This is a genomic window from Octadecabacter sp. R77987, from assembly GCF_042466115.1.
Classification (GTDB): Bacteria; Pseudomonadota; Alphaproteobacteria; order Rhodobacterales; family Rhodobacteraceae; genus SW4.
Window position 1 is genome coordinate 1885330 of sequence record NZ_JAXHBQ010000001.1, and the last position, 57671, is coordinate 1943000.

Sequence of the window (57671 nt, forward strand, 5' to 3'; positions counted from 1 at the left end):
AAGGGCGCGCGCCCCATACGCCCACCTGCGTAAACCGACACATCCGGGTGAACGTCCTGCATGTGGTAGATGAACTTGGCCCCGACAATCCGCGCCGCCAGTGACGCGGACAACCCTGCCACGACGGGTGGAAATGTCGCGGCTGTCACCACATCGGGACGCTGGCGCAGGATGTGGAAAAACAGCGCGATACAGTAGATCAGGACATTTGCGATCCGCAGCGGCATGTTGCCCTTGCGTTCAGCGAAAACCCAGACCCGGCGCACCTTGACCTGCCCCAGGGTTTCGGACCGTGGCGCGCCTTGTGCACCCCGATAGGACGGCACCGAAGCAAAGACCCGCACATCATGGCCCGCATTGGCCAGGTCATCGGCAATCGTGCGTAACATCACCGCATAGGGCGCCGTGTCTGGCCAGAAATAGCGATGGGTCAGCAGGATTTTCATACGACATGCTTAGCTGTTGGCAACACGCCGGAACGTAAAGCCGCGATCGTCGTCACCCAGATATTCATAGCCAAATTCAACCATGGATTCGGCATAACGATCACCCGTAACAGCGAGCGAGATATACTCCGGCCCGCCTTTGGCCAGCAAGTCCGACATGCCGTGCAGGATTTCCAGCTCGGCACCGTTTGTGGTGATTGAAATGACCTTGGGCAGGGGCAAGGCGTGTTCGGCGAACACCTTGTCCACTGTCGTGACCGGCACATCGACGCGATGATAGCCACGGCGGCGCATTTCTTCGGGGGTCGCTTCGGACAGTTCAACCATGACGGCTGATGCGGGATGTTTTTTGGATTCGTAGAACGACAAGGTCGTATCAGACGACCAAGCACCCGCATTGACGACGATCAGCCGGTCAGAGAACCCGTTGCGCGCGCCATAAGCCTCCATGGCGCGACAGTTGTCGCTGTCCGGCTCCATGACGACCAGCTTGCCGTTACCCGATACCAGATTCATGAAATAGGCGGACCGCGAGCGACCAACCTTGAGCAAGTCTGCGGGCGCACCGATCTGAACGACAACATCATCGGTTTCGATCAGCGAATAAGGGATCGACGCCTTGCGCGCGCGCAACCCCATTTTGTACTTCAACTGTTCGGGCAATGCACCCAACACCCATGATGCCGGGCGGGTCGCGATACGCCAGACACGCTCGGGTATCAGAAGTTTGGTGCGCAGGATCAGGCCGCGATCAGATTTCGATGTCATGTTCAGTTCCGTTCGTTTGTTCGGGGTCGGGTAAACCAGATGGGCCCAAGTGTCTATTCTAATGGCGCGCCAGTTGATGCCATGGCATCGCGGATTGCACATCGGTTTCGTTGATCGCGACAGGCCGTCCCGCAAGAAGCAGCGCAATGGTCTTGGCCGTGCGCAACAAGACGCCCAAGTCGCGGGCAAATGTCCTGCGTTCAAGATAGGCGCGGTCGATCGCGAGTTTCTGCGGCATCACATCGTTGATGTAATGGGTTTCGGGATCGTCCTGCGCGATCTGGTCTTCGGCCGTGGCATAGTAATAGAGCGATCCCGGACTGGTCACACCCGGACGCACGCGTAGGGTTTCCATCATCCAGTCCGTATAGGCCGATTGCACGATTTCAGGCGCTTCGGGGCGCGGACCAACCAGCGCCATCTGCCCGATCAAGACATTTACCAGTTGGGGCAATTCGTCGATCTTGGTTTTGCGCAGCAGATTGCCAAACCAGAATATCCGCGGATCCCGCCCTGCGGTGATGACAGGCCCACCCGCCACGACCCGCATCGTGCGAAACTTGATCATGCGAAACGGTTTGGCGTCCTTGCCGATCCGCGCCGCTTGATAGAACACGGGGCCGCGTGACGACACAAGAATGCCTATTGCCGCGAACAGCAACAAGGGCGCGGTCACGATCAATCCGATCAACGCAACGCAGACATCAAAAATCCGCGTGATCATGTCAGCGCCGCCCGTACAGTGTCGATCACGTAGTCCTGTTCGTCATCTGTCATCGCCATGAACAGCGGCAGCGACACACAGCGCTCGAAATAGACATCTGCTGCGGGGAACACCGCGTTGCCACTCAGGCCCGACCAATAGGTCATCTGATGCAGTGGGCGGTAATGCACCGAGGTGCCGATACCGGCATCACGCAAAGTTTCGATCAAGGCATTGCGATCCTGTGGCGCACCCTGATCGACCTGCACGATGTAAAGGTGCCAGGAATGGCTGTCCCCCGGCGCTGCATGTGGCGGCAAGGTCAGGGGCACGTCCGCAAATGCCGCATCATAGCGCGCGGCAAGCCGCTGTCTGGTCGCGGCAAATTCATCGACGCGGGTCAATTGCACACGTCCCATCGCCGCGGCCATATCCGTCATGTTGTATTTGAAACCGGGTGCGACGACATCGTAAATCCAGCTGGCCTTGGTATCGGTAAAGCGGTTGAACACATCGCGGTCGATCCCGTGCAAACGCATCGTGCGACAGCGCTGTGCAATGTCGGCACTGCGCGTGGTCAGCATCCCGCCCTCGCCAGTGGTCATCGTCTTGTTCGCGTAAAAACTGAACGCGGTGACATCAGCAAAATCAGACCCGATCAATTGCCCCGCGTGCCGCGTTGGCAAGGCATGCGCGGCATCGTCGATGATGAAAATCCCGTGCTGATCAGCAAGTGCGCGCAGCGCCGTCATGTCACAGGCTCGCCCTGCAAAATGCACCGGCATGATCGCCTTGGTGCGTTCGGTAATCGCATTGGCAGCGGCCTGAATGTCGATGCACAACGTTTTCGGGTCCATGTCCACAAACACAGGCCGCGCGCCCAAGTAACGCACGACTTCGGCGGTGGCAGTAAACGTCAGGGTCGGCACGATCACCTCGTCGCCCGCGCCGATCCCCAGCGCCTCAAGGCCAAGGTGAAGCGCAGCAGTCGCGGAATTAACCGCAATTGCTTCGACGTCATTGCCGATGAGTGCAGCAAATTCGGTCTCGAACGCGCCTGCATTTGGACCCGTTGTCAGCCAACCCGAGCGCATGCATTCACTCACGGCCGCGATTTCCGCATCGCCGATGGAGGGGCGAAAAAAGGGCACGCTGGTAATCGTCATCTACTTGTATCCATGCTGCGCGAGGGGCTGCGCGAGAATCTTGTTGATTGTATCTATATCGGCTTGGGGCAGGCCTTCCCACAGTGACCCCTGCGATGTGGACACCCGTGCGCGCCATGTCGCCACAATTGCATCAGGGTCACAAAGTCCTAGCCAATCCACCAACCCACGCAGCGCCGCTTCGTCGTTCACCAGGTCTTCGTAGCGGATTTCATAAACACGGGGGCGGGGAATTTGGGCCAAGTCTTCACCTGCTTGCGTCACGGAGTTGCGCCATTGCCAGGCGCAGACAGCAGCCAACCCCCGGGTGGTGGCGATCTGGTCAATACCGTCGAAACGCGGCCCCCAAACGTTGCCACCCTTGCGCCCCGAAAACAGGCCGCGCAGGATATTACCCGCAAACCAGACAGCGTAACCGATGTTTGACAGCGGCATCTGGCGCAGCTTGACCAGCAACGCGCGCCAGTCGGGTTTCGCCTGCCACATCCGCATCGCGCTTTCGGTCACATCGCGCCCGTCCCGGATCAGATGGACATAGCGCGCATCCGGGTAAACGGCATCGACAAAGGGGACGCGCAGCGTGTTCGAAACAGTCTTTTCGATCACACGTTGGCCCGCTTCGGGTTTGGCAATTCGCGCAATTGCAGCACGGATAAATCCGATCCGTTTTGGCGTTAAAGCCGCAGGATCAAGCCGGTCTGACGGTGCATCGCCAGCGCCATAACGCCAGATGTAATTCACGTCATAAGGCACCGCCGCCAGATCTTGCGAGACCGCCAAAACATCGCGCAGGAACTTGGTCCCCGACCGCGCCGCACCGATCAAGATGACAGGGGATGCGTCAGCCGTCGTCATGGGTGCGAATACCGTCCCACTGATTGCTGAGCTTGGCAGTGCCAAGGATCAGGTTCACCACCCGTTCCGCCGTGTTCGTGATGCAATAGTCGGCAGGCACGGGGTACGGCGTGCCAAGTTCCGCCCGTTCGGCAAACCCCTGTGTCACCGCGGCAACGCCACCAAGAATCGTCGCCGGATCAAGGCCCGTCATTATAATACAGCCCACGTCCAGCGCTTCGGGGCGTTCGATCGCGTCACGCGGGGTGATCGCGGGAAAGCCAAGTATTGAAGACTCTTCAGCGATGGTGCCGCTATCGGACACCGCGCAGAACGCCTGCATTTGCAGGTGGTTGTAATCGTGGAACCCGAACGGTTTCATATACTGCACGCGCGCATCCAACGCCTGCCCCTCCAGCGCATCCAGCCGCTTGCGCGTGCGCGGATGGGTCGAGACGATCACCGGCATGTCGTGGGTTTCGGCCAACAGGTTCAGCGATTGCACAAGGGCTGTCAGACGGGCAGCACTATCGACGTTTTCCTCGCGGTGCAGCGAGACGATGAAATAGCCGCGCGCTGTCAGCCCAAGGCGGGACAGCACATCGGACGCCTCGATCTGCGCGCGGTATGTGTCCAGAACTTCGCGCATCGGTGAACCCGTCAGATAAATCCGGCGATGCTGGATACCTTCGGACAGCAAGTGCCGGCGCGCGTGTTCCGTATAGACCAGATTGAAATCGGCTATGTGATCGACGATCTTGCGGTTGGTTTCTTCGGGAACGTTGCGATCAAACGACCGGTTTCCCGCTTCCATGTGATAGACGGGCACCTTCATCCGCCGCGCCATAATCGCGGAAATGGCGGAATTCGTATCACCCAGCACCAGCACCGCGTCGGGCTTTTCCACCGCGATGACACGTTCGCTTTCGGTCAGGATCTTGCCCATCGTTTCGCCAAGGGTTCCGCCGCCCGTGCCAAGAAAATGATCGGGTTTGCGCACGCCAAGATCTTCGAAAAAGACCTCGTTCAGTTCGTAGTCATAGTTCTGGCCGGTGTGGACGATCACCTGTTCGGTATAGCGATCCAGCCGATCCATCACGCAAGCAAGGCGGATAATTTCAGGGCGGGTGCCAAGGATGGTCATGACTTTCAGCTTTTGCATCACAAGGCTCCTCGCACCGGATCGGCGAATGTATCAGGGTTTTCGGGATCGAACAGATCATGGGTCCAGAAAAGCGTGAGCAACGGTCCCTCGCCCACGTTTTCAATTGAATGGGTGTGCAGCGTAGGCATGTCGACGGGTGCGGGCGCAGCACCGTTCACATGGTATTCCCAAACCGCATTACCCAACACGGGGCGGATGCGGATCACGGCCTCGCCCTGCACCACCAAAAAGCGTTCCACCTTGGTCAGGTGGAAATGGTCGCCCCGCGTCACGCCGGGTTCGGTTGTTGACAGGAACGTTTGCCCGCCACCGCCGCCCTTGACCGCCTCGAACAGGGTGCCGCGCGCGTCGGTGTTCAGTTTCAGCGGGCGGGGCCAGCCATCGGGGTAGGTCGCCGTGCGGTAGCAATTGAACAGGGCAACGGTGAAATCATCAGACAGATCAGCATAAATGTTGTGCGTGTAGCTGTCGTGGAACGCCGATAGCATCGCGAACAACTCCGGCACGGGCGTCACGCGGCCCTGCGGCGCGATCTGCCCTGTTGTGCCATTCACGACCGCATCAATCGCCGCCTGTGCTGCCACGCCTGCGTGGACCAGCTGCACCTTGCCATCAGGGTTGACGTCGGGCGTTTCGCCCTTGAGAATTTGATCGATCAGCGTCGCGGTGACGTTGTTGTAATATGGCCGTGCACCTTCGCCGAAGATGTGGGGCAGGATCAGGTCGGTGAATATTCCCACGCCTGCCAATATCGCCGCCGCACCGGATTTTGAGCGGCCATAAGGCGTGTCCGTCTGCGCGTGGATCGAATTGGCATATACGATATGCGGGGTGACTTGCGCCGTGCCACAGGCATCGACCAACCGCTGGGCAATGGCAGGGTTCGCATTCTCAAGCACATCGTCAGGCGCGCGGTTCACCCCTGCGAAATGCAGCACCGCATCCGCGCCCGCGAGCGCCGCTGCCAGCGCGGCATCATCGTCGAAACCCGCGTGATCCAAAGTCACCAGATCAAATGGTTCCACCGCACCCCTGAACCGCGCCGCGCAGTTTTGCGCGTGCAGGCGGATCGCCGCGTGCCGACCGATCAGGCCGCCAGCACCTGTGACGACGACCTTCACTTGCTTTCTGTCCACAAAGCCAACTCGTCCTGAATCTCGGGTAGGGTCAGCAACAGGTCTTTGGTGGCGGAAACGTCCAGACGCTTGGTGTTGTGGGAATGATAGTCCTCAACCTCGCCCGGCAGTTCTTCGCCCTCGGAAAAATAGGCCGAGTAATTCAGATCGCGTGCATCGCTGTGGATGCGGATGTAATCGCCAAGGTCTTCGCCCTGCGCCAGTTCCTGCGCACTGGCGAGGGTTTCAAAAAGCTTCTCACCGTGGCGCCAGCCGATGACCTCGACCGGATGATCGGGCACATCGAACAGTTCCAGCATCGCTGTCGCCAGATCGCCAATTGTCGATGCGGGGGCTTTTTTGATGAATTTGTCGCCTTGGGCGGCGTGATCGAAGGCATAGCGCACCAGTGCCACGCTATCGCGCAGCGGCATCAGGAAACGGGTCATTTCCGGCGCGGTCAGCGTGATCGGATTGCCCGCTTTGATCTGGCGCACAAACAGCGGAATGACCGACCCACGCGAATACATCACATTGCCATAGCGCACTGTGGAAATGGTCGTTTTCGCATCCGGCCCAATTTCGCGCGCGGCAGACGCGGCCAGCTTTTCCATCATCGACTTGGAGATGCCCATGGAATTGATCGGAAACACCGCCTTGTCCGTGGACAGACAGACCAGCGACCGCACACCAGCCTCGATCGCGGCGCGGATCACGTTGTCCGAGCCGATGATATTGGTGCGCACGGCCTCCATGGGGAAAAATTCGCAGGACGGCACCTGTTTCAGGGCGGCGGCGTGGAACACGCAGTCAACGCCTGCCATGGCCCGCTCGACGCTGGTCTTGTCGCGGATGTCACCGATGTAGAACCGCACACGGCTGTCGCGCAGATCATTGCGCAGGGCGTCCTGCTTTTCTTCGTCGCGGCTAAAGACACGCAGTTCCTGCACCCCTGCCGCCAGCAGTTCACGCAGCATTGTTTTACCAAACGAACCTGTGCCCCCGGTGATCAAAACCGATTCTGGAAGTTGGGTCATACGCAGCCCTCATAAAGAACAAGAAGGCTGTATCGCCTTGCTGGCGCACTCCTATAGCACAAGGCGCTTTATGAAAAGGAGCGTATGGCGATGTGCGGCCAAAGGTGGACAAAGCGCGCATTACGCCATTATGCTGACTTATTGTATAGAAATCAAAGTTTTTGGGGGAAAACATGACAACCTTTACATCATCATTCGTGTCCGTGACGACAAAACCCGACACCGGCGAAGTAACAGCACTTATTCCGGGGGCCACCGTCGAGATCGTCTATCCTGACGGACAGTCGACGTATTCCTACACAAGCCTCGGGGTCAATCCGGCGGGCACTGGATATGACGTTGACGTCGAACCGCTGCCGGTCAACTTGACGATCAACGGCGAGAATGCGTTCGAATGGAACGGCGGCACTGGCCCCGAAATCGGCATGACGACGATTTATTGGAATGATGGTGCTGCACGCGCGACCCATGTGCTGTCGTTTTACGATGCCGCCACGGATCAGGCGGCCATCGTGATCATTGGCGGGGATGCGATTCCGAATTTTGCCTCTCTCGGCGATTTCGGCGGTTGGGCTGCGGCAACCGGTGCCTTCTTTGATCTGCCCGCTGTCGGGTCCGGCTTTGAACCGGGTGACGATATCCCGATCCTTGGCGGCACCTATATCACGTCGACAGAGGATGATTTCATTCAAGGCACTGACCTTGCCGATACCATCGACGCCGGCATCGGAAACGACACCATTCAAGGTGGTGATGGCAATGATTCCATCGCGGGCAACAATGGTGACGATCTGATGATCGGTAACGAAGGGAATGACCAGTTCAACCTTGGATTTGGCAGCGATACCATCGACGGCGGCAATGGCGTTGATAGCGTCACGGCGTTTCTTTTCGGATTCTCTTCAGGTTCAATATCGTTCAACATGTTGACTGGCGCCCATATCTGGGTCGGCAATCCGGCCGAGACTGATCTGATTCAGAACGTCGAAAACTATTCGATGTTTGGCGAACTGGATTTGACTGTCATCGGCACAGCAGCCGCCAACCAGATCGTTTCAACTGGCGATGGCGACACAACGATCAATGCGGGGCTCGGGGATGACTCTCTATCCTTGGGGTCAGGAGGCGGTTCAAACACCCTTCGTGGCCAAGGTGGTGAAGATACCATCTACGGCGGAAGCGGGTCTGACAGCATATACGGCGGCATCGGCGAAGACGTGCTTTCGGGCGATGATTTTTCTGGCCTTTATGGCGGTGGCGATGACTATATCCTTGGCCAGGGCAATGACGACAGCATCTATGGCGGCGTTGGCGCGGATTCACTGTTTGGTGGCTCTGGCAATGACGAGATATTTGGCGGGGACGGCAATGACGACCTGCGCGGTCAGGGCAACAACGACACCTTGGATGGCGGCGCAGACGACGACAAGCTGTTCGGCGCGGCTGGCATTGATACGCTTTATGGTGGCGACGGTAATGACAGCCTGTTTGGTGGCAATGGTGCCGATGTGCTGAACGGCGGCGCGGGCAACGACGTGATGAGCGGGGGCAACCAGCCCGACACCTTTATCTTTGAAACCGGCAGTGGCACCGACCGGATCAACGCCTATGAAACCGGCACGGATTCAATCCAGCTGGACGATGATCTGTGGACCGGCACGCTCACGGCGGAACAGGTCGTGGCCAACTTCGGCAGCCTGAACGGGACGGGAACCATCCTGACGCTGACCTTCACGGGCGGCGAAGTCCTCGAAATCCAATCCGCAGGCGGGCTTGATCCGCTGCTGGTGGACGACGATATCAGCTTTATCTGACGCGCGGGCGGCAGCGCTAGCGCGTTGCCGCAGCACCTGCCGTGATCAGGGACGGGGTAAACTGCTGAATGACGCGGCCCCAACGGGTAATCGGCTGTTCCGCAACAAAGATCACATCATTCGGGCGCAATTCAAACTGCGTCGCAAGAATCATGTTTACTGCGTTCGAGCCGTCCAGATGCCACGCCGTCACCGCATTGAAATCGCGCGGATTGGTCGAAGCGCGCAGCACATAAATCTGCGAGACATTGGCCGTTTCGGTTGGAATGCCTTCGTTTTCAAATAATGCATCCGCAAGCGTCGCGCGTGTTTCAAATGGCAGCGGATACCGTCCCTGCTGACCCACCTCGCCGGACAGATAGACATAGTCGCGCTGCACGGCACCCAGATCCACACGGTCACGGAAATTCTGGCGCTGTTCGTTCAAGGCACCACGGCGGATCGCGATTTCGGATTCCAGTTCTGCCAGCGCCTGACGGCGCGCGTTCTGGCGGAACTCGGCAACCTGAATTTGTTCCTCAAAATAGGCTTGCGCCTGGGCCAGTTCGTATTCCGTATCCACAAAGATGGAATCGCCATCAATCAGCGCAACGCGCTGCAGTGAGCGGTTGGAATAAAGTTCGCGCAGCGGAATTTGGTAAAGCGTGCCATCGCGATAAATCCGGATCGACACGAAATCCTGATCTGGCGCGGTGATGCCACCCGCCTGCGCAAGGGCTTCTTCAAGGTAAAGCGGTGTCAGGCGGATCGGCACCACGGCGGGCGAAGCCACAGCGCCACCAATCGTCACACGCTTGGAATTGAACTCGGCGACCTCAAGGCTGAAAGACGGTTCAATCTGGTTTTCAACCAATGCGCCGAAAACCACGGACTCGGCTTCTTCTAGGGATAGGCCCGCAACAGCGATACGGCCTACATCAGGGATCGCGATCTGGCCATCGTCCTGCACGGTGTAACCTTGGCGGCGGTTCTGGGCCGCAAGCAGACCGCTTAGTTCCTCGACCGTCGAACGCCCCGAGGGTGTAGCAAGCACCAGCACATCGCCCACGCCGATCGTATAGGGTGTCGGTTGCACCGCTGGCGGCACGCGTGTTTCAAGGGCGGTCGGGCGGCTTTGCGGTTCAAAGACCGTGTCCGGAATTGCGCCTGCGCCGCGCAACCCCGAGCCAAAACCCGCCGTCTGATCGAATGCTGCGGGCAGTTGGCGCGGCGCATAGGCTGTCGCGCGATTCGCGATCATCACGCTTTGGGCCGTCATTGATGCAACGCGCACCGGCACATCTGCATCAGTTTGGCTTACCTCGGGCGAGATATAGGCAGAGCCGCATCCGGCCAACATCGCCACAACAAGCAGCATCCCAGAAATTCGCATTTCGCCCCCGTTTCATACCATCCGTCGCGCACGCGTCTGGCACGTCCTGCACCGAAGTTATAGCCAAAAAAATTGGGCGGGCAGTGGCTGCCCGCCCAATCATTAATTCCATACTTGCAGTGGCTTAGGTGCCGCTGCCACCGCCGAGCGAACCACACAGAAGCAAGCAAACCACGACAGGAACAATCAGTTCAGGGCGCAGGCTTGGCGATCCGGTGTTCTGCACGGGGATCACCATTTCTTCGGTTGTTTCCTGATATGGCTCAAGGTTGCCAGCGGTCGCCGAAACTGCCGACGAGGTAACAAGTGCCAGAGCGGCGAGTGTTGCTTTGATACGCATGGGTGACTCCAAAAATTAACACGACTTGCTCTTGGTATAGCCACGATTCACCATCTTCACAACTGTGAAGTAGGTGTTTCTACAGTTTGAGTATCTCGGCGTAGCCGATCACAGGCGACACCCATTGCCGCGACTGCCAAATCGTTCCGGCCCCGTCAATCCAGTAGATATTCGTAAACGAGGTGTCAGGGCTGACACAGTCTTCCTGCACCTGTGTGGTCCGGTAACTGCGTTCGAAAATCTCGATGGTTTCGGGGCCGACGACACGCACATCACATTGATAGCTGTGGCGTTCGATCTGGTTTAGCCCGTTCAGGTAGTCATGCACGCGCACAGCACCTCCACCTGACTGCAAGATGGGGCGGATATCGTCGACGTCAGCCGCCATCAGATCAGCCCCCAGACTGCGCGTCGCAATCAGCAACCCTTCTTCCAGCGTCACGCTGACAAGGTCGCGTGTCACATATGTTGCCTTGCCACGGCTTTCTTCAAACAGCGCAATTGGCACAGCCACGCCTGTTGCAGGCAAAGCCACAAGAATCTGCGGGCGTTCGTTTTGTTCGATCGCTGCTCGGGTCAGGCCTTGTGCACCTGCCGTGGCCGCCTGGTCTGACTGCCCGGACGGGATCAAACCGCGCACGAAGCTGGCACCTGGCATCGTTTCGTCTGCTAACGGCCCGCAAGACGACAGCGCCGCGATCATCAAGGCCGTCAGCGAGAGACGCAAAACGTTCATCTCCAGAACCTCCCCCAGCCGTTTTCAAGATCACCCACATGACCATCGCGCACGACCTCGTAAAGGCGGCCGTCAACATTCAGACGCGCGCCGCCATCACGGGCAAGCGAGCTAAGGTTGGCTGTCAGATCCGTGCGGCTAGGTTGTCCGATCAGGGCATCGGTTGGAATTGTGACGCGAATGCCCTTGTCAAACGACCCTTCACCAAAAGCCTCGAACGGTGCATCCGTCAGCGTGGCATATGCCCCCACCCGCCAGCCGTTTTCAAATTCCCGATCCAGCGCGACCGTGGCCCCCCAATCGCCCGCAAGGTAGCGCCCCGCATCAAGTTGGCCGTGAAACCCGTTGCCAAAGTCATAATAGGCCGACACATGGCCCGTCACGATGTCGTAGTCCTGAAAGCCAAGACCCATGTCAAAATCGCGTTGCACCGCATAGTTCAGCTCGGCCCCAAGGGCGAGACGGCTTTCGACAGGCTTCCACAGAATTTCACCCGACACGCCCCCAAACATCCGCTCAAGATAGCCAACCGTGACGCGGCTATAGAGGTTTTCGCCGGGGCGGCCGTAGTAAGACAAAGTCAGGTTTTCGATGCCGATCTGACCCACATCACCATATTGCGCACCTTCGCGCCGCACGGGCGGCAAGGTCGAGGGTGAAATGACACCATCTGCACGATTGCCCGTTATCGGAAGGCGCAAAGCGCCCGCAAGCACCAGATTGGGTTGGATCGTATAGCGTCCCGACAGCTCTAAACCTATGTCAGCAAGCGCAGGCTGATCACCATCGAACAAGGCCACTTCGGTATAGGGCGTCAGCCCCCACAAAAAGGCAGGTCCGGCCGGGTCTGCATCAACCAAACCGTCAGACCCTCCCGCTTCACCAATCCGGGCGCGGGCAAATGATGTCCACGCAGCGTCCGGCTCGTTTTCAAGGTCTTCCATGTCGCGGCGCTGGATCGTGGTGGCGGACACAGCAATGCCACGCTGCATGGGTTCCAGCACAAAGGTATCAACCGAAGCGGGCGCCAGTTGCGTCAGGACGCGCGCAACACGGCCAATCGCCTGTGCCTCGGCGCGGTACCGCGTATTTGTATACCGCACACGCATCCGCTGATCAGTGATTTCAGAACTATCAAGGATGATCCCGTCACGGGCCAGAACCTCGGCCAAAGTTGCGCGGATTTCGCTGGCAGGTTCGGCGGTGCGATCCCAGCTTGCCGCCGCAGCCCGATCCTGCGCGCGCACGGCGACAGGGATCGGCGCGACATCAAGGCCGCTGACGTAGTCTGCGCCGCGCGGATTGAAATAGGTGGTCGCGCTGAAGCCAACTTCGCTTCCATAAAGATAATAAACGCTCAGCGCATAGCCGGGGCGCGGTTGATATGTCAGTCCAACGTTGAAAGGGGAATTGGCGGTAAACGTACCGTCAGCAGTTTCTTCGACGTAGGCATCCGACGAATACTCAAGCTTGAGGGTATAGTCGGGATTCACCCGCCATTCGACGCCGCCAAAAACAGCCGCATCGCCGCGGAAATACTGATCAAACGCAACATCGCCCCCAAGACCGAAGTCATTGAAAGGGCGCACCTCGAAGCTGGCGTCAAGCACACCCAAAGGGTTCGTGAATCCGTTGCGCGTTCCCATGCGCCCCCACCCAAGACCCGCGGTGACCCGCACATCAGGTGTGACAGTCTTGGTCGCGACCACATATTCGGAGCTGTAAAGGCCTGTGCCCAGAAAATCGCGCAAACCGATGGCAAAGGCAGGGCGGATACGCCCCTCGTCAGCGATCTTGTAATGGATGTCGAAACTGCGATCAAAAAGGTCATCAGTCCCCGGCCCGGTGAATTCGTCAAAGCGGGAATATCGAAACGTGCCGCTCAGGCGTGGCGCGATCTGAAAAGTGAACGCCCCGCGTTGTTGCAGCGCAAATCCGCCGAGCGTCACACCGATCTCGCCATCTGGTGCCACGCCTGCGCTTGGCATCTCGATCAGGCCCGGGGTGCCGAAAATCGTGTAGGTTGAGCGCCAATCGTCAGCCTGCGCGCCAAAAGCGCCGCAAAGTCCCAAAGCAAGGGCCGAAACGCCATGTCTGGCGATTTGCATAACACTACTCATGACCGATCTCCGACACGTTCGGAGCGACCCTATAGCAGCAATCCTGACCAAGAAAGAGACGTGCCCGCCAAAAGTGACGGGCACATCGAATGTGGCGACAATGCCACCCTACACGGGTGCTAGCCGATCATGGCACCCCACATGGCCGTGTGATTGGCGCCGAAGTATGAATCGTAAAGGCGGCTAAAGCCCTGCAATTCGACAGTGTCACCTGCGTTCAGCAATTCAAGCGTGTGGGTTGTCATGCCGGTGCGACCGTCCACATGACCGCCCGAGTTTTCGGCGAACGTGCCGTTGATTTCCGTCACACCGTTCTTGACCAGCCGGATCGCATGGCGCGGCACGCCAAAGTCCTTCACAAAAATGATCGACCCGCCGATCAGATAGGTCCCTGTCACCGGTGCAACAAAGCGGTTGTTCGCAGCATCAAAAACGCCCTGGGCATTGTGATCGGCGGTGTTCACGCCCAGCTTGGCCCATGTTTCGGCCAGCACAAGCTGGTCAAAGTTCATATGCGCCTTAAAGCGTGGCAGGTTGGGTTGCGCGACACGGCCACTTGCCAGATCAACGGACCAGCCATCACGGAACGTAATCCCGTCATCGGACACCGAAAGGCGGATTTCGTCAGTTCCAAACTGGCCCAGCACCGCTTTGGACGTAAACCCTGTCTGGAACGTAAACCCCAGATCATCCCCCGACCCTTCGCGGTTCAGCACCATGTTCAGATCGCCATTGCCTCCATCGCCCACCGTCACCGCCGACCAACTGGCAGCATTCAGCGTTGCCGCGAACGGCACGGCGGGGTCAATGGCCTGCCCCAACCCGATGGATTGCACATTGCCGAGTTCAGAGGCTGTCATTGCCGTCCAACCGGTCCCGTCAAACGAAACCATGACGTTGCGCGACAAAACCATCGCCCGCCACCCGGTCCGCGGCACAAGGAACATCCAGGCCCCGCCCTGCAGGATTGCCAAAGCACCCGATTGCCCGGCCCAATCACCCGTCGCACCGGGGGCAACGATGTAAACCTCGTCATCCAAGGCACCAAAGGGCGGCGCACTCTGATCGTCAGACACGACGACCAACTGCACAATCGCATCCAGAATTTGCAGCGCTTCGTTGTGGGTGACATGCTTTTGCGCCTGCGCCGGAAGGATCGTCGGCAGGGAAAGACGGTTCGTTGTATCTGGCATTTGCTGTATCCATCGGGCTGTTGCAAGTTGGCGCAACATTCCGGCAAAGCAGTTGTGGCATTCCTAAGACGGCGAACTGGCGCTATAGGTTTGGTTAACCGTTTCAATCGCGCACAGGTCCGTCATGTCACTCCTCAAGCGTCTGTTTGGTAGCAAGCCTGCCCCTGCCCCGACCGACCTAGGCGCGCCGCGGCCTTTGCAGACGACTTATGTGGTGGGCGACATCCACGGGCGCGCCGACCTGTTGCAAAAGCTGTTGTTGCAGATCGACGCAGACCGCGCAGATGACCCTGAGGCGGTGTGTATCTTTCTTGGCGATTTTGTGGACCGAGGAGAGCATTCCGGCGCGGTGCTTGATCACCTGCGCGCACGCCAATCAGAAACGCCCGCAACATTCATCTGCCTGATGGGCAACCACGAACGCATGATGCTTGATTTCATCGACCGGACGAAAGAACGCGGCCAGCGCTGGTTGCGCAATGGTGGATTGCAGACACTTGCCAGCATGGGCGTATCCGGCATCACCGAAAGCGCAGCGCCAGATCGCCTGATGGCCGCGCGCGATCAGTTGTTGGACCTGACTGAGCCGTCGATGGTTGATTGGCTCCGCACGCTTCCGACGCAATGGAACAGCGGCAATTTGGTAGTGGTCCACGCCGCACTTGATCCAAACGCGCCACCGGCAGACCAAAGCGACCGCACCCGCATCTGGGGGCATCGCGATTTTCTGAAACGCCCACGCCAAGACGGGCTTTGGGTCGCACATGGGCATACCATCACTGACCAGCCGCAATGTGTGGCCAGCCGCATCGCAGTGGACACCGGCGCATACTATTCCGGCACCCTGACGGCCGCTAAAATCAGCCCTGCTGGCACGGTCGATTTCCTGCATACCTAATCGGGATCAGTTGACAGAACCGCCACCAACGCCCAAACAAAAAAGAAAAAGGTCCGAGCATGAAGATTGCAGTTATTGGTACCGGCTACGTTGGCCTTGTGTCGGGCGTTTGCTTTTCCGACTTTGGTCATAACGTTGTCTGCGTCGACAAAGACCCCAGCAAAATCGACAAACTGAACGCCGGTCAGGTGCCGATCTATGAACCGGGCCTTGAGGAACTGATGGCCAAGAACGTCGAGGCAGGCCGCCTGTCGTTCACGCTTGATCTGCCTGCCGCACTCGAAGATGCCGAGGCGGTCTTTATCGCCGTCGGCACACCCACGCGGCGCGGGGATGGACACGCTGACCTAACCTATGTGATGGCCGCGGCCGAGGAAATCGCCACTCTCGCCAAGAATTATATTGTCATTGTCACCAAATCGACGGTGCCTGTGGGGACCAATCGCAAGGTCAAACAAACCGTGCACAAGGCGAATCCTGATCTGGCGTTTGATGTGGCGAGCAACCCCGAATTCCTGCGTGAAGGCGCGGCGATTGATGATTTCATGCGCCCTGACCGCGTTGTTGTCGGCGTGCAGACCGATCGCGCCGCCGATGTCATGGCCGAAATCTATCGCCCGTTGTTCCTGCGTGATTTCCCGATTGTCGTCACCGATCTGGAAAGCGCCGAGATGATCAAATACGCCGCCAACGCATTTCTGGCGACCAAGATCACGTTCATCAACGAAATCGCAGCCCTGTGCGAACGCACTGGCGCGGATGTGAAACAGGTGGCCAAGGGCATGGGGCTAGACGGGCGGATTGGCAACAAATTCCTGCACGCCGGACCCGGCTACGGCGGGTCTTGCTTTCCCAAGGACACCAAGGCGCTGGCCCGCATCGGACAGGAAAACGCCGTGCCGATGCAGATCACCGAAGCCGTGATCAAGGTCAACGAAGAAATCAAGCGCAGCATGGTCGATAAGTTGCTTGATCTGTGTGATGGCAGTTTCAACGGCAAGATCGTCGCCGTGCTGGGTGTGACGTTCAAACCCAACACCGACGACATGCGCGACGCCCCTGCTCTTACGATCATCCCTGCGCTGATCGGCGGCGGCGCCAAAGTGCGCGTCACCGACCCCCAAGGCCGCCACGAGGGCGAGGCACTGCTGCCCGGCGTGAACTGGGTCGAGGATGCATATAAGGCAGCTCGCAATGCCGATCTGGTCGTCCTGCTGACCGAATGGAACGAGTTTCGCGCGCTTGACCTCAAACGCATCGCCAAACACATGGCAACCCCGCGCATGGCCGACTTGCGCAACATCTACGCCAACAAGGATGCCAAAAAGGCAGGCTTCCAGTCGTATGTGTCAATCGGCCGCCTACCGATGCATTCCAGCAGCGATTGATTCAAAACCACACGAAACGCCAACATTGGGCCACCTTTCCGCCCGACCAATTGCGCGAGGCACTGTCAGCGTAACCCCAACAGGTAATGCACCACGGGGGTGATCGTTATGTCCGTTTTCAGTCACGTCGCAACCGTGGAAACCGGCCCGCATCTTGACGGGATCAGCGCCTTGGCGCTGGCCGTCATCAATGGCGAAACCTATCTCTATACCGCCAGCAAGGCCGATGGCGGGTTGTCGGCCTATCTCGTCGAAAGCACTGGCACGACATACCTCGACAAGATCGGTGCCGCCCCGAACCGCGGCACCTATGGTGTCAACGATCTGGATGTGGTCACGGTTGACGGGCAGGACATCCTTGTGCCGTCCGGCAGCTATGATGACCGGCTCGCGTTTCACGAACTGAATACCAGTGGCGAATTCGCCGGCGTAACAATCCTTGGCGCAAGCCCCAGCCTGATCGGCAACCTTGATCACTCGGTCACGCTTCAGGTCGCTGGCAAAACGTTCATGGTCTCTTCTCAGCTGGGGCAGGCGGGGTTTCAGGCCTACCAGATACGCGACAACCTGACGTTGGAGCACAAGAACACATGGGGCGACACGGCCAATACCTATGTCGGAGACATTTCCGCGCTGACATCGGCAATGGTCGACGGGCGCAGCTATTTCTTTGCGGCGTCAGCGCAGGATGCAGGCGTAACCTGCTACTGGATGGGCCAGTGGGGCAACGTCAAGGAACGTGGCTCGATCGGGGTGTCTGACGGGTTGTGGGTCTCGGCGCCCAACGCATTGGAAACGGCAACCGTCGACGGCAAGCTCTTTATCATCGTTGGCTCCGCAGGCAGCGGCACGCTAAGCGTGTTGCGCGTCAATAACTGGGGCAGCCTGTTCATCGAAGACCACGTGATGGACGACCTGAACACACGCTTTGCCGGCGTCAGTGCATTGGAAACATTCAGCATCGGGAATCGTACGTTCCTGCTGGCAGGCGGGTCCGATGACGGGTTGTCGCTTTTTGAAATCGAACCGGGCGGTAGCCTGTTTCACTTCGAAAGCATTCCTGACGAGTTGAACACAACCTTGATGGATGTCGAAACGATCACCGCGACGGTCATCAACGGCGATGCGCAGGTCTTCGTCAGTGGATCGCAGACCGGATTCACCCAGTTCACTATCGACATGGGCAATATCGCCAACACGAAATCCGGCACCGACAATGCTGACACGATCAACGGGAACGGCATGGACGATCTGATCGCAGGCAAAGATGGCAACGACACGCTGGACGGGCGCGGCGGCGATGACCGGATCATTGACGGTGCGGGCGCGGACACGATGACAGGTGGAACCGGAGCAGATGTGTTCGTCTTTACCGACGACGGGCGCATGGACATTGTCACGGATTTCACCCCCGGCGAAGACAAACTGGACCTGCGAGATTTCGCGATGCTGTATTCAATCGACCAGTTGGACATGACCCAAAAAGGTTACGGCGTGCTGATCACAATCGGTGATGACCGTTTCCGTATCGAAGCCGACAGCGGCCAGTTGCTGATCGCCGATCTGACCAATGACGACTTCCTGTTCTAGGCGTCAGCTACGGCTGTAAACATCCTCGACCCGCACGATATCATCCTCGCCCAGATAGCTGCCGGTCTGCACCTCGATCAGGGTCAGCATGACCTTGCCGGGGTTTTCCAGCCGGTGAAGATCGCCCTGCGGCACATAGATCGACTGGTTTTCAAACACCATCTTTTGCACATCACCGACAGTCACCTGCGCCGACCCTTCGACGACGATCCAGTGTTCGGCGCGGTGCACGTGGCTTTGCAGTGACAGCTTGCCACCGGGATGGACGCAAATGCGTTTCACCTGAAACCGCGGGCCCATCGCAAGGCTTTCAAACCATCCCCAAGGACGGTGATCACGGGTAAATGTCTCGGCCTGCTTGGCCCCTTTGGCGCGCAGGGCATCGACAACCTTTTTCACGTCCTGACTGCGGCGTTTGTCAGCGACCAATACGGCATCCGGCATTGCCACAGCGATGATATTCTCAAGTCCCAGCCCGACCAGCGCCTGCCCTTCGGCCTCGGACCACAGCAAACTGTCACTGCAATCAATCGCCGTAACCGCACCATGCGCCATGACACCGCTTGCGTCAGCCTTGGTCCAGCGCACAGCCTCCCAATCACCCAGATCGGTCCAGCCGTCCGGAAAGGGCATCACCACCAGATTGTCGGCCTTTTCCATGATCGCGTAGTCAATGCTGATCTTGTCCGCTTGCGCCCAGGCCGCCGCATCCAGCCTCTTGAAGCCCAAGTCACGTTTGGCCCCGTCCAGCGCGGCTTGAACCGGCGGGATCAGATCGGGTGAATGGGTGGCAAACGCCTCCAGGATACGCCGCACACTAAACAGGAAAATCCCGGCATTCCAAAGGTAGTGACCCGTCGCCAGCATCTCCTCGGCGGCGGCGCGATCAGGCTTTTCAACAAACCGCGTCAGGGGCGAAATCGCGCCGCCCTTTGGTGCGCCGCTCACCTCAAGGTAGCCATAACCCGTTTCAGGGCGGTCCGGCATGATCCCGAAAGTTACAATCGCGCCGTCACGCGCCGCAGGTTCGGCCGCAGCAACGGCTGCACAAAACGCCGCGCCATCGGGAATCGCATGATCAGACGGGGCCACAAGCATCAGCGCATCGGGGTCACTTTGCAACGATAGGGCCGCCAGCAAGATCGCAGGGGCTGTATCGCGCCCCTCGGGTTCGATGAACACCTGTTCGGGTAGCACGCCCACCTCGCCCAACTGTTCGGTCACGACGAAACGGAAATCTTCGCTTGTCAGCACAACGGGGCGGTTCATCCCCTTGCCCGACAGGCGCAATACGGTGTCTTGAAACAGGGACTTGTCCCCACCAAACGACGAAAACTGCTTGGGAAAGCTTTTGCGCGACAGCGGCCAAAGCCGTGTTCCTGATCCGCCTGCCAGAATGATCGGGGTAATCACTTGCGCCCTCTCTCTTACGATTTGAAACGTGGTTAACACCTGACTTTGACATCACTGTGGCACACATGGGTTAACAGTTCCAAACCGAACACAAGGTTGACAGCGCCGCGAGGGTGCCACACCACATACCGGCACGCATTAAGAGGTCGTAATGCCCAAAGCCCTTGTTACCGGCGCTGCCGGATTTATCGGATACCATCTGTGTCAGCGGCTGCTGGCAGACGGATTTGATGTGATCGGCTTTGATGCGATGACGGATTACTATGATGTGCAGTTGAAACAGCGCCGCCAAGCAAACCTGCTGCAATCGCAACGTTTTCGGGCCGTGAACGATCGTTTGGAAAACGACACTGTGCTGCATGATCTGATTGCGCTGGAAAAGCCAGATATCATCGTCCACCTCGCTGCACAGGCTGGCGTGCGTTATTCGATCGACGAGCCGCGCTCGTACGTTGAATCCAACCTGATCGGCACCTTCAACCTGCTTGAGGCCGTGCGCGCCACGCCCTGCACGCATCTCCTCATGGCCTCCACGTCGTCGGTTTACGGGGCCAACACCGATATGCCTTACGCCGAAACCGACAAGGCCGACAGCCAGATGTCGTTCTACGCGGCCACCAAAAAGGCGAACGAGGCCATGGGCCATTCCTATGCCCACCTTTATGATACTCCGATCACCATGTTCCGGTTCTTTACGGTCTATGGTCCCTGGGGCCGCCCCGACATGGCCCTGTTCAAGTTTACCCGCGCGATCCTGAACGGCGATCCGATCGACGTTTACAATCACGGCGACATGCGCCGCGATTTCACCTATGTCAGCGATCTGGTTGCGGGTATTCGCCTGTTGATTGATGCAGCGCCGGAACGGCCCAAGGACGCACCTTCGAAGGGCGACAGCCTCTCTCCCGTTGCCCCATACCGTGTTGTGAACATTGGCAACGGCGAACCGACCAAGCTGCTTGATTTCATCAAAGCCATCGAGCGCGCCACCGGCAAGACAGCCGTTCGCAACATGATGGATATGCAGCCCGGCGATGTGCCCGCAACTTGGGCCAATGGCAACTTGCTGCGCGACCTGACCGGATACGCACCGCAAACCAGCCTGCAAGACGGCGTCGATGCCTTTGTCGCGTGGTATCGCGATTATTATGACGTCTAGCGTGCTGGCAGCCACCAAATCTTAACCATCCCTGCGCTAGCAAAGTGGCATGATTATTTGCCACAGCCGCCGATTCATCCTTTTTGCGAACCCCAAGACGGGGTCGGAAACCATGCGCGCGCTGTTGGCCCCCTACGGCGAAGAAACTGTCGTTCCCTATCGCGAACGCACGCGCGAACATCCGTTTTATCCGCATATGTCCCCGATCGAGGCCGAGTGGACGTTTGATGCACTCGGTCTCGCCTTTCGCTCGTATCGGCGGGTCACCTGCGTGCGCGACCCTTACACGCGACTGGTCTCACTTTACCGGATGATTGCAGATGTGGACGGGCTTTGGCGTTTGCGGCGCAAAATGGGTCTTGGACAGCCGAATTTCGAAACATGGCTGCGTGGCACACGCCCCTACGGTCGCGGTGGCGGTGGTCGGGCACACCAACGCTGGCGGCGCTACGGCACTTGGTCGGCGCAGCATTGGTGCGGTGACCAGATCACTGACATACTGCGTCTTGAAACACTTGCGACGGATCTGCCCCCACTTTTGAACACGCTGGATATCAAGGTGCCGTCCAGCACCATCCCACAACACAACGCCCGTGATCCGGTCGATGTCGCGCAGTGGTATTCGCACAAATCGAACGCGCTTGTGGCCCGGCGATACGACTGGGATCTCGCGCGGTTCGGTTACACAGCTCCCTGCCTACAAGACGCGGCGTGACCCATGACTCATGCCCTCATCGCAATTCCAGCATTAAACGAAGAAAACACCATCGCAGCCGTTCTGTCGGACCTCCTGGCAGACTGTCATGCCTTTCCAATCGTCGTGATTGACGGGGGCAGCACCGACAACACATGTGACATTGTGCGCGGTTTTGCGAAACGCCACCCGCGCGTGTCACTGCGGCGCAACCCGCATCGCACGCAGGCCCATGCGATCAACGCCGCAGCGCATCTTGCGCAATCGTTGGGCGCACAGATTCTGGTGCGCGTCGATGCACACGCGCGTTACCCGAAAGGGTTTGTGAACACGCTGGTCCGCTTGGTTCAGGATGAAAGCGCCGATAGCGTTGTCACCCCCCTTATTGCGACCGATCAACGTAATCCCTGGGCGCAGGCCGGCGCATTGCTACAGCGGTCTTGGCTTGGGAACGGCGGGGCAACTCACCGCAACACCGCGAATTCCGGATGGGTCGCGCATGGCCATCACGCCGCATTTCGACTGAAAGCGTTTCTGGCACTTGGCGGCTATGATACATCTTTTCACGCGAACGAGGATGCGGAGTATGACCATCGCTTGATCATGGCGGGCGGGCGCATATTCCTCGCCGCTCATCTTCCTGTGCGCTACTGCCCACGCGCGACACCGCGTGATGTATTCCGTCAATACTGGCGCAACGGCTTTTGGCGGACGCAGATGCTGCGCCATCACCGCCAACGCCCGGCAACGCGTCAGGTTCTTCCCGTGCTCGCAACTGTCATTTGCCCGCTGTCATTTGCCTTGGGGTGGTTCTGGGTGCCACTTGCCCTGCCATGCCTTGTCTATCTTTGCGCGCTTGCAACCCTCGCCTTGCACGCAGCCAAATTCGCCCCGCGGACATGCTTGCGGGTCGTCTGGCTTGCCATGATGATGCACTTTGGTTTCGGGCTTGGCAGTCTCGCGTCTCTGCGGACACGGTCAACACATGACACAATCAAACAGGCAACCGCATGACGATGCCAAACCTGTTACTGGTTGCCGCGCCGCGCGCAGGATCAACGCAACTCGCGCGGTGGCTGGCGACCCATCCTGACATTTCCATTTCGTTGGTGAAAGAACCCAATTTCTTTTCCGCTCACGAGTTTGATCCGGCGTATGTGGCTGCATCGCACCTGAATGACATTGACCCTACCAAACCCGTTAAAAAACCGACCCAGTTTGCAGTTTTTCGCGACACAGACCGCTATGCGGCGCTGTTTGCCAACATGACGACACCTTGGCGGATGGAAGCATCAACAAGCTATCTTTCGTGTCCGCAAGCCCCTGACCTGATCGCTGAATCCTGCCCTGACGCAAGGGTGATCCTGCTGCACCGCGAACCGGTCGCGCGCGCCTTGTCCCACTACCAACTGGCGCGGCGCACCGGGCGAACACAGGCTAGCTTGCGATCCGAATTGCAGGCGGAAATAGAAGGGCACATGCCATATGCAGCCCGCTATTTGCTGCGCCCTTCGGTGCAAACGCCCGGAATCGCCCGATTCAAGCACGTGTTCGGCAAACGCGCGGCAACCCTACAGTTCGAAGCCATGATCAAGTCACCCCAAACAGCTTTGGCCCGCATATCCCAACTTCTTGACATTGATCCGGCCGGCTTTGACGTGACCGCAAACGCCCGGAATGCGGGTTCCGAACCGCGGTTCGCACGTCTGAACGCAGCTTTGTTGCGCAGCGGAATCAAAACGCGAATCCGCCACGTCCTGCCTGCGCCGATCAAGCCGTTTCTGCGTCGCCTTTGGTTTGATGATGTCAATCGTGCACAAATTGACCCCAATGAAATCGCCGCACTTCGATCCGCACTGGACGCACGATGCGCATTCTGATCGCCCAGGCAAAGGCCGCCGCAAAAGGTGGGGCCGAGGCCTATGCGGCTGCCCTTGAACACGTATTGGTCAATCACGGGCACGCGGTTGGCATGATTGATGTGCATGGACACGTCCCGCCCGGTGGCGCGCGTCAACCTTTGCCATTCGCCATCGCGGGGCGCGCGTTGTGGAACTGGGCACAGGTTTGCCGCGCTCTTCCAAAATGCGCGCCCGACTACGACCGTGTCATCCTTGCTTACGGCGAAGGTCCGGCGCTGCCCGTTCCTTCGCTCACCCTGCGCCATTCTCCGGCTTTGTTCTCGACAGATGCACGGCTTCTTGCCTGCATCGGCGCACGACCAACGCCGTTGCGGCGTGCCTATATCCGGCTTTGTCAGCAGGTCGCAGGACCCATCGCGCGACCGGACGAAACAACGACTGTTTGCAACACGCACTGGACCGCACGGATGTGCGATGAATATGCCGGTTGCCCCAGTGACGCGATCCTTTATCCCAAGGTCGCGCGCCCAACTGCAATGGCCCTCAGGCGAAGGCCTTTCCGTGTTTTGATCCTGGGCCGGATCGTCCCCAACAAACGGATCGAGGATGCGATTGCTGTATGCGATGCCCTGCAAAGGCAAGGCTTGCCAATCGAAATCGAAGTGCTGGGCCGCGTTGATAGCCGCTATGCGCGCCGTCTTGTTGCGACACTCGCGCGCAAGGCGCATATCCGCGTCACCCCCAACGCAGATCGTACAACACGCGCGCGCGCGTTGGCCGAGGCGCGGTTTGGGTTGCACATGTTTCGCGGTGAACACTTTGGCATCGCGGTTGCCGAGATGATTTTGCATGGTGTCACACCGCTGGTGTTTGACGATGGCGGTGTTTGTGAACTGGTGACTGACCCAAACCTCAGGTTCCGCAACACCCGCGACGCAACAGACAAACTTGCGGCGCTTTGCCTGCGTCCAGATCTTGCCGATCAGATGTTGGCAACTTTGCGGCGCGGAGCGGCCCTGCATGCGGCCGTAGGTTTTGATGAAAGCGCAATGCAAGTTCTGCATGACTGGCTTGGAAATGATCAGGTGCGACATGCGGCGCAGTGAACGCTTGATCACGGTCTGGGCCTGCTTGGCTGGGTTTTGTCTCTGGTTGCCGGCAGTGGGCCTTCCGATGGTCGCCCTTCCATTGCAACCCATGGATCTGCTTGTGCTTGCAGGGATACCTCTGATCGCGCTCAACTGGCGGCGGCTTTGCCTGCGTCTTGGCACCATTGTCATGACCTTTGTTGCCTCGGTTTGCTTATCGTTTTTCGTCGCGGGTGGGGAAATGCTCGTTTTTATGCATGCGCTGGCGCTGGCGCTCCCTTTCATGCTGCTGATTGGCATTGCCATGCGTTTACCCGATGCACGCAAAAGTTTCCTGCAAGGGTTCCTGATCGGCGCGGGTTGTTCGGTCGCGCTGTTTTTTGCGCAGCTTGTGGTCGGGGCGGAAACGCTTGATTTCCGCACCAACACCGCTTTCAGTCTGCCACCGCAATATCGGCGCGGCTTTGCCTTCTTTCCCGAAGTGTCCACATTCGCGACCCATAGTATCATCGCGCTAGCTGTTTGCCTTTGCCTGCTTTTGCATCCGCGCACGAACCCGCGGCACAGGCGTGTTTTGATGGCGCTTTCGGCAAGCCTGACAGTTGCTCTTCTTCTCAGCCGCTCAACCAGTTTTCTTGTCGTCGCGCCACTTCTTTGCGCGCTTGCGGCAGGACAGGCCCGCAAACTGGATTCGCGCACATTGTTATGGCTTGTGTTGATCACCGGTCTGGCGGCTGTCCTGCTCACGGTGTTCTTTAACGCATTTTACGCGGAACGGTTGGAAACAGCGGCAGCTTCACGGTCGGCGGCCATGCGGCTTGCATCGGTTCTTGGTGGGCTTTCGACACTCTGGAGGGGCGAGGTTTTTGGCGTCGGTTTGGGTGAAAATCACGAAATCCTGCGCCGCGCCTATGATATTGGTCGCGCGCTTGACCTTCGGTTTGGCCAGTTGCCGCAGGGCGTGAACTCGCAGGTGATCGCCCGCATCTTTGAAGAAGGGTGGCCTGCAGTCGTCAACTTTGCGATCGCAACAGCGCTTCTGTTGCGCGTGGCGCTGACCCGCACAAGTGATCCCGTCATCGCAGCCCTTACCGTCATCGCAGCGGGCAGCTTTCTGACCGCGCTTCTGGTTACAGGCTACCGCGGCGTTTACACAAACTGGCTATGGCTTGCCGTTCCCGCAGCGGTATTGACCGCTCAACACCCGGTGCGGCGCAACACAACACCCAATGTCCGCCCCAGGATTCCCAAGTCCATCAGCAAGGACGCTTTGCGCACATAGGTCATATCCAACTGAACGCGGTCCGCATAGGCCACATTATTGCGCCCGCTCACCTGCCAAAGACCGGTTATGCCGGGGCGCATCGTGCAATACGCCCGCTCGAAACCTGCATACTCCTGCAGTTCGGCACGCGGCACGGGGCGGGGGCCGACAAGGCTCATCTCGCCCTTCCACACGTTCCAAAGCTGCGGCAATTCATCAAGGCTGCACTTGCGCAAGAATCGGCCAAGGCGGGTCACACGTGGATCATCGCGCAACTTGTAGGTTTGCGCCCATTCGCGGGCCGCATCGGGATTGCAACGCAAGTGTTCCTTCAGACGTGCACGCGCATCCGGCACCATCGTGCGCAACTTCCAGCACTGAAACGTCCGCCCGTCCTGCCCGACACGTTCGTGCCCGAAAAACCCCGCCCCGCCGTCCAGCCGCACGGCGCACCACAACGCACCAACCAGAGGGGCCGCAAGAGGCGCCAAAGCGATGACGCCCGCAATATCAAGCGCCCGCTTGCCCCTGGACAAATAGCGTGTGGCCCGCGCGCGCGCCAGATCACGCTGAACGAACCCGGGAACATTGAAAACCTCGTGTTTCATAACTCACCCTCTTTTTCACTCCGTCTTCAATTTCTCGGTTTGCGGTTAAGAAATCCTCCACTCCCCGCGCCTAAAGTCGTTCAAAATCGATGTTTCCAGAAAGGTGCGTTGCATGAATGCCTTGCCAGACCCCGCCACGATAAATCCTGTTGTGCGCAGATTGCCTTCCACGGCAGGCAACGATGTGATGGACCTTGGGGAAATGCTGCTGACCCTTTGGCGCGGGAAGTTCTGGATGGTCTGCGCCGCAATGATCACCGCAATTGCCGGACTGGTTTGGGCGATCGGGGTTGCCGACCCAAAGTTTCGCGCAACTGCTGTCGTGGTGCTTGATGGTGGGCGCGAACCTGTGGTCGAGTTTTCAGACTTCCTGCCGATGATGACCGGCGATGCAACCGTGGTGAACACCGAACTTGAGGTCCTGCGCTCGGTCAGCCTGTTGGCCGATGTCGTGACCCAGGCCAATCTGACACGCGATCCTGAATTCAATCCCGCTTTGCGCCCTGCAGGCCTGTCAAATCTGGCCATCAACGGCGCGCTGGATTTGCTTGGCGTGCCGCCTGCCCCGCCCCTTGCACCGGAACGGATAGACCGGCGCGCGATGACAGCCACAATTGCTTCGCTAAGCGAGGCATTGTTGGTGCGCAATGTTCCCGACAGCATGGTGTTTGAAATCACGCTTGAAACGGGTGATGCGGAAAAATCCGCCACGCTCGCCAACCTGCTTGCGGACCGATATCTTGTGCGTCAGTTGGAAACCAAGTTCGAGGCCACGCAACGGGCAACCACATGGTTGACTGAAAAAGTCGCCGTTCTTGAAGTTGAACTGGAAACAGCCGAGGGCGCGACCAACCAGTTCGCCGCACAGATGGAACTGATCAGCGCCGAAACGCTCGACATTCTGTCGCAACAGCTCAAGGAAGTGCGCGATCGCATCGCCGCACGTCAAGCAACGATCGACCGCGGCGATTCCACAACCCGTTCGCAGGGGCGCATTGATCAGCTGCGCGTGCTCGAAGCGGAATTGTCGGAAAAAATCGCCCGGCAATCGCAGGACCTGGTCGCGCTGGAGCAGTTGGAACGCGAGGCGGCGGCAAACCGGCAAATCTACGAATATTTTCTTGGGCGGCTCAAGGAAACCTCTGTCCAGGAGGGTATTCAGCAGGCAGATGCGCGCCTGATGTCAGCAGCGATGATCCCCGAAGTGCCATCAGCACCGCGCCCGACACTTGTTGCGATCCTTTGCGCTGCCCTTGGCGCGTTTGCCGCCACAATCGCCCTTATCGTCCACGAGGCGCGCACCGCAACCTTCCGCACCGCAGACGCCCTTGAATCCGCAACCGGCGTGCCTGTCATGGGGCAAATCCCGCGCATCCCCGCACGCCGCCGCCAAAGCGTTCTCGACTACATTCGCCAGAAACCGAACTCGGCCCCGGTCGAGGCGTTTCGCAACCTGCGCACATCCCTGTTGATGGCAGGTAACGGCCCCGTTCCCTGCGTGATTGTGTCAACCTCGTCCCTGCCCGGCGAAGGCAAGACAACACAAACGCTGGCGCTGGCACAAAACCTGACCGGTGTGCGTGACAGGGTTTTGGTGATCGAAGGCGATGTGCGTCGCCGGGTCTTTCAGGACTATTTCGGCGCGCCCGATACGCCCAGCATGATGCAAGTGTTGTCACGAAAGGCCAAGCTGGAAGATGCGGTCTGGCATGATCCCGATATCGGGTTTGACGTGCTGTTTGGCGATGACGCACCTGCCAATGCCGCCGATATCTTTTCGTCCCGCCAGTTTCGCCAATTGATACGCACCGCCCGCAAATCCTATGATGTGGTTCTGATCGACACGCCGCCGGTTCTGTTGGTGCCCGATGCACGGGTCATCGGCAAGCTGGCAGATGCGGTGCTTTATACGGTCCGCTGGGACAAGACCCGCGAAAAACAAGTGCTGCAGGGAATCCGCGCATTTGAAACCGTCGGTGTTCAGGTTACAGGCACGGTTCTAAGCCAGATCAATGCCCGCGGCATGAAGAAATACGGCTACGGACAGGACTACGGCAATTACGGCACTTCGGGCTATTATCAAAGCTAGGTGTATTTCGCCGCGGCCCGCCCGGCATGCCGTCCGGTCGCAAGGCAGGCGGTGATCAGGTAGCCACCTGTCGGCGCTTCCCAATCCAGCATCTCTCCGGCGCAAAAGACGCCGGAGCGATCGCGTAGCATCAGGTTCCCGTCCAACGCGTCAAACCGAATGCCACCGGCTGTCGATATCGCCTCGTCCAACGGTCGCGGCCCAATTTGGGGCACCGGCAACGCCTTGAGCAGACCTGCTAAATCTTGCGGAAACGGACGCCCGAATTCATTGACGAGTGCGGCGCGAACACCCTCGAGGCGCAGGGCTTTGCGCAGGTGGTTTGCGAGGCTTGCCTTCCCGCGCGGGCGCGACAGACGCAGTTCAATATCCTGGATCGTCAGATCGGGAAACAGATCAAGCACAAGGTCTGCCCCATCCCGCATCGCGGCAGATACGGCATAAACCCCGCCCCCCTCGATCCCGCGGGCCGACACAACAAATTCGCCACGCAGTGTTTGACCACCTGCTGACAAGGCACATCCCTTTACCGCGCTACCAAAATGGCGGGTCATGTGATCCGACCACGGCACGACAAACCCGACGTTTGCGGGCTGAAACGGCGCTGTTTGACCGGCAAATTGCGCGGCCCACGCACCGTTTGATCCCAATCGCGCCCAACTCGCCCCGCCCATCGCCATTACGGTGACATCGAACCCGACTACCTGCCGACCTTCGGGCGTGTCAAAAGATGCACTTGCGCCGTCCCACCCCGTCCAGCGCCAGCGCTGGCGAAACGTCACCCCTGCCCCTGCCAATCGCTGCAACCACGCACGCAGCAATGGCGATGCCTTCATCGCGGTTGGAAAGACACGACCCGACGAGCCCGTAAAAAGATGCTGCCCCAAGCCTTGCGCCCAGACCTTGACCTGTTCCGGCCCAAATCCATCCAAAGCCACCCGCAAAGTCGCGGGCATTTCGGGGAAAGCCGCCATGAACGCCTGCTGATCAACATCCATCGTAAGGTTCAAACCGGATTTGCCCGCCATCAGAAACTTGCGTCCAACCGATGGCATTGCATCGCAAACGATAACCTTCAGGCCCGCACCTGCCAGTTCTTCGGCGGCCATCAAACCGGCAGGACCCGCGCCGATCACCAGCCCCGTTTTCACGAGTCCGGTGATGGCGGGAACCCGCCCTTGATCTCGACCACGCGCTGTGGATAGGGAATCTCGATACCTTCAGCCTTGAGGGCGTTCCAGATCAGGAACAGCACATCTGACGTGTATTTGTTGCGACCATCATCCAGGCCGTTTACCCAGAATTCGACGGCGAAATCGACACCGCTGTCACCAAACCCGCGCAACTCGCAGTCTGGTGGAAAGGGTTTGCTCAGGACTTCTTTGTGCGATGCCACAGCCGCTTCGACCAATGGCGGAACAAGGTTGATATCGGTGTCATAGCTGACCGAGAACGCCGCCTCGTAGCGGTTGGCAGAGCCCAAGTCCGAGTAGTTGACGACCCGCGTTGTGATAAAATCCTCGTTCGGGACAACGATCCAGCGGCCGTCAAAGGTTTCCAGAATTGCGGCACGCGCGGTCATCTTGATTATCGTGCCCGCTTCGCCGCCGTCCAGCTCGACATAGTCACCAACCGTTGCCTGCCCTTCCAGCAAAAGGATCACCCCGGAAATGAAGTTCGAGGCGATCTTTTGAAGACCAAAGCCAAGGCCGACACCAACAGCCCCGCCCAACACCGCAAGCGAGGTCAGCGAAATCCCCATGATGTTCATCAAAACCAGAAATGCCACGCCAAATATGACGATCTCGGCGGCTTTCACGGCCAGTTGACGGGTTGCCGGGCGCATCTCTTTCTGACCCGACAGGAACTGCGTCGATTGGTCATTCGACCAACGGCCCAACCAGAAAATCACACCCGCAACGACAACAAACTGCAACAACCAGAACAAGTTGAACGAAAGATTGCCCAAGGGCACGACAGTGGCCTCAAGCCGCGCGGCAACCGGTCCGGTCAACCCAACGGCATACAGGGCGGCAATTGGGACAAGCACATACTTGCCAAGCAGTTTCAGGAACGGATCCTTGAGCATGTCGCGCGCAAGCGCCCGCGCCGCAAGAAACAGGAACACTCGCTTGCCAAAGGCAATCACCGCACCTGAACCAAACAGTGACAGCGTGATTTGCTCTCCGATGGCCGTCAAGGCATAGGCCAGCAGCGGAAGAAGCAAAGGCAAGAAGATCAACACGAAACGGCGCGCCTTGGCGATCACACCTTGATTGTCCTGCGCCGGTTCAAGCAAACGCTGAATCCGCGGCGACGCCTTTCGAGAGATAATCACCGCCAGCAAATAGGCCACGATCAGAATACCAAACTGCGACCAGGCGGCCGGGCTAAGCAGCCAGTCTTTCGCAAGCGCGATCACCTGATCCAGATACCCTTGAATCATCACGACGATATCATTGCCTTGGCCCATCACACCCTCCGCAGCGGTTCAATTCGGTTTTGCACTGCTTTGGCGCAGCACACAACGTTAGATCACCGCCTTTATCTGCGCCAGCAGGCCGGGTTTGGCCGCCATGGCAGGGCCGATCAACGTGTTGATCGTCGCCTCAAGCGCAGCATGATCATCCACAACCCGATCAACCAGACCACAGGTCAATGCCTGGGCTGCGGTCAGTTTTGCGCCGGTCAGCAGCATGAGTTTCGCGCGCGCAGGCCCGACCAGCGCACGCAGGCGAGCAGGGTCCGAAGGCTGCGGCATGACGCCCATCTTGATCACGGGGTAAAAGAACGTCGCGCCATCAACGGCAACCCGCAAATCACAGGCCAGCACCATCCCCAGCGCGCCACCCGCGACGGTGCCGTTCAGCGCGGCGATCGTCAGACCTGAAAACCCCGCGATTGCACCTGACAGCTTTTCCCATGCGGGGCTGGTGGCAAGGCCTTGTTTCACCGCCTCAAGGTCCGCGCCAGCGCTAAACACGCGTCCCTCGCCGGTCAAGACGATCACCTGCGCGTCTGAGCCCAGCACCGCATCGGCCAGATCGTTCAGCATGCCTTCGGTCAGTGCATTCGCCTTGCCGGCCCGTGCAAGGGTCAGCGTCAGCACGCCATCGCTTGTCGCAGCGGGGATCATGTCAGCCCCACCGCACGGCGAATGTCAGGGTCGCGCAAAGATATATCATCGCCCAGGAACCCGTCTGACGCCGGGGAACACATCCAGACCAATGCTTGTGCCGGCCATTCGGGCGGAATGTGGTCGGACCAATCTAGTTGGCTCACCGGGTTGATGCCTGATGCCTTGATCTCGCGCTGCATATCGGTTGCGACAGTTCCGGGTGACAGGCCAAGCACACGCACCCCCTGCGCGCGATATTCCTTATCAACCACGCGCGTCAGCATGTAAGCGCCCGCCTTTGATGCACAATAGGCAGACCAACCCTCGACCGGCCCATGTGCCGCACCGGACGATACTGTAATGATGGTGCCCTGCCCTTGCTTTTGCATGACGGGCAAGACGGCGTGCATTCCGTTGAACACGCCTTTGAGGTTGATGTCGATCAGCCTGCCCCATTCATCGGGGTCCGTGTCAGCCAGATGGCCAATCGGATCAATGGCACCTGCATTGCCGATCAAAACATCAAGACGACCAAAGGTGCGCAAGGTTGTGTCAACAGCAGCACCAAACGCTGCGCGGTCACTGACATCGCACGCGATTGCAATCGCATCCGCACCAATGTCCGAAGCAAGTCCGGCAAGGGCATCCGCACTGCGCGCCAGCAACGCAACCTTGGCACCGCGCGCCGCAAATATGCGGGCCGCAGCCGCCCCGATACCGCGGCTTGCGCCTGAAATCATTACAACCTGACCAGTCAAATCCATGTTTATTCCCTTTCTTGACTTTCCAACCTAGTATTGCGCCCCTACCTAAAGGTCCAGAATTCCAGACCTTGACCTTGGTGGGCAAGCGTCGGACATTTGCGTGATTAGACAGCAGGAAAGGTTTTCAAATGATCATTTTCAAAGGCGCACGAAGCGCGGTTTGCGTCGCGGCGATTTTCGCGGGTTCGACCGCATTTGCGGATGTTACTGCACAACAGGTCTGGGACAATTGGAAAGACCAGATGGACCTTTATGGCGAAGGCGGCGTGACAATCGGCAGCGAAGCGATGTCGGGCAGCACGCTTACCGTCACTGACCTTGTCATCCAGATGAGCGATCCCGAAGCAAGCATTACGGCCACGCTTGACGAAATCCAACTGACTGAAATGGGCGATGGCACAGTGTCGATCACCATGTCGGAAACCTATCCGATGGCCGTTACACTGACCCCAACGTATGGCGACGCGACAACCCTGAACATTGTTGCGCGCAACCAAGGCATGTCGCTGATCGTCAGCGGCACCCCTGATGTGATGGACTATGCGCTAAGCGTTCAAAGCTACGAAATCGCGCTTGACGGGATCGAAGGTGATGGCGCCGACGAAGTCGACATCAACGCCGCCGCGATCACAATGACAAACCTTGCAGGCAATTACGTCACCCGCACAGATACCCTGCAACGGGTCGATTATGCGCTGACCGTCGACTCGATTGCTGTCGCCGCGGACGTGCGCGAACCCGGTGGTGAGGGCATGTTTGTGATGAACGGCGCGCTTGCCGATGTGACAGCACAGGCCAAGATCGCCCTCCCGATTGATATGGATATGGACGCCCCGGAATCCGCATTTGTTGACGGCTTGTCGATCGAAGGTGGCTATTCTTTTGGCGCGACCAACTATGACTTTGATTTCAACGCTGATGGCGAACAGGCTGACGGCACTGCAAGTATCGACGGCGGTTCGCTGACCCTCGCGATGGACATGGACGGCTTGCTTTACGAAGGTGAAACGCGCGGCGTGAACGTTTTGTTCAACGTCCCAAGCGAGCTTCCCTTCCCTGTCGAGGCGCAGTTGGGGGCATACGGTTTCGCGATGGACGTGCCGCTAAGCAGCGCTGACGAACCACGCGATTTCGCGCTGTCCCTGACCATCGCCGACCTGACGGTCAGCAACGGCATCTGGAACATGATTGATCCGGGCGAAATCCTGCCGCGCGATGCGGCAACAGCCTCCTTTGCACTTTCGGGCAGTGCGACGCCGTTTTTTGACCTGCTTGATCCCGAACAGGCCGAAGCCGCGGCAATGTCCGACGTCCCGGGTGAATTGAACAGCTTGTCACTTGATAGCCTGAAACTGGCAATTGCAGGTGCCCTGATCACCGGTGACGGCAGCTTTACGTTTGATAACGATGATCTTGCCACATTTGACGGCTTTCCCCGCCCCGAAGGTGCGCTTTCCCTCAATATCAATGGTGTGAACGGGCTGATCGACAAACTGATCCAGATGGGCATTTTGCCCGAAGAAGACGCGATGGGCGGACGCATGATGCTGGGCATGTTCGCAACACCGGTCGGCGATGATATGCTGACCTCGACCATCGAAGTGAACAGCGAAGGACATGTGTTGGCCAACGGCCAGCGTCTGCGCTAAACCTATCTTGTATCGTAAGGGGCCGCGCCCGACAGTGCGGCCCCGTTTTTTGTCAAAGGACACCTGCATATGACCCTGCGCACACGCGTCTCCACTCTTACTCTCATTGCTGCTGGCTTTGGCGCGACGGCGGCGATTGCTGATGTCTCGGCCACCGATGTCTGGGCGAACTATGATGCCTATGTCGCCTCTCTTGGTGGTGCCATGTCGGGCGATCTGTCAACCAGCGGTGCGGTCACGACCATCACCAACGCCAAGGTCAACTTTGTCCTGCCAATGGGGTTCGGAAACATCGCAGTGGCCGTTTCTGATATCACGATGACGGAAAACGGCGATGGCACCGTAGCCGTCACCTACCCCTCGCCGATGATCGTCGCCATTTCGGGAAACCTGCAAGAGGTTGGCCCGTTTGCCGCGACAATCCAAAGCGAACAGGGTGCATATGACGTCATTGCATCGGGTGACGCGGGCGACGTGACTTACAAAGGCACAGGCACAGACCTGAGCTATACCTTGCTTGATGTCACGTTTGCCGGCAGCGAAGAATGGACCATCAAGGCATCGGGCACCGTCGCCGGGTTCGAACTTGAAACCCGCGTGACCGAAGGCAACCTGATCATGGTGGAAAGCGCGACAACCATGGGCGCGAACACATACGAGTTCGACATGTCCGGCCCTGACGGAATCGTGTCCACCAACACCGGCAGTTATGGCGCAACCCAAGCAACAGCGTCCCTGTCGCTGCCCGTAGGCGGGTCTGACATCATGAACCTGTCGCAGGCAATTCGTGATGGCCTGTCGGTTGATCTTGTATCGCGTGGAACAGGGTCACAAGGGACGGCGACGACAACCCTGAACGGCCAGATCGTGACCGATCAGGACACCACTGCCGGTGCCTCCGAGGTCACGATGCGTCTGGGCGAAAGCGGGCTGGCCGTTGTCGGCAATGTCGATGACATCGCCATGACCGTCACGATGGCGGACCTTATGCCATTCCCGATCGAAGGGGCGATTGACCAGATCACCGCGAACTACGTGCTGCCGGTGAATGCGTCTGACGCGCAGCAGGAATTCCGCTATGCGTTCGGTCTGAACGGCATCACTGTCAGTGATGATATCTGGGGTCTGTTCGACCCTGCGGGCGAATTGCCCCGCGATCCGGCGACCATCGCACTTGATCTGTCTGGCTATGGTGTGACCGGCCTTGATCTGCTGGATATCCCCAGCATGATGGCCCTGTCCCAAGGTGGCGATGTGCCAGTGCAAGTCGATGAAGTGACACTGAACAGCATGACGATCGCAGCCGCTGGTGCAGAAATCACGGCACAAGGCGCATTTATTCTCGATAACGATGACATGGCGACATTTCCCGGTTTTCCACGCCCCGAAGGCGCGCTTGATATGACGTTGTCGGGTGTCAACGGGTTGATGGACAAGCTGGCCGCGCTTGGGTTTATCCCCGAGGAAGAACTGATGGCACCGCGCATGATGCTGGGCATGTTCGCGACACCCGTGGGGGACGATGAACTGACCTCGACGATCGAAGTGAACAGCGAAGGTCACGTTCTGGCAAACGGCCAACGTCTGCGCTAGGAAATCGGGTGAGGGCTGCATGGCGCGGCCCTCGCCCCCTTGCGGGGCACTGCATTGCGGACTACCCCATCTCCAAACATCAGGAACCCGCATGTCAGAACAACTTTCCACTCTCGCTGAACAGCTTCTTGACGCCGCGCGCGCGGCCGGTGCCGACACCGCTGATGTGATCGTCGTTGATGGCACATCCGTATCGATTGATGTGCGCAGTGGCGCGCTGGAACAGGCCGAACGCAGCGAAGGTATCGACATCGGCCTGCGCGTGATGATCGGCCAGCGACAGGCGAATGTTTCAGCCTCGGACACCCGCACCGCGACGATGCAACAGATGGCGCAGCGTGCTGTGCTGATGGCGCGTGAAGCACCCCAAGACCCGCATATCGGCCTTGCGGATCCAACCCAGTTTGCAACCGATACGGACACATCCCGCCTCGATCTGTTTGATCCCAGCGCTGAACCGGACCCAGCCGACCTGCAAGACGCGGCTGCACGCGCCGAAGCCGCAGCGCAGGCCAACGCAGGCATAAGCCAGGTGCAGTCTGCCAGCGCATCATATGGTCGGCGCCGCGTTCACCTTGCCACCAGCAACGGGTTTTCCGCCGGATATGCGCGCACCGGCCACAGCCTGTCATGTGTCGCGATCAGCGGCACAGGCGCAAACATGGAACGCGACTATGACTTTGACAGCCGCGTCTATGGCAGCGACATGCGCACCCCCGAAGACATCGGGGCCCAAGCAGCAGCGCGCGCCGTTGCCCGCGCAGGTGCGCGCAAGCCGAAAACCGGTGCATATCCGGTGTTGTTTGACGAACGTATCGCCAGTTCACTAATCGGGCATCTGTTGTCAGCCGTGAATGGCGCAATGATCGCGCGCGGATCAAGCTGGCTTCGTGACGCGATGGGCGAACAGGTCTTGCCTGCGGGCCTGAGTGTCATTGAAGACCCGCACCGCACCCGTATCGCCGCATCGCGCCTGTTTGATGGCGAAGGCCTTCCAACAGCAAAACGCGCGATAGTTGATAACGGCATCCTGACGGGCTGGACGCTTGATCTGGCCACCGCGCGCCAGTTGGGCCTCACCAGCACCGCCAACGCATCGCACAGCACCTCCTCGGCCCCGTCACCCAGCCTGACGAATATCGCGCTTACCCAGGGCGAAAAAACACCCGCCGAATTGATGGCGGATATGGGGACTGGCCTGCTCGTGACATCAATGATCGGCTCGACGATCAATCCCAACACGGGCGATTATTCGCGCGGTGCAAGCGGCTTCTGGGTCGAAAACGGCGCAATCACCTATGCGGTCAACGAATGCACCATCGCCGGAAACCTGCGCGACATGCTGATGCGGCTGACTCCGTCCAACGATGCGCAATCGCATCTGACGCGTGTCGTGCCATCCCTGCTGGTCGAAGGGATGACCCTTGCAGGCGACTGACCTTGACCTGCTGGTCGACGCCGCGCGCGCTGCGGGGGACATCGCGACAAGCCACTTTGCCGCTGCAACCGAAGTCTGGGACAAACCCGGCAATGCTGGCCCCGTGACCGAAGCCGATTTGGCCGTCGACACGATGCTGCGCACCACGCTTTGCGCCGCACGCCCCGATTATGGCTGGCTGTCCGAGGAAACCGAGGATACCCCCGCGCGCCTTCAAACCGACCACCAGTTCATCGTTGATCCAATCGACGGCACGCGCGCCTTTATCGAGAAAAGCAAAGATTGGTCACATTCGCTGGCGATTGCGCATAACGGTGAAGTCACGGCTGCAGTGATCTACCTGCCCCTTCGCGACATGCTGTTTGCGGCCCGAAAGGGCAGCGGCGCAACGCTGAACGGCGCGCCGATTACAACAACGGTTCACGCAAGCCTGAACGATAGCAACGTGCTGGCGACACGCCCGAACATGGACCCGAAATACTGGCAAAGCGGCGCGCCAGTGTTCAAGCGCCACTTTCGGTCGTCCCTTGCCTATCGCATGGCGCTGGTCGCGCAGGGCCGGTTCGATGCGATGCTAACGCTGCGACCCACATGGGAGTGGGACATCGCCGCGGGCACCCTGATCGTGACCGAGGCCGCGGGCACCGCCACAACCCGCACAGGTGCGCCGCTCAGGTTCAACAACCCGCACCCGCAGGTTGACGGGGTGATTGCCGGTGGCATGCTGCATGCGCCGTTGCTCGCAGCGCTGGCCTGATTGCTTTACGGCGTCACCCCAAAGCCCTAGCTTACCCCCGGACACATCTTGCAACATGAGGCTTTTATGACCCAGCGCCTGCACCTCGTCTTTGGTGGCGAATTGATCGACCCGACCAAGAACGCATTCAAGGATGTGAACGACATCCATATCGTCGGTATGTTCCCCGACTATGACTCCGCGTTCAACGCCTGGAAAGAAAACGCCCAACGCACCGTGGACAATGCCCACATGCGCTATTTCATTGCGCATATCCACCGCCTGCGCGACGAAGGCGTCGAGGCATCGCCAACAGAAGAACTGGGCAGTTAGGCACACCTGAATGGCGCGCACCCTTTCGCTTCGATCGCTTATTGGGCAACGTCCGGTAGCGGACACACCCAAGCAGGACAGCACAACGCGCCCCGACCGGCCAAAGGGGCCGTTGATCTGGTTCCACGTCGGCGGTGACGGCAACCATCGCACTATCGCGACTCTTGCGCATCGGCTCGCCAGCGAACGTGATCAAGCGACGTTTTTGGTTACCGGCACCCTTCTTGAATCAGGTGTAACGTCTGACAATCCGAATGTGATTTTCCAACCCGATCCACCCGACACCCAAACTGGCGCGCGTGCGTTTCTGGATCACTGGCGTCCCGACATGCTGTTCTGGATGCAAGACATACTGCTGCCCATCCTGCTTGCCGAGTGCGCCGTGCGTAAGTGCCCGATGGTGCAGTTGAACGCCAAAAATGGACCAAGCTTGAACTGGTCGGGACCTTGGAAACGGACTGCTCCTCGTGCGATCCTTGAAAAGTTCACTGCCGTTATGGCCGTGGACAATGGCGCTGCGGCACGGTTGCGGCGTGCAGGTTACAACCCCGCGCGGATCGAGGTCACGGGCGCGCTTGAAGAAGAAAGCATCGCCCTTCCCTTCAACGAGGCCGAGCGCAACGAGATGGCCGCCCTGATCGGTGCCCGCCCCGTCTGGTTTGCGACCGACCTTGCCGCGCGCGAAATCGAAACAATTGCCGACGCCTATCAACGGGCCAGCAAACGTGGCTATCGGCTTTTGCTGGTGGTGACACCGCGCGACGTGAACGATTCCGCCGGTATGGCGCAGCAACTGCGCGATCTTGACCTGCACGTCGGGGTGCGCGGCGATGGCGATGACCCGCATGATGAAATGCAGGTGTATATCGCCGACCTCGATAACGAACATGGCCTTTGGTATCGTCTGGCCCCGATTACACTCATGGGCGGCACGCTTACCGGTGCCAGCAGCCGGTCTCCGTTCGAGGCGGCGGCACTTGGATCAGTGGTTGTCCATGGGCCGGCAACCGGACGACATGGAACGGCATACGAACGGCTAACCGCCGCGGGGGCATGCCGTGCGGTGAATTCGGCAGAACGTTTGGCCGAGGCCGTTGGCTTGATGAACACGCCCGACCGTGTGGCGCAAATGGCCCAGGCGGGATGGACAGTCGTGACCGATGGTGCAGACGTCAGCAACCGCGTGCTGGCGATGATCCGCGCACATCTTGACTCGAAAGGGGGATAGACAATGACGGCCCCCCGTTTCTGGTTTACCGATCCGGCACGGCCTGCATTGCGCGCGCGCCTGCTTGCACCTGTCGCCACCCTTTTTGGGGCGATGACTGCGCGGCGACTGGCCAAGGGCACTCCAATGCAGGCTGAAGTGCCTGTGATCTGCATCGGCAATATCAATGTTGGCGGCACTGGAAAGACACCTACGGCCATCGCGCTGGTGCAGCGGCTGATCGCATGGGGGTATCAGCCGCATGTCATAAGCCGTGGCTATGGCGGCGCGCTTGCGGGTCCGATCGCTGTGGACCCAACACAGCATTCTGCGCGGGATACTGGTGACGAGCCGCTTCTTCTGGCCGCCTTTGCGCCCACATGGGTATCCAGGGATCGCAGCGCAGGTGTGCGGATGGCACAGGAATCCGGCGCCGATGTTGTGGTGATGGACGACGGATTTCAAAACCCGTCCGTGCACAAGGACATGTCCCTGATTGTTGTCGATGCGCGGCGCGGGTTTGGCAACGGCCGCGTCATGCCTGCGGGTCCGCTACGCGAACCGGTTTCAACGGGGATGGCACGCGCTGATGTTCTTTTGTCGATCGGATCAACACAAGATCAAGACGCGTTCACCGCCTTGTGGCACCACCGGATTGGCAACACGCCGCATGCACGCGGCCACCTCGCACCGCTTGCAACCGGAATGACATGGGCCGGCCTGCGTGTGCTGGCCTTTGCCGGAATCGGCCACCCCGAAAAGTTTTTCCAGACCTTGCGCGCATTGGGTGCCGACGTGTTGCACGGCGAACCGTTGAACGACCATCAACCGCTGACCGATACCTTGATGAAAAGGCTTGAGCTTGAGGCAATTGCCCGCACAGCCCAGCTGGTGACGACTGAAAAGGACGCAGTACGCTTGCCCGCATCATTTCGCCAAAAGGTTCTGACCTTGCCTGTGCGGCTGGACATCGCGGATTGGTCTGCAATCGACGCCGCGCTTGCCAGGGCTGGCATTACTCCTCGATGATAACTTGCCCTTCGCCCAGTTTCGGCGAGGCGTGGCGCAACCTTAGATCAGCATCCGAAAACCTGATTGGCGTGCGCACGCCCGGCACGCCATCAAGTTCAATTTGCATCCCGCGATGAACAACCTGCGGGTCGGCAAAGACATCATCCATGTTGTTGATCGGCCCCGCCGGAACGCCATGCGCCTCGCAAGCGGCCAGTAGCGCTGACTTGGTCATCTTGATCGTTTCTGCCGCCAGAATTTCGGCGAGGGATTCACGGTTTTTCAGCCGCGCGGGATTGGTCGCATATGCAGGATCATCGGCAATGTCCGGCAGACCCAAAACGGCGCAAAAATTGCGAAACTGCCCGTCATTGCCCACGGCGATAATGATATGCCCGTCCGCGCATTCAAACACCTGATAGGGCACGATATTGGGGTGCGCATTGCCCAGACGCTGCGGCACGTTTCCCGAACTTAGATAATTCATCGCCTGATTGGCCATCACCGCAGTCGCGACATCCAGCAAGGCCATGTCTATGTGTTGGCCCTTGCCGGTCGCGGCGCGCTGGTGAACCGCGGCCAGGATCGCAGTGCTGGCATAGACGCCCGTGAAAATATCTGTGAACGCCACGCCCACCTTTTGCGGCTGCCCTGCGGGATCGCCGGTAACAGACATCAGGCCGGACATGCCTTGAATGATGTAGTCGTATCCCGCCCGTTGCGCATAAGGACCGTCCTGCCCGAATCCCGTGATGGAACAATAGATCAAGCGCGGGTGCGTTTCGCGCAGACTGTCATAGTCCAAGCCGTATTTCGCCAGCCCGCCGACCTTGAAGTTCTCGATCAGGATATCGGCGTCGTTAATCAGCTTGAGCAGTTGCGCGCGGCCCGTATCGGTGCGGAAATCAATCACGACTGATCGTTTGCCACGATTGCAGCAATGGAAATAGGCCGCCGACGTGTCCCCGTTCGGGGTCGCAAAGGGCGCGCCCCATGTGCGCGTGTCGTCGCCTTGGGGCGATTCAACCTTGATCACTTCGGCCCCCAGATCGGCCAGAGTTTGGCCAGCCCAAGGGCCAGCCAGAATCCGCGCCAATTCAACGACCTTCAGGCCTTCAAGCGGGGCAGGCATTATTCAGCCAGCTTTTCATCCAGAACCGCTGCAAACTCGCCATAGGCCATATTGGAGTAAGGCTCGCCATTGATGATAAAGCTGGGGGTGCCCGTGATATTGTCCGCCTCACGGTTGGTTTCGGACCAAGTATAGAGCGCCTGTGCCGCCTCGGCGTCGGCCATGCAAACGTCCAGATCTTCGTCCGTCAAACCGGCAATCTTGCCAATATTGCGAAGGTTGTTGGCAATCGTTGCCGGATCGCCTGCACCCGCCCATTCGCGCTGCTGTTCAAAGATCAGCTCGGTAATTCCGAAATACCGCAACGGCCCACCACATCGCGCCACCATCGAGGCCCACAGGCCGGGACGGTCAAAATAGACCTCGCGATAAACAAACCGAACCTTGCCGGTGTCGATATAGTTTTCCTTGATCTGAAGGTATTGATCGGCATGGAAGTTGGCGCAGTGTGGACACGTAAACGACGCATATTCGATCACCTCGACGGTCGCATCCTCGCTGCCCTGCACCATCTCGACGACACTGCTTGTATCAACTTCGGCGTCTTGCGCGATTGCCGCCCCGAACACGGGATCCGTTGGCGCGGTTGGACGGGTCAGAAACCACGTACCGCCCGCGATGATAGCAACGGCAAGGGCCGCGATGGAAAGCGTCTTATTCATATCAGTCTGCCTTTTCCTGGCGTTTTCGTTTGGTCAGAACATTGGCCGCAAGCGTGCGAAGTGCAACCCGCAAGTCGTCACTTGCCACATCCGATGACAGCACTTCGGCCTTGGCCAGCGCATCAGGGTCTGGTGCGGCCTTTGCCTTGGGCTTGTGATCAAAGGCAACGCGCCCTTCGGCAAAGCCGGTTGGCGCGGTCTGGGTGATCCGCACGCGCGAAATGGCACGATAGCCGTAAACCGCATTCACCTTGTCGCGAATCTGGTCCTTTTGCATTTCCAACATCGGTGCCTGCGCACCAGTCGTTAAGATCGACAGCGTTGCACCCAATCCGCCTTGCCCGTAACCAACCTTGACCGGATGGGCGATGCGGGCGGTTTCTTCGCCGACAATTTCGGCCCAATGGGTCAAAAGCCGGGTCACGGCAAAGCCGCGCGCCTCGCTCGCACCGCGAATCCGCTTCTGCATCAGGGACGCTGCGCGGGAAAAACCGCGTGTGGTGGTATGTTTGCGTTGTTGTGCCATTCTAACGTTCTATTCTAAAGCACCAGCGCGCCCATACCAGCGAAACCCTGCATCAAAGGACATAAACATTGCGTGACGACCCAAGCGCGGACCTGCTTGACTGGTATGACACCCATGCCCGCGTGATGCCGTGGCGCGTCGCCCCTGCGGATCGCAAGGCGGGCCAGCGCCCCGATCCCTATCGTATCTGGCTGTCCGAGGTGATGTTGCAGCAAACCACCGTGGCTGCTGTGCGCGACTATTTCCACCGGTTCACCGCGCGCTGGCCGACCGTGCAGGATCTGGCCAGTGCCGCCGATGCGGATGTCATGGGGGAATGGGCGGGCCTTGGGTATTACGCCCGCGCGCGCAACCTTTTGAAATGTGCCCGTGCAATTGTCACGGATTATGATGGCGTCTTTCCCGATACGCGTGACGGGCTGATCGCTTTGCCCGGCATTGGCCCCTATACCGCCGCCGCAATCGCCGCGATTGCCTTTGACGAACAGGCGACGGTCGTGGACGGCAACGTCGAACGGGTCATGGCGCGCCTGCATGATGTCCACTCGCCTTTGCCTGCGGCCAAGGGCGAACTGACGGTGCTGGCAACCGCCCTTACACCTGCCCAGCGCGCAGGCGATTATGCCCAAGCGGTGATGGACCTTGGCGCGACGATCTGCACCCCGAAATCACCCGCTTGCGGCAATTGCCCGTGGCGTGATCCCTGCAAGTCGCGGATCGCGGGCACGGTGGCCGAACTGCCCAAAAAGACCCCCAAGAAAAAGACACCGACGCGCTTTGGCATCGCCTATGTCGCACGGCGGACCGATGGCGCATGGTTGCTGGAAACACGCCCCGACAAAGGCCTGCTGGGCGGGATGCTTGGTTGGCCTATGTCCGACTGGAATGATGCGCCAGATCCCGCGCCGCCCCTCGATGCAAACTGGCAAGACCTTGGCGTCGAAGCACGCCACACATTCACGCATTTCCATCTACGCTTGCAGATCATGACTGCGAATGTAGGAGATACGACCCCAAACCGTGGTGATTTCATCGCAGCGCCCGATTTTCGCCCCAGCGACCTGCCAACCGTCATGCGTAAAGTATTCGACCTTGCGCACGCGACGCTACGCCACGATTGAGTGCGACGCGCGCGCGCGATAACCTGCGCACGAACTAACCGGAGCATTCCATGATCCCGCACGACAATATGGCTAAACTCTCGCGCGCGCTGCCGTTCTGGCTTTCTCTTGCGCTGGTCCCGCTGGCATGGATCGGGGCGATCTATGGCGGTTGGACGGTGATTCTGCTGCCGATTTCCACGTGGTATCTGTTTTCGATCATCGACGGAATCGCGGGCCTTTACGAAGAAAACGCCGACCTCGACACAACCGAAGACGAGTTGTTCTGGTATAAGCTGGTCACGCTGATCTGGTTCCCGATCCAGTTTGTGACGGTGTTCGGCATCCTTTGGTATGTGACGCAGACTGGCCACCTTTCGGTGGTGGAACAGATCATACTATTCTTTGGCATCGGCGTGATTTCCGGTGCGGTCGGGATCGTCTATGCCCACGAGCTTTGCCATCAGAAACCGAAACTGGAACGCAATCTGGGCGATCTACTGCTCGCCATGGTGCTCTATTCCCATTTTCGCAGCGAACACTTGCTGGTGCATCACCGCTATGTGGGCACGCCACGCGACCCCGTGACCGCGCGATACAACGAAGGGTTCCACCGCTTCTTTTTCCGTGTGCTGCGCGAACAACCCCTGTCGGCATTCCGCGCCGAAAAGGCGATGTTGGCGCGCAAAAACCTGCCTTGGCATGACCGCACAAACCCGTTCTGGAAGTACTGGGGCTTGCAGATCATGTTCATTGCCCTCGCCGTGATCATCGGTGGCTGGGCCGGTCTTGGGCTGTTCCTGATTCAGGCCTTTGTGGCGATCTGGCAGCTGGAACTCACCAACTATGTCGAACACTACGGGCTGACGCGCAAACACCTCGGGGATGGCAAATACGAACATGTCCTGCCGCGCCATTCGTGGAACGCATCGCAGCTTGCGTCGAACTGGCTGCTGATCAACTTGCAGCGCCATTCCGATCACCACTACAAGCCCGACCGGCGCTTTCCGCTGCTGCAAACCTATGGCGAGGCTGACGCCCCGCAACTGCCCTATGGCTATCCGATCATGACGATGGCGGCGATGGTGCCGCCGATCTGGCGGCGTGTGATGAACCCGCGTGTGCGCAAGTGGCGGGCGATGTATTATCCCGAAATCACCGACTGGCAGCCCTATAAGAACGGCACCACGCCGATGCCCCGCTAGGGTTTGGGGTCATTGCGCAACTGCCCGCTGACCCACGCCCAGCTTGACTGGCACATATCGTCCAGCGTGCGCTTGGCGTTGAACCCCAGCACCTGACGCGCAAGATCAGGGCGTGCTGTCAGCACGGCCACATCCCCGTCACGGCGCGGCACGATCTCGAACGGTAATTCCTTGCCGCAGGCATCGGAATAGGCGCGCAAGACCTCAAGCACCGTCGACCCTTCACCGGTGCCAAGGTTCACCGTATGTGACTGACCGGTCTCAAGCAGGGCGTTGACAGACAGCACATGCCCGTCTGCCAAGTCTTCAACGTGAATATAGTCGCGCAGGCCCGTGCCATCAGGCGTGTCATAATCATCGCCAAAGACCTGCAAGCGGGGCAATTCACCAATCGCGACCTTGGCGATATAGGGTACCAGATTGTTGGGAATGTCCTGCGGGTCTTCACCGATCAACGCTGAATAGTGCGCCCCGACAGGGTTGAAATACCGCAGCGTGCCGACCGCCCAGCGCGGATCAGCCGCGACCAGTTGTTCCAGGATCAATTCGCCCGAAATCTTGGTATAGGCATAGGGGCTGGTGTAGGTGCGCGGATGATCTTCGGGGATGGGTTGCACAAGCGTGTCGCCGTAAACCGTCGCACTTGAGGAAAACACGATCCGGCGCACATCGGCCGCATCCATCGCCTGCAACAGGTTCACAAAGCCGCCGACATTGGTCTGGATGTAATCCAGCGGCTTGGCCACGGATTCCCCCACGGCCTTTTTCGCGGCAAAATGGATCACGGCATCAAAGTCATGGGCGGCAAACACACCCGTCAGGAATACCGGATCAAGCACATCACCACGATGCAGTTTCACCGGCGATCCGGTAATGCGCGCAAGGCGCAGCGGCACGTCTTCCTGAGCGTTGGAAAAATTATCGAGGATGACAACATCGTAACCGGAAGCGACCAATCCCAGATAGGTATGTGACCCGATATAGCCTGCGCCACCCGTCAAAAGGACTGTCTTGGTCATTCTTGCCTCATACTCGTTAACCAAATCCCTAAGGCGGGACGGCCCACGGGACAAGTAAAACAAAAGAAAAAGCCCCGCCATGCTTTGGAAAGCTGGCGGGGTGTAAGTTAGTGCCGTAGATATGGCCACAGGCACCGGCGGTAATTCTGTTTCGTCAGTTTGCGCGCATTTCCGAGCGGATTTGCTGGCGCAGCAGATCAATCGGGACTTTCTTGCCTTCGCGCTTGAACTGCCAATAGGTCCAGCCGTTACAGCTTGGCGCGCCTTCACAGGCGGCCCCGACCTGATGGATTGACCCCTTGATATCTGCCCCGATCAAGGTGCCGTCAGCGCGGACCTTGGCCTTGTGGCGGCCATTCATGCTCCACAGCTCCTCGCCCGGGCGCAGCATCCCGCGTTCAACCAACACACCGAACGCCACGCGTGGTTCGGCGCGTTTGGACGTGGAGACCTCAAGCGCTTCTTTGTCGAACTTGCGGATCTTGCTGATACGTTTCTCGGCAACGGCACGATACTCGGCCTCGCGCTCGATCCCGATGAAGTCACGGCCCAGCATCTTGGCGACCGCACCCGTTGTGCCTGTGCCAAAGAATGGATCAAGGACCACATCACCGGGATTGGTGCTGCCAAGCAAAACGCGGTGCAACAGGCTTTCGGGTTTTTGCGTTGGATGGGCCTTGTCGCCCTCGTCATTCTTGATGCGTTCGTGGCCTGTGCAGATCGGCAGCACCCAGTCGCTGCGCATTTGAATTCCTTCGTTCAGGGCCTTCAGGGCTTCGTAGTTAAAGGTGTATTTCGCACCTTCGGATTTCGACGCCCAGATCATCGTTTCATGGGCGTTGGTAAACCGTTTGCCACGGAAATTCGGCATCGGGTTCGACTTGCGCCAAACCACGTCATTCAAAATCCAGAAGCCCTGATTTTGCAGTTCAGCGCCCATGCGAAAAACGTTGTGGTAGCTGCCAATCACCCAGATCGCACCATTGGGTTTCAGCAGGCGGCGCGCGGCGGCCAGCCAATCCTTGGTAAACTTGTCATAAACCGCGAAGCTGTCGAACTGGTCCCAGTGATCGTCAACCGCGTCAACCTTGGAATTGTCGGGGCGATGCAGATCACCGCGCAGTTGAAGGTTGTAGGGCGGGTCCGCGAAAATCAGGTCAACGCTGCCTTCGGGCAGGCTGTTCATCACGTCGATGCAATCCCCATCGACAATCGTATTCAGTGGGAGCGCTTGCGCACCCGTAGCCTTGGTTTTCGTCGTCATTTTTTGCCTCTGTCCCCGGCGGTTAATCCGCTCGTTGGTTGCTCCCAATGTGAGTCAGAGACGATTCGGTGTCAAAAACTTTATTGAATCAATCACTTACCATTTTTTCTTGATACAAGATATTGTGGACCGGCTTAAACGAACGTCTATGGTGAGGGGTCACACCAAGATTTTGAAGCGCTGCCATGTGGCTTTTCGATCCGTATCCGGCGTTTGTCTCCCAGCCATAGCCTGGATGCTGTTGCGCCAAATCCACCATCAGACGATCACGGCAAACTTTTGCCATAATTGAGGCCGCTGAAATCGACACAGATCGTGCATCGCCCTTCACAATCGCCTCGGCCGATGCTGTCAAATCACGCGGCAGCAAATTGCCGTCAATCAACAGATGGTCGACAGCACCCAATCCGGCGATGGCGCGCATCATCGCCAGATGGCTGGCACGCAGAATGTTCAGGTCATCAATCTCGGCCACGCTTGCATGGGCGATGCTGACCTGCGCCACCTTCATGATCTGATCATAAAGCAAATCGCGGCGGCGTGCCGTCAGCGCCTTGCTGTCATTCAATCCATCGGGAATGCGCGCCGGATTCAGTATCACTGCGGCCGCCGTCACCGGCCCCGCCAAAGGACCGCGCCCAACCTCGTCCACACCGGCCACACGCCCAAGGCCGCGCTTGAACGCGGCCTGTTCAAAACTGAAATCCGGGGTCTGTCGGGCCATGCCCGCAATCAACACCATCACCACGCAAAAGAACAGGGGCAGGCGACCATGTCCAAGCGCCTGCCCCTGCCCCCCTGTCGCGCGCCCTCTGGTGGAAAGCGCGCGCTGCTCGACGGTACTAGTGGCGGTTCCAGGTAAACCCGGCATTGCGCAGACAACGTGGACGGAACCCGTTGCGGCGACCATTGTCGGTGCGCACGCTTACTTCGCAGCGCTCGGGCAGGCGGTTGAACCCGCGAAAGTTGTTCTGCATGCAACGGCGACCAAACATCCGAACGGTTTCACCACGGCGCGTTTCGATCCGGCGCAAGCACTGGGTGGGAATCACGTTGCGGTTCGGGCGCGGGTTCACCACCGGCGCTGCGTTGTCCTTGCGGCTTTCATGAATGACGGCACCAAGCACCAGCAAGCCCAATAGCGCGCCCCATGCTTCCTCATTGGACATGTCGGCCTGCGCCGGAGTCGGAGCAAGGCTGGTCATACCAAGGGTCAGGGCAAGCGCACCTGCGATCAAAGTCTTAAACATAGCGTTTCCTTTCGGTTAGGCGCCGATGGCAGCAAGCCTGACGCGATGAAAGGAGATTGGCGGCAATACGGCCTGCCAAACAATAACGCTGCATTGCTATCGCCTGACAGGCCCGCGCGGCAGATCGGTTATTGAATATCACGGGGTTTCTGGCGCATCTTGCCCCCATGAAACACCTTACCTCATCCATACTCGCCCTTGGGCTGATGGCAGGTGCCGCACAGGCCGCCTGCTATGCCGATTACAAGGCCAAACAGGACGATCCTTTGCGCCTCCACTACGGGGTGGTAGAAATCGACGGGGACTGTAATGTCGAAAACGCAGCCGCCCAGCTTGAAGACGCGCTGGGGGCTGACGGCTGGCAGTTGCTGAACGTGCTGGGCGTCTTTGACGACGACGGTCTGGACGAGAGGAGAGAGAGTGCAGGACAATACTACCTCCGCTATTGAGGCACGCCAGACAGGCAACCGCGTGGTTGCCGCAGGTATCGCCGCGATTGTTCTTATCCTCCTCGCAGCCGCTGTTCTGCTATTCATCAACCTGCCTGACGCGAACGCTTTCAATGCGCGCGTCGAACAACTGTTTGTCGAAAACGACACGCTGACCGGTAACGCGGAAATCAAGCTGCTCGAGATCCTCGCCCAGTCGGGCACGGCATTCAGCGACACTTTGTCCAGCTACCGTTTCGTCATTTTCGTGCTGCTGATTTTTGCTACCGCTATGTTGATCGCTGCTGTTGCGTTCCTTGTGATGCTTGTCGCCCTGAACCGCCGCATGGGCCAGATCGAACGGCAAGGGATCGAGGTGAACTCGCTTTTGATCAGCCGCGACCAGAACACCGTTTACCTCAACAACTTTGAATTCAAACTTACCGAGGCCGCCATCGAAACCCTTTCCGTGCTGGCCGAGGCACGCATGGATGACGAAGTGCTGTCAGGCGCCGAAATAGAAGGCGTCATATCAGGGCGCAACGCTGCCGATTGCGACGAGGCCGCTGGCGCCACACGGATCAAGCGCCTGCGCGATACGCTGGGCAACCAGATGATCAGCGAACTTCTGGTCAAAAACATTGCGCGGCGCGGCTACATGCTGGCCATCGACAAGGATGTCATTCGCATGGTCTGACGCGTGGCCCCGGTTTTTCCCCGTGAAACACTGTGCTGCCATTCCCACCTGTCTTCCATGAAAAGACGCGCATTCCTTCAGGGTTTTGGCGCAGTGGGCCTTGCCCCGCTCGTGCCTCTCCCGCTTGCTTCCGGCGCTATGACTACACCTGCTGTCACGACATCGCAGTTGGCGTTTGGGTCTCTCTTTGCCCAAGTTCATAACGCATGTTCGCCCGCGATGTTGGCAAAAAGCCTGAAAGTGCCGGTTGAAACCGCCACCGCGGTTCACGCAAAACTCGTGGCAAGGGGCGTGATTACAGCTCCCGGCGTGACGGGTTTCAGCACCGCAATCAAGCCGTTCTTCGCCAACCTGCGCTTTCCTGGCGCAACAGGCGCGGGAATTCAAAACGCGGCCACTCCCAAGCCAAAGCTGCGCGACATCATCGACAACGACGCGCGCGCTAGATCTCAAAGAAATACGGATCAACCCGACGCCAGAAATGCAACAAGTCCTGACCCGTCGCCGGATGGCGGCCCAGCGCTTCAATCGCAAGAATATCAGCCGCAACAAGCGCCGACAACTTGTAGGCCAAAGCAGCCGGCGCAGCCCGACCTTTTACAAGATCCTCGAACTGAGACGCGGCAGAAGTAATCGCAAAACAAATGGTCAGCGCCTTTTCACGCGGCCACTTGCGCGCAAGGTTGCGCACGAGTGCACGAATGCTTTCTTCCTCACCCTTGGCAAGAACCGCGACCGAATACTCGATCATCAGGTCGATATTTCCCTGATGCATGACACACTACCATTTAATCCATCCGTCGCAGTCATACCTCTACAGCGCATACAACGGTAGTTGAATCAAAACTAACAGAGATTTCACAACCTTCAGTTGTGGCGACCCCGGCAGGATTCGAACCTGCAACCTGCCCCTTAGGAGGGGGCTGCTCTATCCAGTTGAGCCACGGGACCACGGGGTATGTGAATGCCCGTGTTTGGTTCCAAGGTCAACGTTACGCATCGGGCTTGGACAAGGCGCGCCTGCCAGAGTAACAAGGGTTAGGGAAGAATTTTCAGGGCGGCGACAGCGTGACCACACGGACCAAAAGACCACTTACCTTGCGGGATGTTTCCGAAGCATCCGGCGTAAGCGAAATGACCGTCAGCCGCGTGTTGCGCAACAAAGGCGACGTCAGCGAAGCAACCCGCATCAAGGTGCAGGACGCCGCCAAACGCCTTGGCTATGTGCCCAACAAGATCGCGGGCGCATTGGCCAGCCAGCGGGTGAACCTTGTCGCGGTGATCATTCCCAGCCTTGGCAACATGGTTTTTCCCGAAGTGCTGTCGGGCATTTCCGAAACGCTGGACGGCACTGACCTTCAGCCGGTTGTCGGCGTCACCAACTACATGCCTGAAAAAGAAGAAAAGGTCCTGTTCGAGATGCTGTCTTGGCGCCCGTCGGGGGTGATCATTGCCGGGTTGGAACACACCGAAGCCTCGCGCGCGATGTTGACACAGGCTGATATTCCCGTGGTGGAAATCATGGATGTGGACGGCGAGGCGATTGATGCAAACGTGGGAATCTCCCATCGCCGTGCCGGCCGGATCATTGCCGAAGAAATCCTGAAGGCTGGATACAAGAGGATCGGTTTTCTGGGAACGAAAATGCCGCTTGATCACCGAGCTCGAAAACGGTTCGAAGGATTTACACAGACCCTCGCCAAGTCGGGAATCGAGATTGCGGATCAGGAGTTTTATTCCGGTGGATCGGCCCTGGCGAAAGGTCGCGAAATGACCCAGGCCATGCTGGAACGCACGCCCGAAATTGATTTCTTGTATTATTCCAACGACATGATCGGCGCCGGCGGCTTGCTTTATCTGCTTGAAAAGGGTGTCGATATCCCGAACCAGATTGGCCTTGCCGGTTTTAACGGCGTTGAATTGCTTGATGGTCTTCCGCGCCAGCTTGCGACGATGGATGCCTGTCGCCGCGACATCGGCCAGAAAGCCGCCGAGATTATCGCGCGCCGCAATGCCGACCCATCCGAGCCCGAAGGCGAGCGGATCGAGTTAAGCCCAACTGTCAGTCTGGGCGACACCCTGCGCCGCAGTTGACGGTTCTGCGCCTATCGTTTTCATGCATGTCCTGAAACCGCCATGGCATACGCCGCTGGTCATGAATAACTGCCGCGTGGTCATCTTGTCGGAATTCGTGTGGTAACAGGCGCGCGGACTGGCTCGACCGGCCCCTTCAAGCGCAAGTTTTTCAATGCCGCAATCCAAGCGCCTTCGGCTGCGCACTAGCGATCCTGTGCTGACAACGCACATCAGAGCACATATCCAATTGAATAAAATGGTGAGCCGTGATGGGTTCGAACCATCGACCTACTGATTAAAAGCGGCCAAAAGTGCATTTCGCCCATTTTCGCTGCGCTGCGCTAAAGCGACATAAATGCATGGAAAAAAACGTTTATTCTTGACGTTTCACACGCTGACCTTGCATCACCTAACCCACGAAACGCTGCACAAGGCTTCCGGTAGGCTTCCGGATTTGGTGGGGAACGATGGCAAAACTGACAACGCGATACGTGGAAAGCATAACACCCAAGGACGGGGAAATCATCCTTTGGGATGACGATCTGGGCGGTTTCGGGCTGCGCTGTTACCCAAGCGGACGCAAAGTTTATGTAGTGCAATACAAACTGCACGGGCGCACCCGCCGCCGCACCCTTGGGAAACACACCGTTGTAACGTCTGACGAAGCCCGCAAACAGGCCAAACTGGTGCAGGCTGATGTGGCACGTGGCGCTGACCCGTCAGCCGAACGCAAGGCACGTCTGCGCAGCCCGACGATCAAGGAACTAGGCAAGCGGTTCCTGAAAGAACACGTTGAACTACATTGCAAGCCGACGACCCTTTACGACTACCGCAACCTGTTGCGCGGTGTGGTGAACCCCGTCTTGGGCGGGATCAAGGTGTCGGAAATCACCTTTGGCGATATCCAAAATTTTCACCTCAAACGGCGCGAAACCCCGTATCAGGCAAATCGCGGCGTTATGGTTTTGTCCAAGATGCTGAACCTTGCCGAGGATTGGGGGCTGCGCCCCATGAACACGAACCCCGCCCGCCGGATCAAACGCTACCCCGAAGTTGAAAAGAAACGCTACCTGAACGACGACGAACAGGAACGACTTGGCGGCGTTTTGGTGGACGCGCTGAAATCCGGCGAAATATCGCGCTATGCGTTTGCCGCTTTCTACCTCTTGATCCTGACCGGCTGTCGGCTTGGCGAAATCCAAAAACTGCGTTGGGACTATGTGACACCCACGCACCTGGAATTGCCGGATAGCAAGACAGGGCGCAGGCGCATCCCCCTGCCCCGTGAAGCGCGTGCCATGATCGAAACCCTTGAACGGCGCGAGGGCAATCCGTTTGTCATTCTGGGCGAACGTGGTGAGGGCTACTATAACGACCTGCAAAAGCCGTGGCGCAGGGTGCGCGAACGTGCGGGACTTGAGGACGTGCGCCTGCACGACCTGCGCCATACATATGCATCCGTCGCGGTCATGAACGGGATCGACCCGTTCACCCTCAAGGAAATTCTGGGCCACAAAAACCTGACCACCACCCTGCGCTATGTGCACCTGTCAGATGACGCGGTGCAAAAAGCCGCCGGACAAATCGCCAATCGACTTGCGGCCAGTTTGGGAAGTATGGCGTAGTGGCGGACGCAACCCCATGACCAAGGCGCTCACTTTTGATGCAAGAACCCCTCGCCCGCCTAAATGAACCGGACTATCCAACAGAGACTATCTGGGAAATTGCTGACAAAATCACACCGGCCTTCGTCGATGAAATGCGGGACCGATTTGGCCTGATCGGCAGCCACGGTGAGATTAGTGGAGAGCTAGGCAAGGTGCTGTGGAGGTTTCAGGCAGCGGCAAAAAACGCGCTTGAACCATTGCCCGCCCCACAAGCAAAAGAATTAGACCGGCTCAAGAAGTCTGTTGATCGCAGCATAGCAGCGTTCGATGCACTCAATGACCAAGCCCGAACTGACATCGACAATGCAGTTATGTATCGCGATCCGTTCAATCAACGCTTCTACTTCGAACAGCAGCAGGATTATTGGGACAAGAACGAGAACTCTACGAAAACGGCCATGAACAAGCTCGCGCAAATTTCACACGCACTAGATGCCGTGATGGATTTGCGAAAAGTGCAAGCGGATGACCCAAAAAGAACTATCAACACGCCTCTTGATCATCTCATCCAAGACTTGACGATGGATTTTGAGAAAAGGACAGATCGAAAAGCATATCAGTGCTGCTATTACGATCCACGAACTGACAATTATTCCGGTCAGTATTATGATTTCATTGAATTTATCTTGGATCATTTCGCCCCGCGTAGTTACCATAGCCAAGTAGCTCTAGGTAAACGCATCGTGCGGGCATTAGGCAAAATGGTCCGGTAAGGACACTCAATTCCAAAACGTGATTTCAACTGTCCTTTGAGAGAATGAGGATAACGCTCGATATATCTGACATACGGTCAGAGGAGCATCACATGAATACCGAACACACGACACAAATCACTTCTACCCTTGTCGATGAACGCGAGGCCGCGTCCATTCTCTGTTATTCCGTGCGCGCTTTGCAGAATTGGCGGCATCGGGGCGGCGGGCCTGACTTTGTGAAGGTTTCATCCCGTTCCGTCCGGTATCGCCGCGACGATCTGGAAAAGTGGATCGCGGCCCGCACGGTCAGCAACACCGCGCAACACCACTAACACACCAGTTTTGCCCTTGGCGGGTTGGTAGCACGTCAAGGGATTTTGGGGCCGGACGGCCTTCAAACGGGGCGCGTGTTCAAACGCGAACGCGCGCCCTTTCTTTGCCTACCGATAACCGTATCACGAAAGGAAATCCTTATGACAACACAACCCGCCCACAAGATCAGATTGGGCCTGATCACCGCGACTATTTGGAAAAACGACAACTTCTATTCCGTTGATTTTTCAAGGTCTTTCAAGAACGCCGAAGGCGAATGGCAGAACGGCACGAGCTATTCCCATTCCGACCTTCTGAACCTTTCAAAATGCGCTGACCGCGCCGAAATCTGGATTGCGAGACAGACCAATGCAAACAACTAGCACCAAATCACACACCCCGATGCGGCCCCAAAACAAAAGCTACCCCGCCGAAGGCGGAATGCAGGCCCGCGCCACGCACACCGGTGGCGGGCAAAGGGGGGTCACAGAGCACCCCCCTCTGGAAATACAGATGATCCAAGGCGCTATACGGTCTTGCACCGAGGCTTTGATACCTTGGCGCTGTCTATTCAGGCCCATATAGGCACAGAACTGTTCGACTACCTTGAGCGTGAAAAGACCCGCGCCGAGGATGAACAACGAGAGGTGCTGGTGGAATACGAAGGCTTACAGTTTCACCTCAAGCCTTATGGCGGCAAAGGATACCGTTTTTTGCTGGACGGCGGGCCGGACGGGGCAAGCTGGGCGATCAAGAAACCCAACGCCCGTGACGGTTGGGGCATCCGGATTTCTTTCGGGTCGTTCTTTTTGGCGATGCATGGCCTAGGTGCAGCCAAGGCGCATTGCGAACAAGTCTTGGGCCGGTTTGGCGTCAGCTTTGGCCGCGAGGATGTCAGCATATCGCGCGCGGATTTCTGTGTGGATATCCTTGCCAACGGCTTCACCCTGCACCCTGACCAAATGGTGATGCACAGCGCCGCCAAGCGCAGCGATCATATTGAGGCCGACACAGGTTTGCGGGTGAACGGCAAATCCGGTCAGGTCACATCCGTCACGGTTGGCAGCATCAAGAACCGGCAAGTCATTATCTATAACAAGCGGGCCGAAGTGATCGCGCGCGGCAAGGCCCATTGGTGGATGATCTGGAACGATACGTTATCTAAAGGACCGCACGGCACCCCCGCGCCCTCTATATTATATAAAGAGGCCAAATTTGGCCCGCTGACGCCCGATCCGGCCAAGGCCAAAGACAACCAAATTTGGCGGATCGAGTTTCGGGCAGGCAAATCTTTGCTAAAGGATCGTTGGGGCATCCGCACGTGGGGGCAGTTCTTTGACCGATTTGGCGACCTTTGCCGCGAAACCGGCCAAGTCGTGCGCTATTGCGATCCGGACCCGCGCGACACAAATCGGTCACGTTGGCCAATTCATGCATTATGGGAAACCGCCTGCGCAGAAATCAACGACGACCTTGTCGAGATGCGCAGCGGGGCTGATCCAAACCCCATGAAAGAGGTCCACCGCGAACAACATATCGGCACGGTGTTTCGCAACATCTTGGGCAACAGCATCACCTTGGCCGCGCTACACGGGAAACCCGCCACGGACCTGCCCGATATGTTTGCGACCACGGCGCAACAGATGACAGACGCGATCAAGGCAGACCCTGCCAAAACCGAACGTCAGCTGCGCGAGGCCAAGGAACGTTACGTGTTCATTCAAAAGCCGACCGACCCTATGTAACGTTATATATATAGGAAACTGACAGCCCAATGCGTCCTACGTTACGTAGGGCGTATTGGTGTGTCGGCTATACAGACAACCCCCAGAACAATCGGGCTTTTCCCTCGTAGCGTGTATCATTAGGGTGTGGCAAAACAGGGGTAGCCATGTCGATCATTGCCGATTTTATCACCGCCGTTCAGCACACCCATGCCAGTAACGATGCGACCGAACATTCCTACCGCCCTGCCCTCAAATCCCTGTTTGAAGCGATTGATCCCGCGATCACGGCCCAGAACGAACCCCAACGCCTGACCAAGGTCGGCGCGCCTGACTTTTCGTTCAAGAAAGGCGATATCGTGATCGGCCATGCCGAGGCCAAGGATTTGCATATCGGCATCCGCGCCATGAAAGACGCCAACCGCGACCAGCAGGCGCGCTACAAGGCGGGCCTGCCGAACCTGATCTATACCAACTGTCTGGATTGGGATTTCTACCGCGATGGCGATCTGATCGCGTCCGTCACGATTGCCGACATGCTGATGGGCATTCAGCCACGGCCCGACCAATACGCCAGCCTTGAACACCTGCTGGCCGACTTTTTCGCGCAGCGCCCCCAATCCATCACATCCCCGCGCGATCTGGCTGAACGGATGGCAGGCAAGGCGAACCTGATCAAGGATGTGCTGGGCAAGACCCTGCGCGAGGATGCCAATGTGCAATCCGAACTGACCGCCCAGTATCAGGCGTTCAAGGAAAACCTGATCCACGACATCACCGCCGAGGATTTCGCCGATATCTATGCCGAAACCATCGCCTATGGCATGTTCGCCGCGCGTCTGCACGACACCACGCTAGACACGTTCAGCCGCCAAGAGGCGCTTGAACTGCTGCCCAAATCGAACCCGTTCCTGCGGTCCCTGTTCAGCTATGTGGCGGGTTATGATCTGGATGATCGCATCGCCTGGATCATTGACGATCTGGCGCGCGTGTTCCGCGCCGCCGATGTGGGCAAGATCATGCAGGGGTTCGGCAAGTTGACGGGGCAGAACGACCCGTTCCTGCATTTTTATGAAACCTTTCTGGCCGCCTATAACCCCGCCAAGCGCAAGGCGCGCGGGGTCTGGTATACGCCCGAACCGGTGGTGAATTTCATCGTGCGGGCGGTGGATGATGTGCTGCAAAGCGAATTCGGGCTGCCCG

At 58.5% G+C, this 57671-nt stretch carries 56 protein-coding genes and 1 tRNA gene (2 of these 57 only partly in view); 29 read left to right on the forward strand and 28 right to left on the reverse strand.

Annotation, left to right across the window (positions count from 1 at the left end):
* The 8 genes in view from SJY21_RS09570 to SJY21_RS09605 are tightly spaced (at most 58 nt apart) and all read right to left on the reverse strand, a layout consistent with a single transcriptional unit that may run on beyond the window.
* A protein-coding gene (locus tag SJY21_RS09570; protein WP_377509532.1) for a glycosyltransferase family 4 protein crosses the window boundary here: on the reverse strand, window positions 1–446 show its 5' portion. Its footprint begins 742 nt before the window's first position; only the first 446 of its 1188 coding nucleotides appear in the window; the start codon lies at window positions 444–446; its stop codon lies beyond the left edge, outside the window.
* A gap of 9 nt (window positions 447–455) precedes the next feature.
* Window positions 456–1214, reverse strand: a complete 759-nt coding sequence (locus SJY21_RS09575; RefSeq protein WP_377509535.1) for an FkbM family methyltransferase — start codon at window positions 1212–1214, stop codon at window positions 456–458.
* Between the two features lie 58 nt (window positions 1215–1272).
* Window positions 1273–1938 (reverse strand): sugar transferase, encoded by a 666-nt coding sequence (locus SJY21_RS09580; protein WP_377509538.1) that lies wholly within the window; start codon window positions 1936–1938, stop codon window positions 1273–1275.
* Window positions 1935–3083: a DegT/DnrJ/EryC1/StrS family aminotransferase gene (locus SJY21_RS09585; protein WP_377509541.1), complete on the reverse strand. Its 1149-nt coding sequence runs from the start codon at window positions 3081–3083 to the stop codon at window positions 1935–1937. The genes SJY21_RS09580 and SJY21_RS09585 overlap by 4 nt, the downstream gene beginning before the upstream one ends.
* Window positions 3084–3938 carry a sulfotransferase family protein gene (locus tag SJY21_RS09590; protein ID WP_377509544.1) on the reverse strand — a complete coding sequence of 285 codons (855 nt, stop codon included), beginning with the start codon at window positions 3936–3938 and terminating at the stop codon, window positions 3084–3086.
* Window positions 3925–5079, reverse strand: coding sequence for a non-hydrolyzing UDP-N-acetylglucosamine 2-epimerase (gene wecB / locus SJY21_RS09595; protein WP_377509547.1), 1155 nt, complete (start codon window positions 5077–5079; stop codon window positions 3925–3927). The genes SJY21_RS09590 and wecB overlap by 14 nt, the downstream gene beginning before the upstream one ends.
* On the reverse strand, window positions 5079–6218 hold the full coding sequence (locus tag SJY21_RS09600) for an NAD-dependent epimerase/dehydratase family protein (protein ID WP_377509550.1): 1140 nt from the start codon (window positions 6216–6218) through the stop codon (window positions 5079–5081). The genes wecB and SJY21_RS09600 overlap by 1 nt, the downstream gene beginning before the upstream one ends.
* Window positions 6200–7234 (reverse strand): polysaccharide biosynthesis protein, encoded by a 1035-nt coding sequence (locus tag SJY21_RS09605; protein ID WP_377509553.1) that lies wholly within the window; start codon window positions 7232–7234, stop codon window positions 6200–6202. Before SJY21_RS09605 ends, SJY21_RS09600 begins: the two co-directional genes overlap by 19 nt.
* 173 nt (window positions 7235–7407) lie before the next feature.
* On the opposite strand from SJY21_RS09605, the gene SJY21_RS09610 reads away from it, so the two are divergent.
* Entirely contained in the window at window positions 7408–9048 is a 1641-nt protein-coding gene (locus SJY21_RS09610) for a calcium-binding protein (RefSeq protein ID WP_377509556.1), read from the forward strand.
* A 16-nt stretch (window positions 9049–9064) separates the two neighbouring features.
* On the opposite strand, the gene SJY21_RS09615 is transcribed toward SJY21_RS09610, so the two are convergent.
* From SJY21_RS09615 to SJY21_RS09635, 5 genes are all read right to left on the reverse strand, one after another.
* Window positions 9065–10405 carry a polysaccharide biosynthesis/export family protein gene (locus SJY21_RS09615; RefSeq protein WP_377509559.1) on the reverse strand — a complete coding sequence of 447 codons (1341 nt, stop codon included), beginning with the start codon at window positions 10403–10405 and terminating at the stop codon, window positions 9065–9067.
* Window positions 10406–10544: 139 nt separating this feature from the next.
* Window positions 10545–10760 (reverse strand): hypothetical protein, encoded by a 216-nt coding sequence (locus SJY21_RS09620; protein WP_377509562.1) that lies wholly within the window; start codon window positions 10758–10760, stop codon window positions 10545–10547.
* A 79-nt stretch (window positions 10761–10839) separates the two neighbouring features.
* The gene (locus tag SJY21_RS09625) at window positions 10840–11496 is read right to left on the reverse strand and encodes a YjbF family lipoprotein (RefSeq protein ID WP_377509565.1); all 657 of its coding nucleotides are present in this window, start codon (window positions 11494–11496) and stop codon (window positions 10840–10842) included.
* Window positions 11493–13616, reverse strand: a complete 2124-nt coding sequence (locus SJY21_RS09630) for a YjbH domain-containing protein (RefSeq protein ID WP_377509568.1) — start codon at window positions 13614–13616, stop codon at window positions 11493–11495. Before SJY21_RS09630 ends, SJY21_RS09625 begins: the two co-directional genes overlap by 4 nt.
* A 119-nt stretch (window positions 13617–13735) precedes the next feature.
* A complete protein-coding gene (locus tag SJY21_RS09635; RefSeq protein WP_377509571.1) occupies window positions 13736–14809 on the reverse strand; it encodes a DUF2793 domain-containing protein in 1074 nt (357 codons plus the stop codon).
* Between the two features lie 124 nt (window positions 14810–14933).
* Here SJY21_RS09635 and SJY21_RS09640 point away from each other — a divergent pair, with 124 nt between their 5' ends.
* From SJY21_RS09640 to SJY21_RS09650, 3 genes are all read left to right on the forward strand, one after another.
* Window positions 14934–15707: a metallophosphoesterase gene (locus tag SJY21_RS09640; RefSeq protein WP_377509574.1), complete on the forward strand. Its 774-nt coding sequence runs from the start codon at window positions 14934–14936 to the stop codon at window positions 15705–15707.
* A 59-nt stretch (window positions 15708–15766) separates the two neighbouring features.
* Window positions 15767–17095, forward strand: coding sequence for a UDP-glucose dehydrogenase family protein (locus SJY21_RS09645; RefSeq protein ID WP_377509577.1), 1329 nt, complete (start codon window positions 15767–15769; stop codon window positions 17093–17095).
* Window positions 17096–17203: 108 nt separating this feature from the next.
* Window positions 17204–18685: a calcium-binding protein gene (locus tag SJY21_RS09650; RefSeq protein WP_377509579.1), complete on the forward strand. Its 1482-nt coding sequence runs from the start codon at window positions 17204–17206 to the stop codon at window positions 18683–18685.
* Between the two features lie 3 nt (window positions 18686–18688).
* On the opposite strand, the gene SJY21_RS09655 is transcribed toward SJY21_RS09650, so the two are convergent.
* Window positions 18689–20098 carry a mannose-1-phosphate guanylyltransferase/mannose-6-phosphate isomerase gene (locus tag SJY21_RS09655; RefSeq protein WP_377509582.1) on the reverse strand — a complete coding sequence of 470 codons (1410 nt, stop codon included), beginning with the start codon at window positions 20096–20098 and terminating at the stop codon, window positions 18689–18691.
* A gap of 151 nt (window positions 20099–20249) precedes the next feature.
* Here SJY21_RS09655 and SJY21_RS09660 point away from each other — a divergent pair, with 151 nt between their 5' ends.
* The 6 genes from SJY21_RS09660 to SJY21_RS09685 all read left to right on the forward strand — a co-directional run bounded on the left by SJY21_RS09660 (window position 20250) and on the right by SJY21_RS09685 (window position 26183).
* A complete protein-coding gene (locus SJY21_RS09660) occupies window positions 20250–21257 on the forward strand; it encodes an NAD-dependent epimerase/dehydratase family protein (RefSeq protein ID WP_377509585.1) in 1008 nt (335 codons plus the stop codon).
* A 49-nt stretch (window positions 21258–21306) separates the two neighbouring features.
* Window positions 21307–21972, forward strand: coding sequence for a sulfotransferase family 2 domain-containing protein (locus SJY21_RS09665; RefSeq protein ID WP_377509588.1), 666 nt, complete (start codon window positions 21307–21309; stop codon window positions 21970–21972).
* 3 nt (window positions 21973–21975) lie between these two features.
* On the forward strand, window positions 21976–22965 hold the full coding sequence (locus SJY21_RS09670; protein WP_377509591.1) for a glycosyltransferase family 2 protein: 990 nt from the start codon (window positions 21976–21978) through the stop codon (window positions 22963–22965).
* A 2-nt stretch (window positions 22966–22967) separates the two neighbouring features.
* The gene (locus SJY21_RS09675) at window positions 22968–23831 is read left to right on the forward strand and encodes a sulfotransferase family protein (RefSeq protein WP_377509594.1); all 864 of its coding nucleotides are present in this window, start codon (window positions 22968–22970) and stop codon (window positions 23829–23831) included.
* Complete coding sequence (locus tag SJY21_RS09680; RefSeq protein WP_377509596.1) at window positions 23819–24919, forward strand: glycosyltransferase; 1101 nt, start codon at window positions 23819–23821, stop codon at window positions 24917–24919. Before SJY21_RS09675 ends, SJY21_RS09680 begins: the two co-directional genes overlap by 13 nt.
* Window positions 24920–25010: 91 nt before the next feature.
* Window positions 25011–26183 (forward strand): hypothetical protein, encoded by a 1173-nt coding sequence (locus tag SJY21_RS09685; RefSeq protein ID WP_377509598.1) that lies wholly within the window; start codon window positions 25011–25013, stop codon window positions 26181–26183.
* On the opposite strand, the gene SJY21_RS09690 is transcribed toward SJY21_RS09685, so the two are convergent.
* A complete protein-coding gene (locus tag SJY21_RS09690) occupies window positions 26099–26773 on the reverse strand; it encodes a sugar transferase (RefSeq protein WP_377509600.1) in 675 nt (224 codons plus the stop codon). The two genes, SJY21_RS09685 and SJY21_RS09690, sit on opposite strands and share 85 nt — an antisense overlap.
* Window positions 26774–26885: 112 nt before the next feature.
* Here SJY21_RS09690 and SJY21_RS09695 point away from each other — a divergent pair, with 112 nt between their 5' ends.
* The gene (locus SJY21_RS09695; protein ID WP_377509603.1) at window positions 26886–28862 is read left to right on the forward strand and encodes a Wzz/FepE/Etk N-terminal domain-containing protein; all 1977 of its coding nucleotides are present in this window, start codon (window positions 26886–26888) and stop codon (window positions 28860–28862) included.
* Here the strand turns inward: SJY21_RS09695 and SJY21_RS09700 are convergent.
* Genes SJY21_RS09700 through SJY21_RS09715 form a run of 4 tightly spaced genes read right to left on the reverse strand, consistent with a single transcriptional unit; the run spans window position 28859 to window position 32744 of the window.
* Entirely contained in the window at window positions 28859–30013 is a 1155-nt protein-coding gene (locus SJY21_RS09700; protein WP_377509606.1) for a TIGR03862 family flavoprotein, read from the reverse strand. The genes SJY21_RS09695 and SJY21_RS09700 overlap by 4 nt on opposite strands.
* Entirely contained in the window at window positions 30010–31335 is a 1326-nt protein-coding gene (locus SJY21_RS09705) for a mechanosensitive ion channel family protein (protein WP_377509609.1), read from the reverse strand. The genes SJY21_RS09700 and SJY21_RS09705 overlap by 4 nt, the downstream gene beginning before the upstream one ends.
* Window positions 31336–31392: 57 nt before the next feature.
* Complete coding sequence (locus SJY21_RS09710) at window positions 31393–31998, reverse strand: enoyl-CoA hydratase/isomerase family protein (RefSeq protein WP_377509612.1); 606 nt, start codon at window positions 31996–31998, stop codon at window positions 31393–31395.
* Window positions 31995–32744: an SDR family oxidoreductase gene (locus SJY21_RS09715; RefSeq protein WP_377509615.1), complete on the reverse strand. Its 750-nt coding sequence runs from the start codon at window positions 32742–32744 to the stop codon at window positions 31995–31997. Before SJY21_RS09715 ends, SJY21_RS09710 begins: the two co-directional genes overlap by 4 nt.
* Window positions 32745–32872: 128 nt before the next feature.
* On the opposite strand from SJY21_RS09715, the gene SJY21_RS09720 reads away from it, so the two are divergent.
* The 7 genes from SJY21_RS09720 (at window position 32873) to lpxK (ending at window position 40729) form a co-directional block, all read left to right on the forward strand.
* The gene (locus SJY21_RS09720) at window positions 32873–34393 is read left to right on the forward strand and encodes a DUF2125 domain-containing protein (RefSeq protein ID WP_377509618.1); all 1521 of its coding nucleotides are present in this window, start codon (window positions 32873–32875) and stop codon (window positions 34391–34393) included.
* A gap of 69 nt (window positions 34394–34462) precedes the next feature.
* Entirely contained in the window at window positions 34463–35986 is a 1524-nt protein-coding gene (locus tag SJY21_RS09725; RefSeq protein WP_377509621.1) for a DUF2125 domain-containing protein, read from the forward strand.
* A 91-nt stretch (window positions 35987–36077) separates the two neighbouring features.
* The gene (locus SJY21_RS09730; RefSeq protein ID WP_377509624.1) at window positions 36078–37424 is read left to right on the forward strand and encodes a TldD/PmbA family protein; all 1347 of its coding nucleotides are present in this window, start codon (window positions 36078–36080) and stop codon (window positions 37422–37424) included.
* The gene (locus SJY21_RS09735) at window positions 37411–38181 is read left to right on the forward strand and encodes a 3'(2'),5'-bisphosphate nucleotidase CysQ (RefSeq protein ID WP_377509627.1); all 771 of its coding nucleotides are present in this window, start codon (window positions 37411–37413) and stop codon (window positions 38179–38181) included. Before SJY21_RS09730 ends, SJY21_RS09735 begins: the two co-directional genes overlap by 14 nt.
* A gap of 66 nt (window positions 38182–38247) precedes the next feature.
* Window positions 38248–38493 carry a DUF4170 domain-containing protein gene (locus SJY21_RS09740; RefSeq protein WP_377509630.1) on the forward strand — a complete coding sequence of 82 codons (246 nt, stop codon included), beginning with the start codon at window positions 38248–38250 and terminating at the stop codon, window positions 38491–38493.
* Between the two features lie 10 nt (window positions 38494–38503).
* Complete coding sequence (locus tag SJY21_RS09745) at window positions 38504–39721, forward strand: 3-deoxy-D-manno-octulosonic acid transferase (protein ID WP_377509633.1); 1218 nt, start codon at window positions 38504–38506, stop codon at window positions 39719–39721.
* A gap of 3 nt (window positions 39722–39724) precedes the next feature.
* Window positions 39725–40729, forward strand: a complete 1005-nt coding sequence (gene lpxK / locus SJY21_RS09750) for a tetraacyldisaccharide 4'-kinase (RefSeq protein WP_377509636.1) — start codon at window positions 39725–39727, stop codon at window positions 40727–40729.
* Here lpxK and SJY21_RS09755 read toward each other — a convergent pair.
* From SJY21_RS09755 to SJY21_RS09765, 3 genes are read right to left on the reverse strand one after another with little or no spacing between them, the layout of a single operon-like run.
* Window positions 40716–41843 (reverse strand): CaiB/BaiF CoA transferase family protein, encoded by a 1128-nt coding sequence (locus SJY21_RS09755; protein ID WP_377509638.1) that lies wholly within the window; start codon window positions 41841–41843, stop codon window positions 40716–40718. The two genes, lpxK and SJY21_RS09755, sit on opposite strands and share 14 nt — an antisense overlap.
* Window positions 41843–42505 (reverse strand): DsbA family protein, encoded by a 663-nt coding sequence (locus SJY21_RS09760; protein WP_377509641.1) that lies wholly within the window; start codon window positions 42503–42505, stop codon window positions 41843–41845. The genes SJY21_RS09755 and SJY21_RS09760 overlap by 1 nt, the downstream gene beginning before the upstream one ends.
* A gap of 1 nt (window position 42506) precedes the next feature.
* Entirely contained in the window at window positions 42507–43031 is a 525-nt protein-coding gene (locus SJY21_RS09765; protein WP_377509644.1) for a DUF721 domain-containing protein, read from the reverse strand.
* A gap of 68 nt (window positions 43032–43099) precedes the next feature.
* On the opposite strand from SJY21_RS09765, the gene mutY reads away from it, so the two are divergent.
* Together mutY and SJY21_RS09775 are read left to right on the forward strand one after the other, a co-directional pair.
* Window positions 43100–44152, forward strand: coding sequence for an A/G-specific adenine glycosylase (gene mutY / locus SJY21_RS09770; protein ID WP_377509647.1), 1053 nt, complete (start codon window positions 43100–43102; stop codon window positions 44150–44152).
* Window positions 44153–44202: 50 nt separating this feature from the next.
* Entirely contained in the window at window positions 44203–45336 is a 1134-nt protein-coding gene (locus SJY21_RS09775) for an alkane 1-monooxygenase (protein ID WP_377509649.1), read from the forward strand.
* Here SJY21_RS09775 and galE read toward each other — a convergent pair.
* The 4 genes from galE to SJY21_RS09795 form a co-directional block, all read right to left on the reverse strand.
* Window positions 45333–46355, reverse strand: coding sequence for a UDP-glucose 4-epimerase GalE (gene galE / locus SJY21_RS09780; protein WP_377509652.1), 1023 nt, complete (start codon window positions 46353–46355; stop codon window positions 45333–45335). The two genes, SJY21_RS09775 and galE, sit on opposite strands and share 4 nt — an antisense overlap.
* 154 nt (window positions 46356–46509) lie before the next feature.
* The gene (locus SJY21_RS09785) at window positions 46510–47619 is read right to left on the reverse strand and encodes a site-specific DNA-methyltransferase (protein ID WP_377509655.1); all 1110 of its coding nucleotides are present in this window, start codon (window positions 47617–47619) and stop codon (window positions 46510–46512) included.
* Window positions 47620–47707: 88 nt separating this feature from the next.
* On the reverse strand, window positions 47708–48343 hold the full coding sequence (locus SJY21_RS09790; protein ID WP_377509658.1) for a ribonuclease HII: 636 nt from the start codon (window positions 48341–48343) through the stop codon (window positions 47708–47710).
* A 118-nt stretch (window positions 48344–48461) separates the two neighbouring features.
* On the reverse strand, window positions 48462–48869 hold the full coding sequence (locus tag SJY21_RS09795) for a hypothetical protein (protein WP_377509661.1): 408 nt from the start codon (window positions 48867–48869) through the stop codon (window positions 48462–48464).
* A 167-nt stretch (window positions 48870–49036) separates the two neighbouring features.
* Between SJY21_RS09795 and SJY21_RS09800 the strand changes: the two genes are divergently transcribed.
* Together SJY21_RS09800 and SJY21_RS09805 are read left to right on the forward strand one after the other, a co-directional pair.
* The gene (locus SJY21_RS09800; protein ID WP_377509664.1) at window positions 49037–49318 is read left to right on the forward strand and encodes a hypothetical protein; all 282 of its coding nucleotides are present in this window, start codon (window positions 49037–49039) and stop codon (window positions 49316–49318) included.
* Window positions 49290–49994 (forward strand): transcriptional regulator, encoded by a 705-nt coding sequence (locus SJY21_RS09805; RefSeq protein ID WP_377509667.1) that lies wholly within the window; start codon window positions 49290–49292, stop codon window positions 49992–49994. Before SJY21_RS09800 ends, SJY21_RS09805 begins: the two co-directional genes overlap by 29 nt.
* A gap of 442 nt (window positions 49995–50436) precedes the next feature.
* Here SJY21_RS09805 and SJY21_RS09810 read toward each other — a convergent pair whose 3' ends face one another.
* Together SJY21_RS09810 and SJY21_RS09815 are read right to left on the reverse strand one after the other, a co-directional pair.
* The gene (locus SJY21_RS09810) at window positions 50437–50769 is read right to left on the reverse strand and encodes a hypothetical protein (RefSeq protein ID WP_377509670.1); all 333 of its coding nucleotides are present in this window, start codon (window positions 50767–50769) and stop codon (window positions 50437–50439) included.
* A gap of 99 nt (window positions 50770–50868) precedes the next feature.
* Window positions 50869–50945: transfer RNA gene (locus SJY21_RS09815), tRNA-Arg, on the reverse strand.
* Window positions 50946–51062: 117 nt separating this feature from the next.
* Between SJY21_RS09815 and SJY21_RS09820 the strand changes: the two genes are divergently transcribed.
* The 7 genes from SJY21_RS09820 to SJY21_RS09850 form a co-directional block, all read left to right on the forward strand.
* Window positions 51063–52088 (forward strand): LacI family DNA-binding transcriptional regulator, encoded by a 1026-nt coding sequence (locus tag SJY21_RS09820; RefSeq protein WP_377509673.1) that lies wholly within the window; start codon window positions 51063–51065, stop codon window positions 52086–52088.
* A gap of 449 nt (window positions 52089–52537) precedes the next feature.
* Window positions 52538–53695, forward strand: a complete 1158-nt coding sequence (locus SJY21_RS09825) for a tyrosine-type recombinase/integrase (protein ID WP_377509676.1) — start codon at window positions 52538–52540, stop codon at window positions 53693–53695.
* A gap of 38 nt (window positions 53696–53733) precedes the next feature.
* Window positions 53734–54450: a hypothetical protein gene (locus SJY21_RS09830; protein ID WP_377509679.1), complete on the forward strand. Its 717-nt coding sequence runs from the start codon at window positions 53734–53736 to the stop codon at window positions 54448–54450.
* A gap of 92 nt (window positions 54451–54542) precedes the next feature.
* Window positions 54543–54764: a helix-turn-helix transcriptional regulator gene (locus SJY21_RS09835; RefSeq protein ID WP_377509682.1), complete on the forward strand. Its 222-nt coding sequence runs from the start codon at window positions 54543–54545 to the stop codon at window positions 54762–54764.
* 141 nt (window positions 54765–54905) lie between these two features.
* On the forward strand, window positions 54906–55127 hold the full coding sequence (locus SJY21_RS09840; protein ID WP_377509685.1) for a hypothetical protein: 222 nt from the start codon (window positions 54906–54908) through the stop codon (window positions 55125–55127).
* Between the two features lie 153 nt (window positions 55128–55280).
* A complete protein-coding gene (locus SJY21_RS09845; RefSeq protein WP_377509688.1) occupies window positions 55281–56489 on the forward strand; it encodes a hypothetical protein in 1209 nt (402 codons plus the stop codon).
* Between the two features lie 146 nt (window positions 56490–56635).
* Window positions 56636–57671: the start of a type ISP restriction/modification enzyme gene (locus SJY21_RS09850; protein WP_377509691.1), read on the forward strand. Its footprint extends 2078 nt past the window's final position; the window shows 1036 of its 3114 coding nt (coding positions 1–1036); it begins with the start codon at window positions 56636–56638; its stop codon lies off the right edge, out of view.

Excerpts from the sequence above, each read along its gene's own strand:
- SJY21_RS09690 (WP_377509600.1), bottom strand. The coding sequence starts at position 26,773 with ATGAAACACGAGGTTTTCAATGTTCCCGGGTTCGTTCAGCGTGATCTG.
- SJY21_RS09775 (WP_377509649.1), top strand. The coding sequence starts at position 44,203 with ATGATCCCGCACGACAATATGGCTAAACTCTCGCGCGCGCTGCCGTTC.
- SJY21_RS09580 (WP_377509538.1), bottom strand. The coding sequence starts at position 1,938 with ATGATCACGCGGATTTTTGATGTCTGCGTTGCGTTGATCGGATTGATC.
- SJY21_RS09615 (WP_377509559.1), bottom strand. The coding sequence starts at position 10,405 with ATGCTGCTTGTTGTGGCGATGTTGGCCGGATGCGGCTCTGCCTATATC.
- SJY21_RS09810 (WP_377509670.1), bottom strand. The coding sequence starts at position 50,769 with ATGCATCAGGGAAATATCGACCTGATGATCGAGTATTCGGTCGCGGTT.
- SJY21_RS09765 (WP_377509644.1), bottom strand. The coding sequence starts at position 43,031 with ATGGCACAACAACGCAAACATACCACCACACGCGGTTTTTCCCGCGCA.
- SJY21_RS09725 (WP_377509621.1), top strand. The coding sequence starts at position 34,463 with ATGACCCTGCGCACACGCGTCTCCACTCTTACTCTCATTGCTGCTGGC.
- SJY21_RS09660 (WP_377509585.1), top strand. The coding sequence starts at position 20,250 with ATGCCCAAAGCCCTTGTTACCGGCGCTGCCGGATTTATCGGATACCAT.
- SJY21_RS09650 (WP_377509579.1), top strand. The coding sequence starts at position 17,204 with ATGTCCGTTTTCAGTCACGTCGCAACCGTGGAAACCGGCCCGCATCTT.
- SJY21_RS09730 (WP_377509624.1), top strand. The coding sequence starts at position 36,078 with ATGTCAGAACAACTTTCCACTCTCGCTGAACAGCTTCTTGACGCCGCG.
- SJY21_RS09590 (WP_377509544.1), bottom strand. The coding sequence starts at position 3,938 with ATGACGACGGCTGACGCATCCCCTGTCATCTTGATCGGTGCGGCGCGG.
- SJY21_RS09575 (WP_377509535.1), bottom strand. The coding sequence starts at position 1,214 with ATGACATCGAAATCTGATCGCGGCCTGATCCTGCGCACCAAACTTCTG.
- SJY21_RS09800 (WP_377509664.1), top strand. The coding sequence starts at position 49,037 with ATGAAACACCTTACCTCATCCATACTCGCCCTTGGGCTGATGGCAGGT.
- SJY21_RS09620 (WP_377509562.1), bottom strand. The coding sequence starts at position 10,760 with ATGCGTATCAAAGCAACACTCGCCGCTCTGGCACTTGTTACCTCGTCG.
- galE (WP_377509652.1), bottom strand. The coding sequence starts at position 46,355 with ATGACCAAGACAGTCCTTTTGACGGGTGGCGCAGGCTATATCGGGTCA.
- SJY21_RS09830 (WP_377509679.1), top strand. The coding sequence starts at position 53,734 with ATGCAAGAACCCCTCGCCCGCCTAAATGAACCGGACTATCCAACAGAG.
- SJY21_RS09825 (WP_377509676.1), top strand. The coding sequence starts at position 52,538 with ATGGCAAAACTGACAACGCGATACGTGGAAAGCATAACACCCAAGGAC.
- SJY21_RS09785 (WP_377509655.1), bottom strand. The coding sequence starts at position 47,619 with ATGACGACGAAAACCAAGGCTACGGGTGCGCAAGCGCTCCCACTGAAT.
- SJY21_RS09755 (WP_377509638.1), bottom strand. The coding sequence starts at position 41,843 with ATGCCTGCCCCGCTTGAAGGCCTGAAGGTCGTTGAATTGGCGCGGATT.
- SJY21_RS09610 (WP_377509556.1), top strand. The coding sequence starts at position 7,408 with ATGACAACCTTTACATCATCATTCGTGTCCGTGACGACAAAACCCGAC.
- SJY21_RS09715 (WP_377509615.1), bottom strand. The coding sequence starts at position 32,744 with ATGGATTTGACTGGTCAGGTTGTAATGATTTCAGGCGCAAGCCGCGGT.
- SJY21_RS09740 (WP_377509630.1), top strand. The coding sequence starts at position 38,248 with ATGACCCAGCGCCTGCACCTCGTCTTTGGTGGCGAATTGATCGACCCG.
- SJY21_RS09630 (WP_377509568.1), bottom strand. The coding sequence starts at position 13,616 with ATGAGTAGTGTTATGCAAATCGCCAGACATGGCGTTTCGGCCCTTGCT.
- SJY21_RS09640 (WP_377509574.1), top strand. The coding sequence starts at position 14,934 with ATGTCACTCCTCAAGCGTCTGTTTGGTAGCAAGCCTGCCCCTGCCCCG.
- SJY21_RS09695 (WP_377509603.1), top strand. The coding sequence starts at position 26,886 with ATGAATGCCTTGCCAGACCCCGCCACGATAAATCCTGTTGTGCGCAGA.
- SJY21_RS09625 (WP_377509565.1), bottom strand. The coding sequence starts at position 11,496 with ATGAACGTTTTGCGTCTCTCGCTGACGGCCTTGATGATCGCGGCGCTG.
- SJY21_RS09835 (WP_377509682.1), top strand. The coding sequence starts at position 54,543 with ATGAATACCGAACACACGACACAAATCACTTCTACCCTTGTCGATGAA.
- wecB (WP_377509547.1), bottom strand. The coding sequence starts at position 5,079 with ATGCAAAAGCTGAAAGTCATGACCATCCTTGGCACCCGCCCTGAAATT.
- SJY21_RS09675 (WP_377509594.1), top strand. The coding sequence starts at position 22,968 with ATGCCAAACCTGTTACTGGTTGCCGCGCCGCGCGCAGGATCAACGCAA.
- SJY21_RS09720 (WP_377509618.1), top strand. The coding sequence starts at position 32,873 with ATGATCATTTTCAAAGGCGCACGAAGCGCGGTTTGCGTCGCGGCGATT.
- SJY21_RS09760 (WP_377509641.1), bottom strand. The coding sequence starts at position 42,505 with ATGAATAAGACGCTTTCCATCGCGGCCCTTGCCGTTGCTATCATCGCG.
- SJY21_RS09670 (WP_377509591.1), top strand. The coding sequence starts at position 21,976 with ATGACTCATGCCCTCATCGCAATTCCAGCATTAAACGAAGAAAACACC.
- SJY21_RS09635 (WP_377509571.1), bottom strand. The coding sequence starts at position 14,809 with ATGCCAGATACAACGAACCGTCTTTCCCTGCCGACGATCCTTCCGGCG.
- lpxK (WP_377509636.1), top strand. The coding sequence starts at position 39,725 with ATGACGGCCCCCCGTTTCTGGTTTACCGATCCGGCACGGCCTGCATTG.
- SJY21_RS09840 (WP_377509685.1), top strand. The coding sequence starts at position 54,906 with ATGACAACACAACCCGCCCACAAGATCAGATTGGGCCTGATCACCGCG.
- SJY21_RS09605 (WP_377509553.1), bottom strand. The coding sequence starts at position 7,234 with ATGACCCAACTTCCAGAATCGGTTTTGATCACCGGGGGCACAGGTTCG.
- SJY21_RS09795 (WP_377509661.1), bottom strand. The coding sequence starts at position 48,869 with ATGTTTAAGACTTTGATCGCAGGTGCGCTTGCCCTGACCCTTGGTATG.
- SJY21_RS09705 (WP_377509609.1), bottom strand. The coding sequence starts at position 31,335 with ATGGGCCAAGGCAATGATATCGTCGTGATGATTCAAGGGTATCTGGAT.
- SJY21_RS09790 (WP_377509658.1), bottom strand. The coding sequence starts at position 48,343 with ATGGCCCGACAGACCCCGGATTTCAGTTTTGAACAGGCCGCGTTCAAG.
- SJY21_RS09710 (WP_377509612.1), bottom strand. The coding sequence starts at position 31,998 with ATGATCCCCGCTGCGACAAGCGATGGCGTGCTGACGCTGACCCTTGCA.
- SJY21_RS09685 (WP_377509598.1), top strand. The coding sequence starts at position 25,011 with ATGGATCTGCTTGTGCTTGCAGGGATACCTCTGATCGCGCTCAACTGG.
- SJY21_RS09665 (WP_377509588.1), top strand. The coding sequence starts at position 21,307 with ATGATTATTTGCCACAGCCGCCGATTCATCCTTTTTGCGAACCCCAAG.
- SJY21_RS09585 (WP_377509541.1), bottom strand. The coding sequence starts at position 3,083 with ATGACGATTACCAGCGTGCCCTTTTTTCGCCCCTCCATCGGCGATGCG.
- SJY21_RS09680 (WP_377509596.1), top strand. The coding sequence starts at position 23,819 with ATGCGCATTCTGATCGCCCAGGCAAAGGCCGCCGCAAAAGGTGGGGCC.
- SJY21_RS09745 (WP_377509633.1), top strand. The coding sequence starts at position 38,504 with ATGGCGCGCACCCTTTCGCTTCGATCGCTTATTGGGCAACGTCCGGTA.
- SJY21_RS09645 (WP_377509577.1), top strand. The coding sequence starts at position 15,767 with ATGAAGATTGCAGTTATTGGTACCGGCTACGTTGGCCTTGTGTCGGGC.